Source organism: Pseudomonas sp. GW821-FHT01E10 (assembly GCF_059422365.1).
In genome coordinates this window covers 115,344-173,014 of the sequence record NZ_JBWKWT010000009.1, presented here as the reverse complement: position 1 = coordinate 173,014, position 57,671 = coordinate 115,344, and the positions used below count along the sequence as shown (strand labels likewise).

Sequence of the window (57,671 nt, the reverse complement as noted above, 5' to 3'; positions counted from 1 at the left end):
CGGCTTCAGTTCAACACTGTCGTTCTATCGAAAGGAAGGTCAGGTACCCTTGCCGCGGGCGCCGTCGCAGCTGCCGGCATCGGAAGTTGCCAGGCTGAAGAAACAGGGCTGAGCCAGCGGTAGTCCACTGACCAAGACATGAGTGACTGATATGACCCTATCTACAAGCGTGGCAGGGCAGGCGGGAAGTGTTTCCCCTGCGCTGGCCACCAGCGTTGCCAAAACCAACACCCGGATGCTTGCCATCGATGCCCTGCGCGGCTTCGTCATGCTGCTGATGCTGATCGACCATGTGCGGGAAACCTTTCTGCTGCACCGTCAGGTCACCGACCCGATCGATGCGCTGAGTGTGACCCCGGACCTGTTCTTCACCCGCCTGCTGAGCACCCTTTGCGCCCCGGTGTTCATCTTCCTCACCGGGTTGTCGGCCTGGCTCTACAGCCAGAAACACACGGCCAGTGAAACCTCGGTGTTCCTGCTCAAGCGCGGGCTGTTCCTGGTGTTTCTGGAGCTCACATTCGTGTGCTTTGCCTGGAACGCCGAGTTCCCGCCCAAGACGCTGTGGCTGCAAGTGATCTGGTGCATTGGCATTTGCATGATCGTGCTTGCCGGGTTGCTGCACTTCAAGCGCGGTTGGCTGATCGTGCTCGGGGTGGCCATTGTCGCCGGGCACAACCTGCTCGATGGCGTGACCGTGGGGCCGGAGTCGCCGTTCTTCGTGCCGTGGTCGATCCTGCATCAGCGCGTATTCATCGAAATCACCGAGTTCACCCGGGCTCGCACCACGTACCCGGTGTTGCCGTGGATCGGCGTAATCCTGCTGGGCTGGGCCATCGGGCCGTGGTTCGGCAAAGACATGGACCCGGCAGAGCGGATTTCCCGCTTGCTCAAAGTCGGCTTCGGCCTGCTGGCGGCGTTTGTGTTCATCCGCTATCTGAACGTTTACGGCGAGAAACCCTGGGTGCAGACCGGTGATTCGCTGCGCACCTTCATGAGTTTCATGAGCGCGAAGAAGTACCCGCCGTCACTGATGTTCCTGATGCCGACCCTCGGCCTGGGGCTGATCCTTCTGGCGCTGTTCGAGAAGGCCCAGAATCGCTGGTCCACCGCGACCCTGGCGGTCTACGGTGGTGCGCCGATGTTCTTCTATTTGCTGCACCTGTACGTGCTCAAAGTCATGTACCTGGTGGCCATCGCCATCTGGGGCGCCAATCAGGGCACCTATTACGGCTTCGATAACCTGCCGATGGTCTGGCTGTGGAGCGTGATTCTCGGGGTGCTACTGTTCTTCCCGACACGCTGGTTCGCCAACCTCAAACAGCGCCGTCGCGACATCGCGATTCTCAAATACCTCTGATTCAAAGATCTTGCTGAATTCAGCACAAATACCTGTGGGAGCGGCGATGCGGCGCTCCCACAGTTCCCTATTTGACGGCATACACCTTGCGCACATACCGCGTACTGCTCCAGGCGCACGGTGCGCCTTGCGGCACGAACACGGTGTCACCGGGGTTGACCGTTACGCTGGTTCCATCCGGCGCCTGCAAAGTCACGCTGCCTTCGAGCAGGTGCATCAGCTCGTTGAGTTTGTGCGCTCGGCCATGGCGGGTGTAAGGCGTCGAATCCCACACGCCGACACGCAGATCAGTGGCGTCATCTTCGAAGGCATTGCGCGAGCGACACTGCGGCGTAGGCCCGATCAGTATCTGCGGTTCCGGTGCCGCCGAAGGGGACAGCATCGCCAGCGGGTCGAGCGCTGTCAGCCCCGGTTTCTTTTCGGCGCTGGGGCTGGTGACGGCGCAGAAGGCCCAGCACGTATCGGGTTGTGCCTCAAACCTGAGCGCTGTGCCGCGACCGATCACCGCGCTGGCACCGATGCCCAGTTCCAGCACCTGTTCCCCGGATTGCAGCACGACGTGCCCGGCATGGACCACGATCACTTCAGTGTGCGGGAAGTGCTCGAAATCGACGGTTTTGCTGGTGTGAACAAGGCCCGCCGAGACGCCGTCGGACCCAATGTAGGCGATCTGACGACCGTCCATGAACGGATCGATGGAACTCAAGGGCGCTGCCTTGAAAGACGTAGAAACGCGGCTGCCGTCGGCGCGGGCCAACAGCACAATGGTGGGTTGAGACATGCGGGTGACGCTCCCTGCAAATGGGGGGTAGAAAGTGATGGAAGGCGCTCGTTTCATCGCGCGCCGGGATCAGCCGATGGCTTGGGTGACGAGGGCAAATTGGCGTACGCCGTTGGCCGCTTGCGGCGGTGTACCCCGTGCCATTTGCGCCACGGTGTCGACCTGTTTGAGACCGGCCAGCTCCAGCCACTCGCTCAAACCACTGTCCGCTGGAATGTCGATTCGCACGAAAGCATCCGGCACCTGAGCCAGCAGCACGGCGATCAAGTGTTCGGCCTGTTCAAGGTTTTCGGCGATGACCGGGCCGAGGCAACGACCGCGACCGAACGGGCGTAGCAGGGCGAAGGCACGCAGCTGACCGTCACGCTCGATGCCCACCGAATGCTCGGCCACCGCAAACAGTTCCGTGAGCACCGCTTGCCGGTCCAGACCACTGCCGGCGTTGGCCAGTGCCAGTTGAGGAGCCCGATCCGTCGCCTGTAACGGGCGGCATTCCTCACCGTCCGCCAGTGGTTCAAGCGCGGGCACCTGGGCCAGGCCTTGATGCTGCTGAATTCGTCCGTACTCGACAAACCCCTGGCTGGCATAAAGCGGCGCACCGGCGAGGGTCGCATTGAGCATCGGCGTGCGCGACTGGCAGGCCTCCAGTGCGTGCTCCATCAATCGACGGCCGATGCCCTTGCCCTGATAGTCGTCACTGACAATCACCAGGCCGATGGTGGCGAAGTCGCCTTGCCGGCAGGCGAATGCGGTACCGATTAAACGCGGGCCATCGAGCACCACGAAACCTTCGCTGACCCGCTGCAACATCGCCCAGTCTTCCAGGCGATGAGGCCACTTCAACTCGACAGACAAGGCATGGGCCGAAGGCAAATCAGCAGCGGTCATCGGCCGATAGACATAAGCGGAAGGGTGCGAGGCGGACATGATGAATCTCCGTTTTACAGTGTGCGCGATCAACCGGTTTCCCGGCGCGAGGATGCCTGTATCCCATCTGTGTGAAGGCCTGACAAGGGGGGCGGAAGGATTCGGCAGATTCCTCACATCAAAGGCCTGCAGACCACACTTACTACTTAATTGCCCCATAAGGTCGGCAGCAAATGCTTGGGCTTTTTTTCTACGATGGAGGCCTGAGTAAACGCCTTGCCGTCCCTTTTTGGAGTGCTCCATGGATAGCTTCGATCCTCGCCTTATCGCTGTGCGCAGCGCTCACTTTATTGCTGGCAAATACCGCGACGCCCAACCGGGGCTGGAGGTGGTTCGCCCTTCAGACGGTCAGGCCTATGCCCAGTTGCCGATCGCCGATTCCGACCTGGTGGATGAGGCGGTCAACGATGCCTGGCAGGCGTTTAACCGCAGCGATTGGGCCAGCCGTCCGCCCCGGGAGCGGGCACGGGTCATGCGTCGCTGGGCCGATCTGATCGAAGCCGATGTCGCCGTGCTGGCGCCGCTGGAAGCGGTGGGCTCGACTCGTCCGCATAAAGATGTGATCGCCTGGGACATTCCTTATGTCGCCGAGGGCATTCGTTTCTTTGCCGAACTGGCGGACAAGCACGGCGGCCAAGTCGCGGCGACCCAGACCGATCGCCTGGGCATGCAGATCGCCGAACCGTACGGCGTGATCGCCGCCATCGCGCCGTGGAATTTCCCCTTGAGCATGGCTTCGTGGAAAGTCGCGCCGGCGCTCGCTGCCGGCAATGCCGTGGTGCTCAAACCGTCGGAGCTGACGCCGTTTTCCAGCCTGCGCTTTGCCGAACTGGCGGTGCAGGCGGGCATTCCTGCCGGGATATTCAACGTGGTTCAGGGCGATGGCCGGGTCACTGGCGACGCCTTGTGCCGTCATCCACGGGTGGGCAAGGTAACCTTTACCGGCTCCACGGCGACGGGTTCGAGCATTATGTCCACTTGTGCATTGGTGGGGCCGAAACCGGTAACCCTGGAGCTGGGCGGCAAGAGCCCGCAACTGGTGTTCGCTGACGTGCCGGACATCGCGAAAACCGCACGCACCGTGGCGCTGGCCATCACCGGCAATGCCGGGCAGGTGTGCGTGTCTGGTTCGCGGTTGTTGATCGAGCGCTCGATCATGGAACCGTTCGTTGCGCACTTGCAGGCGTATTTCGAGGAATTGCGCCCGGGGCCGACCTGGTCGTCCGAGAGCACGCTGTCGCCGATCATTTCCCGGTTGCAGGCCAGCCGTATCGACGGCATCGTCCAGCGTTCGCGCCAGGCCGGGGCCGAAGTGCTGAGTGGCGGTGGTTTGTTTGAAGGGCTGGGCGGTGCCTATTACCAGCCGACCTTGCTGGCTGGCCTGGACAATCAGAACCCGGCGATCTGTGAAGAAATCTTCGGCCCGGTGCTGACGGTGCAGGCGTTCGATGACGAACAGCAGGCACTGAGCCTGGCCGCGCACGCCACCTACGGCCTGGCGGCGGGCGTGCACACCGCCGACATCAACCGCGCCCTGCGACTGGTCCGGCGGCTGGAGGCGGGCACGGTGTGGGTCAACCGCTATGGACGCAGCAACGACTACATCCTGCCGACCGGTGGCTACAAACGCTCCGGCATCGGCAAGGACCTGGGTCGCGAAGCCTTCGAAGCCAATCTGCGCTTCAAGAGTGTGCTGATCGATATCGCTGGCTAATGTCCGCCCCCTAACACCTGTGGCGAGGGAGCTTGCTCCCGCTGGGGGGCGAAGCACCCCAAATCCAACGACCACAATCCTTCAGGTAGTACGCATCAGCCGACTTTACGACTGCTTCGCAGCCGAACGGGAGCAAGCTCCCTCGCCACAGGTGATCCGTTAACCGCAGATCGTCGACGGGTTTCAAACCGCACCCAAACGGGCGCTTCCTCAGGGAAGCGCCCGTTTTCGTTCAGCCCGGCGCAGGTTCTGCCGTGAATGGGGGCGTTCGTCAGCCTCGCATAGCCATGAAGGTCCATAAGAGCGCATAAATACGGGGGTTGCCCAAGGCTGGAGCGAGCCGCAAAGTCTGCTGAGGGGGCAGGCTAAAACGGTGGTTTGTATCAAGCAGAGGTCGCTTTTAACGCCATCTGCTGATTTCACGGTGTTGTAATGACGGTGTGCTGCAGCGTTGCATCGCCGCTCCCGAAACGCAGCGAATACCTGTCGCGCCATGACCTCAACGAACTTCAGGACCGCACTCAATGAGCTTTCTACGCCCCAAATTCATTACGTTCGACTGCTACGGTACGCTGACCAATTTCCACATGGGCACGATGACTCGCGAACTGTTCGCCGACCGCGTGGCGCCCGAGCAGATGGATCAGTTCGTCAAGGACTTCTCGGCCTATCGCCTGGACCAGGTCATGGGTGACTGGATGCCGTATGACGAAATCCTCAAGACCTCCCTGGCGCGGGTCTGCAAGCGTTGGGGTGTCGAATACCGTGGCGAAGGCCAGCTGTATTACGACGCCGTGCCGACCTGGGGCCCGCACCCGGACGTGCCGGCCGGTCTGTCGAAAATCGCCGACAAGATCCCCCTGGTGATTTTCTCCAACGCCAGCAACAGCCAGATCATGTCCAACGTCGACAAGCTCGGCGCACCGTTTCACAAAGTCTTCACCGCCGAACAGGCCCAGGCCTACAAGCCGCGCCTGGCCGCGTTCGAGTACATGCTCGACAACCTCAACTGCGGCCCGGAAGACATCTTGCATGTGTCTTCCAGTTTCCGTTACGACCTGATGCCGGCCCACGACATGAAGATCAAGAACAAGGCCTTCGTCGCCCGCGGTCACGAGGTTCCGGGCAATGCGTTCTACGGCTACCAGCAGATCACCGACATCGGTGGACTGGCGGCGCTGGTCGGTCTCTGAGTTGAACGGTAACGGCGCTCTTCACGGAATAAGGGGTTAGACATGGGCAGTGAATCCTACTGGCTCGACACCGCACCGGCGTTTACCGGTGCTCAGCTCGGCGCATTGCCCGGGCAGGTCGACGTGGCCATCGTCGGTGGCGGTTTCACCGGCCTGGCGGCGGCTCGCGCGCTGGCCTTGAAGGGCGCCAGTGTGGTGGTGCTGGAAGCCGGGAGAGTGATCGGCGAAGCCTCCGGGCGCAACGGCGGCCAATGCAACACCGGCGTTGCCCAGGACTATGCCGGGCTGAGTGCCAGCCTCGGTGCCGACAAGGCGCGGGCCTATTACCAGGCCTATGAAAGCGCGGTGCAGAGCGTTGTGTCCCTGGTGGAGCAGGAGCAGATCGCTTGCGACCTCAAGCGCAACGGTAAGCTCAAACTGGCGGCCAAACCGCTGCACTACGAAGGCCTGGCGCGCACCTGCGAATTGATTCGCAAGGAGGTCGATGCCGAGGTCGAGTTGCTGAACGCCGAACAGACCCGCGCCGAAGTGAATTCGGCCCAGTTCCATGGCGGCTTGCTGCAGCGCAACGGCGTGCAGATGCACGTCGGGCGCTTCGGCGTCGGTCTGGCCGAGGCCGCTGCTCGTCATGGCGCGCTGATCTATCAAGGTACACCGGTGACGGACTGGAAGGCCCAGGCCGGCGGTTATCGGGTCAACACCGCGAAGGGTTCTTTGCACGCCGGGCAAGTATTGCTGGCGACCGGCGCTTGTCAGCACGGTGGCCTGGGCTGGTATCGGCGGCGGATCGTGCCGGTCGGCAGTTTCGTGATCGCCACTGAGGTGCTGCCGCAGTTCCTCATCGATCAGTTGCTGCCCGGTCGGCGTGCCTATGTCACCAGTCGCATGATCGGTAACTACTTTCGCCTGACCCCGGACAACCGCTTGCTGTTCGGCGGACGTGCGCGGTTCGCGATGTCCGACAGCGTGAACGACGCCAAGAGCGGCAAGGTGCTGCAAGCGGCGATGGTGCAGATGTTCCCGCAGTTGGCCAAGGTGAAAATCGACTATTGCTGGGGCGGGCTGGTGGACATGACTTCCGACCGTTTGCCTCGCGCCGGCCAGCATGGCGGGGTTTATCACTCCATGGGCTACAGCGGCCATGGGGTGCAGATGTCGGTGCACATGGGCCAGGTGATGGCCGAGGTGATGGCCGGCAAAGTCGAGGCCAATCCCTGGCGCGAACTCGACTGGCCGGCGATTCCCGGGCATTTCGGCAAGCCGTGGTTCTTGCCGTTCGTAGGTGCTTACTACCGCCTCCAGGACTACTTGCATTGAGTTGATGTTGTGGCGTCACCGTCGTTTGCGTTTCCAGGACGTTCCGGTCAACCGGAGCACTCGAATCTTCTGATTTTCGACAGGTACAACTGATATGACTGACAACAAGATCGACTCGAAACTGATTTCCGGCCAGGACAGCCTGCGGGTATTCGAAGGCCTCAATCGTGGTATGTCACGCCGCCACGCCTTGCAGATGCTCGGCGTGGCGGGTGTTGCCGCAGCGGGTGCCGGCAGCCTGTTCGGCGCCGCCGGCAAACTGTTCGCCGAAGAAGCGGCGACCCCGGGCAAAGGCAAGCCGGGCGGGCGGATTCGCGTCGCCGGCATGTCCAGCTCCACCGCCGACACCCTGGACCCGGCCAAGGGCGCGCTATCTACCGACTACGTGCGTCACTTCATGTTCTACAACGGCCTGACCCGTTTCGACAGCCACCTGGTGCCGCAACTGGAACTGGCCGAGCGCATCGACAACACCGATGCGACGCTGTGGATCATCACCCTGCGCAAGGACGTGACCTTCCACAACGGCAAGACCCTGAGCGCCGCCGACGTGGTGTTCTCGCTGTCGCGCCACAAAGACCCGCTGACCGGTTCCAAGGTCATGCCGCTGATGGCGCAGTTCGAAGAGATCAAGGCCACCGGCACCCACGAAGTGCAGATCCGCCTGAGTGCGCCGAACGCCGAGCTGCCGTCGATCCTCGCCGTGTCGCACTTGCTGATCGTTCCCGAGGGCACCACCGACTTCAACCAGGGCATCGGCACCGGGCCGTTCACGGTCAAGGAATTCAAACCGGGCGTACGCTCGATTGCCGCGCGCAACACCGGCTACTGGAAACCGGGCCTGCCGTACCTGGACGAGATCGAATTCATCGCGATTGCCGACGAACCGTCACGAGTCAACGCACTGCTGTCGGGCGACGTGCACATGATCAACGAGGTCAACCCACGCTCGACCACACGGATCAAGGCCAGCGCCAAACACCGGGTCGTCGATGCGCCGTCGGGCAACTACACCGACCTGATCATCCGTCAGGACCAGATGCCGGGTAAAAGCGCCGAATTCACTCAGGCGATGAAGTATTTGCTGGACCGTGAGCAAGTGAAGTCCGCGGTGTTCCGTGGCTTTGCCGTCGTCGGTAACGACCATCCGATTTCCCCTGGCTCGCGCTACTACAACGCCGACCTGCCGCAGCGGGCCTACGACCCGGAAAAAGCCAAATTCCTGCTGAAGAAGGCCGGCATGGAAAGCATCAGCATGCCGCTGGTGGCATCGCCTGCCGCGACCGGTTCGGTGGACATCGCCGTGCTGTTGCAGCAATCGGCGAAACAGGCCGGGCTCAAGCTCGACGTCAACCGCCTGCCCAGCGACGGCTACTGGTCCAACCACTGGATGAAGCACCCGCTGAGCTTCGGCAACATCAACCCTCGGCCGAACGCCGACGTGATGTTCTCGCAGTTCTTCCAGTCCAGTGCGCCATGGAACGAGTCGGGCTGGAAGAACGATCAGTTCGACCAACTGCTGATGCTCGCCCGCGGTGAAACCGACGACGCCAAGCGCAGCAAGATGTACGCCGATATGCAGGCACTGGTGCATGAACACAGTGGCATCGGCGTGCCGGTGTTCATCAGCAACATCGACGGCGTCGACCAGCGCATCAAGGGCTACGGCAGCAACCCCCTCGGCGGATTCATGGGCTACATGTTCGCCGAACAGGTCTGGCTCGATGCCTGATCGGCCGCACACGGGCGTCAGCGGGGCTATTGCATGAGGGTAGGGCGATGAATAGCAACACACTGTGGTTGATCGGCCGGCGCCTGGGCGCGGCGATCGTGACTTTGTTGATCGTGTCTATGGTCGTGTTTGCGATCACGGCGGTATTGCCGGGGGACGCGGCGCAACAGGCACTCGGGCAATTCGCCACGCCGGAACAGGTGGCGGCCTTGCGCCTGAAACTGGGGCTGGATCAACCCGGTGTGGTGCGTTACCTGCATTGGTTGATGAACCTGCTGAGCGGCGACATGGGGCAATCGGTGTCCAATGCCTTGCCGGTCAGCGAGCTGATGGCCGGGCGGGTGCCCAACACACTGATGCTGGCGGCCGTCACGGCGCTGGTGTCGGTGCCGGTGGCGCTGATCATCGGCATCGGCTCGGCCATGGGCCGGGGCGGGCGCATGGACAGTGTCCTCAGCTTCATCACCCTGGCCCTGGTCGCCGTGCCGGAGTTTCTGGTGGCGACCCTGGCAGTGCTGATCTTTGCGGTGAACCTGGGCTGGCTGTCGGCGCTGTCCTATGCCAGCGACATCACCTCACCTTGGCAATTCATGCGCACCTACGCCTTGCCGGTGATGACTCTGTGCTGCGTGATTGTCGCGCAAATGGCGCGCATGACCCGGGCGGCAGTGATCGATCAGCTCGACAGCGCCTATGTGGAAATGGCCCGGCTCAAGGGCGTGAGCCCGGTACGGATCGTGTTGCGCCATGCCTTGCCCAACGCCATCGGGCCGATTGCCAATGCCATCGCCCTGAGCCTGTCGTACCTGCTGGGCGGGGTGGTGATCGTCGAGACGATCTTCAACTACCCCGGCATCGCCAGCCTGATGGTCGATGCCGTGACCAACCGTGACATGGCGCTGGTTCAGGCCTGCACCATGCTGTTTTGTACGGCGTACCTGGGGTTGGTGCTGATTGCCGACCTGTGCGCGATTCTTTCCAATCCGAGGCTGAGAAACCAATGAACGATCTCATGGCGAAATCGGCGCCTGCCGGGCCCGAGCTGGCATTGGGCAAGGTCGCCCATGGACCGTCGTGGCTTGGCCTGGTCGGGGCGGCGATGTGTGTGATCTGGCTGCTGGTGGCTATCTTCGGTCCGTGGCTGGCGCCGCACCCGGTGGGTGAAGTGGTCTCCGATAATGTGTTCGACAGCCTCAGCGCGGCTTACCCGTTGGGCACCGACTACCTGGGCCGCGACATGCTCAGCCGGATTCTCGTCGGCGCGCGGTTCACCGTGGGGCTGGCGCTGATTTCAGCGGTGTTGGCCAGCACGCTGGGGACCGGATGTGCGCTGCTGTCGGTGGTGTCGCCGAAATGGCTGGACGAAGTGATCAGCCGTTTGATGGATGCCTTTATATCCATCCCGAGCAAGATGCTGGCGTTGATCATGGTCTCGGCGTTCGGTTCTTCGGTGCTGTTGCTGATTTGCACCGCTGTGCTGAGCTTCACCCCAGGCGCGTTCCGCATCGCCCGCAGCATGGCGGTGAACATCGAAGCGCTGGAATACGTGCAAGTGGCCCGCACCCGTGGCGAGCGCCGGTTGTACATCGCCTGTGTGGAAATCCTGCCGAACATGCTCAACCCGGTGCTGACCGATCTGGGGCTGCGCTTCGGCTTCATCGTGCTGTTGCTCAGTGGCATGAGCTTCCTTGGCCTCGGTGTGCAACCGCCGGATGCCGACCTCGGTTCGCTGGTGCGCGAGAACATCGGCGGCCTCAATCAGGGCGCGCCAGCCATCGTGATTCCGGCGCTGGCCATCGGCACCCTGACCATCGGCGTGAATCTGTTCATCGACCGACTGTCGTCACGGCGTAGTCGACGTACGGGAGGTCATTGAAATGAGTGATTTGATTCGAGTCGAAGACCTGCGCGTGGTCGCTTGCGGCGAGCGTGGCGAAGTGGAGATCGTCAAAGGCGTGAGCTTCTCCCTGGCCAAAGGTGAAGTGCTGGCGTTGATCGGTGAGTCCGGCTCCGGCAAGACCACCATAGCGCTGGCGTTGCTCGGCTATGCCCGACGCGGTTGTCGATTGGCGTCCGGCGTGGTGCAAGTCGGCGAACACGACATGCTGGCGTTGAGCGAAAGCGAACTGCAAGGCCTGCGCGGCAATCGGGTGTCGTACATTGCCCAGAGCGCCGCCGCTGCGTTCAACCCGGCGAAAAAACTGATCGATCAAGTGGTGGAGGGCGCATTGATTCACGGCCTGGGTAGCCGGGCCGTGCTGGAAGCCAAAGCCATCGAACTGTTCCGCGATCTGGCCTTGCCGGATCCCGATCACATTGGCCAGCGTTACCCGCACCAAGTATCCGGCGGGCAGTTGCAACGGGTAATGGCGGCCATGGCGCTGATCAGCGATCCGCTGCTGGTGGTGCTCGACGAGCCGACCACCGCTCTCGACGTGACGACGCAGATCGACGTGCTGCGCGCCTTCAAGCGGGTGGTCCGCGAACGTGGGGCGACGGCGGTCTATGTGTCCCATGATTTGGCGGTCGTCGCGCAAATGGCCGATCAGATTGTGGTACTCAACGGCGGACAGATTTTCGAGCAGAGCGCCACCGCGCCGCTGCTCAAGGCCCCGGCCCACGAATACACCCGCAGCCTGCTGCTGGCGGCCCGCCCGGACACGACGATCCGCCCACCTTGTGGCATCGCTGAAGAAACACCGTTGCTGACCATCCAGGGGCTGACCGCCGGTTACGGCAACAAGAACCTGCAAGGCATGCCGTCGATTCGCGTGCTGGAAGATATCGACCTGACCGTGCGCCGGGGCCAGGCCATTGGCGTGATCGGCGAGTCGGGCTCCGGCAAGTCGACCCTGGCGCGGGTGGTGGCCGGGTTGCTGACGCCGGCCTTGGGCGGCCTGACCTTCGATGGCCAGCCACTGGGCGGCAGCCTGTCCGAGCGCACCGATGAGCAGTTCCGCCGGATTCAGATGGTGTTCCAGAATGCCGACACCGCGCTCAACCCGATGCACAGCGTCAGCACTATTCTGAGCCGTCCGCTGAAAATGTACTTCGGCCTCAAGGGCGCCGCGCTGCGCGAGCGTATCGGCGAACTGCTGGACCTGGTGCGCTTGCCGCGCGCCATGGCCGAACGTCGCCCGAATGAACTCTCCGGCGGGCAAAAACAGCGGGTCAACCTGGCCCGTGCCCTGGCGGCCAAACCGGACCTGATCCTCTGCGATGAGGTGACCTCGGCGTTGGACACCGTGGTCGGCGCGGCGATTCTCGAACTGCTGCGCGACCTGCGTCAGCAACTGGGCGTGTCGTATCTGTTCATCAGCCATGACATCTCCACCGTGCGCGCGCTGTGCGACGACATCGTGGTGATGTACAGCGGCCACAAGGTTCAGGCCGGCAGCCGGCAGGCGTTTGCCCAGGCACCGTTCCATCCTTACACCGACCTGTTGATCCATTCGGTGCCGGAACTGCGTCAGGGCTGGCTGGAAAACTGCGGCACCACCTGCGGCACGCTGCCGCCGATTGGCGCCAAGGCCAATGTGCCAGAGCTGTGCACCTTTCTCAGTCGCTGCCCGGTGCGGGTCGACGGCCTGTGCAATCGCACCGCGCCGAACCGGCGGATCATCGACGGCGGTAGCGAAATTCTTTGTCATCACGACAGTGCCGAGTTGCTGAAAACACAGCAGGGTTTATCCACCATGAGCCTGGGAGCTTATGCATGAAAGGGCGTTTTGTGAGGCTGGCCGAGCAGGGCCGGCCGACCGTCAAGCTGACGGTGGACGGTTCGCCCATTGAGGCGTTGCAGGGCGACACATTAATGGTCGCGTTGCTGACCCAGGGCTCGGCGCTGCGCCAATCGGAATTCGACTCGGGCCGCCGCGCCGGTTTCTGCCTGATGGGCGCCTGCCAGGATTGTTGGGTCTGGACCCGCAGTGGCGAGCGTTTGCGCGCCTGTTCCAATGAAGTCCGCGAAGGGCTGGACATCGTCACCACACAACCGGAGGCAATATGGCCACTGCACGGCTGAGCGCTCAACGAGTGGTTATTGTCGGCGCCGGGCCGGCCGGCATTCGCTGTGCCGAAACGCTGCTGGCGGCTGGCTTGAAACCGATCCTGATCGATGAGGATCGCCGGGATGGCGGGCAGATCTACCGTCGCCAGCCCGAAGGTTTTACCCGGGACTACGCCACCCTGTATGGCACCGAAGCGGCCAAGGCCAAGAATCTGCACCAGAGTTTCGACCGATTGCGCGGGCAAATCGACTACCGCCCCGACACGCTGGTGTGGAACCTGACGCCAGGGCAATTGTGCTGCGTCAGCCAGGGCAAGCACTCGACGGTGGATTACGATGCGCTGATCCTCTGCACCGGTGCCACCGACCGCTTGATGCCGATCGAAGGCTGGCAGTTGGCAGGCACCTACAGCCTTGGCGGGGCGCAAATCGCGCTCAAGTCCCAGGCGGTTTCCATCGGCCACCGCGTGGTGTTCATGGGCAGCGGGCCGTTGCTGTATCTGGTCGCCAGCCAATACGTCAAAGCAGGCGCCAATGTGGCGGCGGTGCTCGACACTTCACCCCTCAGCAAGCGCATCGCGGCAGTGCCGAAGCTGATGGCGCGTCCGGGATTGCTGTTCACCGGGATGAAGTTACTGGCGCAGTTGTACCGGGCGAAAATCCCGGTGCATCTGGGGATTTCGCCGCTTCAGGTGCAAGGCGATGCAGCCAGCGGCGTCAGTGGTGTGCGGGTGCGTACCGCGCGCGGTGAGACGTTAACGGTGGATTGTGATGCTGTGGCGTTGGGTTATCACTTGCGCCCGGAAACCCAACTGGCCGATCTGGCCGGTTGTCGCATGCGCTTCGATGAGGCCTCCAGCCAGTGGTGGCTGGCCGTCGATGAAGAGGGCCGCACCTCGGTCAACGGTGTGTATGCCGCCGGGGACGGTTCGAAGATTCGCGGCGCCGATGCGGCCGAGCACGCCGGGCGCCTGGCGGCGATGGCGTTGCTGGAGGATCTGCAGCAACCGGTGAACGCCGGCTTGCGTGACGAACAACGCCACGCGCTGGCGGTGATGGATGAGTTTCGCCTCGGTCTGGCCCAGGCGTTTCCCTGGCCGGCGGATCAAGCCAAAGCCTTGCCGGACTCAGCCATCGTCTGTCGCTGCGAGATGATCAGCGCCGGCGAGTTGCGCCGTACCGTGAGCGAGAAGGGGGCCTGTGAAGTCAATCGGGCCAAGGCCTTCAGCCGGGTCGGCATGGGCCGCTGCCAGGGGCGTTATTGCTCCCAGGCCGGGGCCGAAGTGATCGCGGCGGCGGCAGGCGTCAGCGTGCAACAGGTCGGTCGGCAGCGTGGACAGGCACCGGTCAAACCCCTTTCGATGCTCACCGAGGAGGTGTCGCCATGACGCTACACAAAGCCGATGTAGTGATTGTTGGCGGCGGCCTGATGGGCTCGGCGGCGGCGTTTTTCCTGCGCCAGCGCGGGCAGTCGGTGATTCTGCTGGAGCGCGACCAGATTGGTCAGTACGCCAGCGGCGTCAATTTCGGCAACGTCCGGCGTCAGGGACGCTTCCTCGGTCAACTGGAATTGGCCAACCGTTCCTGGGCGCTGTGGAAACGCTTGCCAGAGCTGATCGACGACGACCTCGAATTCATTGCCAGCGGGCACATGCGCGTGTGTTACCGCGAGGATGAAATCCCTGAACTGGAAGCCTATGCGGCAGCACCCGAGGCGGCGCAGCTGGATTTGAAAATCTATCGTGGCGCCGAGCTGCACCAGCGCTTTCCGTTCCTCGGGCCGGACGTGAAGGGCGGCTCTTACGCGCCCCACGATGGCCACGCCAACCCGCGTCTGGCCGCACCGGCGTTTGCCCGGGCTGCCCGCCGCCTCGGGGCGCGGATCGAGGAACAGACTGAAGTCGCTGAAGTGCAGAAAATTGCCGGCGAGTTCACGGTGACCACCACCGACGGTCGCCAGTTCGGCGCCGAGCGCTTGCTGATCACCGCCGGCGCCTGGGGCCAGAAACTCTCGGCGCAGTTCGGCGAACCGGTGCCGCTGGATACCAACGGCCCACAAATGGCCGTGACCGAACCGGTGCCGTACGCCTTGCCAACGGTGATCGGCGTGTACACCAAGATCCCCGAAGAAGTGATCTACTTCCGCCAGATCCCGCGCGGCAACATCATCATCGGTGGCGGCTACCGCAGCAAACCGGACATGCTCAACCGCCGCGCCTATGTCGAGCCGCGCAGCATTCTTAATCAGATGGACCAGATGCGTCGCCTGCTGCCAGGCGTCGGCAACCTGAACATCATCCGCGTGTGGAGCGGCATTGAAGGCTACTTGCCCGATTCCCTGCCGGTGATGGGCCCCAGCGGCAACGTTGACGGTTTGTATTACGCGTTCGGCTTCTGCGGTCATGGCTTCCAGCTCGGCCCAGGCGTCGGCGACGTGATGGCCGAACTGATCAGCACCGGCAGCACCAGCACTTCGATTGAGCCGTTCTCGATCCGCCGGTTCACCCCTTCAGCCGAGCAACGGACAACTGAGCAAAGGAGCAGGGCCTCATGAAACCCCGTGTACTGGATATTCTCAAACGCCTGATGGCCTTCGACACCGTGTCTTCGGAGTCGAACATGGCCCTGATCGAGTACGTACGCGACTTGCTGCTGACCAAGGGCATCGAGTCACTGATCGTCAAGGACGAAACGGGTAAAAAGGCCAACCTGTTCGCCAGCACCGGCCCTAAAGAGTTACCAGGCATTCTGTTGTCCGGCCACACCGACGTAGTGCCGGCGGCCGGCCAGGCCTGGACCTTGCCGGCGTTTCAGGCGACGGTGCAGGACGGGCGGATTTACGGCCGGGGCAGTTGCGACATGAAGGGGTTTATCGCGTTGGCCATCGACGCCATGCTCGATGCCGCCGACCATTCATTGAGCCGACCGCTGCAAATAGCTTTGTCCCATGACGAAGAGACCGGCTGCGTCGGTGTACGCCGTTTGCTCGACGTGCTGCACCTGGCGCCAGTGCGGCCGTTTTTGTGCCTGATCGGTGAGCCGACCAACATGCAGTTCGTGCTGGGGCACAAGGGCAAGGGGTCTTACCGCACTTATTGCCGTGGCCTGGAAGCGCATTCCTCGTTGGCGCCGCGTTCGGTCAATGCGATTCACGTGGCCTGCGATTTCATCGCGGCTCTGCGTCAGAGCCAGCAGCAACTGCAAGAGCAGGGCGCACAGGATGCCGATTACGACGTGCCTTACAGCACCGTGCACGTCGGGCAGATTGTCGGCGGCAAGGCGCTGAACATCGTGCCGAACCTGTGCACCCTGGATTTCGAGGTACGTAACTTGCCGGCGGACGATCTGGATCAGTTCCTGGAGCAGATGCGCGAGCGTGCCGAAGTGATCGTGCGCGAGGCGAAAAAGCTGTCCAGCGTGGCAGACATCGAGATCGAAACCCTCAACGTCTATCCGGGCCTCGATACCCACCCGAGCGTTGAAGCGGTGCGCTTCCTGAAAAACTTCGCCGCGCCGGACACCGGCACCGCCAAAGTCTCGTTCGGTACCGAGGGCGGGTTGTTCAAGCAGCGTCTGGACGTACCGGTGGTGGTCTGCGGCCCGGGCTCGATCGAACAGGCGCACAAGCCGGACGAGTTCATCGAGATCAGCCAGATAGAGGCTGGGGAGCGGTTTCTGGAGGGATTGCTGGGTTCCCTGAAACTTTGAGATCGTCAAGATCTTTTGATTTGTGCTTGCCGGTAGAGCCTGCCGTCCCACCGCGAATTTCAGCATCCAACACTGCCCATCAAACGCTTTCAGCATCCTTATCCGTGGCACCTCCCTAGACTGGAAATGTCTCGGATCAGGACTCGACCATGCTCAAGAATCGTTTGAAAGACCCCAGCCTTCTGGCAGAACTCGCTTATGTGGACGGGCAGTGGATCGGCGCCGATAACGCCGCGACCCTGGACGTCATCGACCCGGCCACCGGCCAGTTGCTTGCCCGGGTGCCGGCCATGCAGGGCGCAGAAACCCGACGCGCCATCGAAGCCGCCGAGCGGGCCTGGCCCGCGTGGCGCACACGCCCGGCAGCAGAACGGGCGGCGCTGCTGGAGCGCTGGTATCAGGCGATGATCGACAACCTCGACGACCTCGCCTTGATCATGACCTGCGAGCAGGGCAAACCGCTGAACGAAGCCAAGGGTGAAATCCGCTACGGTGCCGGGTTCGTCAAATGGTTCGCCGAAGAGGCCCGCCGGGTTTATGGCGAAACCATACCGGCCCCCAGCGGCGACCGCCGCCTGCTGACCCTCAAGCAACCGGTCGGCGTGTGTGCCGCGATCACCCCATGGAATTTCCCCAACGCGATGATCACCCGCAAGTGCGCGCCGGCCCTGGCCGCCGGGTGCCCGATCATCGTCAAACCCTCGGACTTGACCCCGCTGTCGGCCCTGGCCCTGGCGGTACTCGCCGAACGCGTCGGCATTCCGGCCGGGGTGTTCAACGTGCTGACCGGCATGCCCGCCGGCATCGGCGAAGAACTGACCGGCAATCCGACGGTGCGCAAGATCTCCTTCACCGGCTCCACTGCGGTCGGTCGGCTGCTGATGCGTCAGAGCGCTGAGCACATCAAGCGCTTGAGCCTGGAACTGGGCGGCAACGCGCCGTTCATTGTGTTCGACGACGCCGACCTGGAGCAGGCGGTAACCGGGATCATGCTCAGCAAATTCCGCAACGCCGGGCAGACCTGCGTCTGCGCCAACCGCATTCTGGTGCAGGATGGCATCTACGAACGTTTCGCCCAGCGACTGGTGGAGGAGGTGGGCAAACTCAAGGTCGGCAATGGCCTGGACGCCGACGTGACCATCGGCCCGCTGATCAACCCGGCGGCGGTGAGCAAGGTCGCCCGGCACATCGACGATGCCCTGAGCCAGGGCGCGCGTTTGCTCTGCGGCGGCATTCCTGAAGGCGACAACCAGTTCGTTCAGCCGACCGTCCTTGGCGACACCCATGCCGGTATGTTGCTGGCCAACGAAGAAACCTTCGGCCCGGTGGCGCCGTTGATGCGGTTTACCTCTGAGGCCGAAGCGCTTGCGTTGGCCAATGCCACGCCTTTTGGTCTGGGGGCCTACTATTTCACTCAGGATTTACGCCGTTCCTGGCGGTTCGGCGAGGCGCTGGAGTTCGGCATGGTCGGCCTCAACACCGGGCTCATTTCCATGGAAGTCGCGCCGTTCGGCGGCATCAAGCAGTCTGGGCTGGGCCGTGAAGGCAGCAAGTACGGGCTGGATGAATACCTTGAAGTCAAAGCTTTCCACATCGGCGGGCTGTAATTAACGGACACGGGGGCACGATTGATGAGCAAGACATTCAGAATCGCCGCGATTGCCGGCGATGGCATCGGCAAGGAAGTCCTGCCGGAAGGGTTGCGGGTACTGGAGCAAGCCGCGAAGAAGTGGCAGTTGGAGCTGAGCATCGAAGTGCTCGACTGGGCTCACTGCGATTACTACCTGGAACACGGGAAAATGATGCCCGACGATTGGTTCGACCAGCTCAAGGGGTTCGATGCGATCTACTTTGGCGCCGTCGGCTGGCCGGACAAGGTGCCGGACCACATTTCTTTGTGGGGCTCACTGCTGAAGTTTCGTCGCGACTTCGACCAATACGTGAATATTCGCCCGGTACGTCTGTTTCCCGGCGTGCCGTGCCCGCTGGCCGGGCGCAAACCGGGGGACATCGATTTCGTGGTGATCCGCGAGAACACCGAAGGCGAGTATTCCTCGGTCGGCGGCAAGATGTTCGAAGGCACCGAGCATGAGTTCGTGCTGCAAGAGTCGGTGTTCACCCGACGCGGCGTGGACCGGATTCTCAAGTTCGCCTTCGACCTGGCCCAGACCCGACCGCGCAAACGCCTGACGGCGGCAACCAAGTCCAACGGGATTTCCATCAGCATGCCGTACTGGGACGAACGCACGGCATTGATGGCCGCTCAGTACCCGGACATCACTTGGGACAAACAGCACATCGACATCCTGTGCGCGCGTTTTGTACTGCAACCGGACCGGTTCGATGTAGTGGTGGCGTCGAACCTGTTCGGCGACATTCTGTCCGACCTGGGACCTGCCTGCGCAGGCACCATCGGCATTGCGCCGTCGGCCAACCTCGATCCCGAGCGGCGTTTTCCATCGCTGTTCGAACCGGTGCACGGCTCGGCCCCGGACATCTATGGGCGCAACATCGCCAACCCGATCGCGATGATCTGGTCCGGTGCGTTGATGCTGGATTTTCTGGGCAATGGCGATGAGCGTTATCGCGCCGCGCACGACGGGATTCTGCAGGCGATCGAACGGGTGATTGCAGAAGGGCCAATCACCCCGGACCTGGGCGGGCAGGGCTCGACTCAGGAGGTCGGCAAGGCGATCGCGCAAGCGCTTTAAAGCCAACACCCTGTAGGAGCGAGGCTTGCCCGCGAAGAATGCACCGCGGTTTATCAGGTATTACGCGTCATCGTTCTTCGCGGGCAAGCCTCGCTCCTACAGGGGCGGCCCGTTCAGGGGATCAGTCTTCCTTGCGAATCGTGGCCACGTCATCGGCGCGGACTTTCACTTTCGCCCCGGAAATATCTTCGAATTCGAAGAAGCCATCCTTGCCCTTGGTGTTCGGCATGTCCTTGGTCAAATACTGGGTGCCGTTCTGCAGGGTCACGACCGTTGGCGTCGAGCAACCGGTCAGGGCCAGAAAGGCCGCTGCCGCCAGAGGCAAACCCAGAGTCTTGATATTCATACACACCTCCATCACTCAATAAAAACAGTGCGAACGCCTCGTTCGAGATCAATCCTCACTGTGCTTCTAACGCGGTTGGTGCGATGGAATGGCAGAAAGTTCGATGGTCACCCGAAAATTGTCCGATTGCGTCGCCACTTATCCTTTTCCGTTTGCACCGGGTGGGGCATAGCTGGTATCTGTACGCATAACCAGTATTCGCTTACCATGGCCCGATTGCCCGTGATTGTAAATCCCCTCGACGACCCGTTCTATTACTTGAACAACTTCATGCAAGTGCTTGATTGGCTTGAGCATCGTTATGCCGATGTACTCAGCATCGAAGAGCAGGACTTCATCCGCGACTTCAATCGACTGCCCCGCGAGTCCCAGGCTTTGCTGGTCAGATTGGTGATGCGCAAGGGCGTGCATTTCAGGGTCGGCAAACTGAGTTACGTCGAAATCGGCGACATCGCCAGCGCCGCGGCGCCGCTACTGGCTTTGGGCTGGATCGACGAACAGTCGCCGCTGCCTGTCGAGGAGGTGTTCGAGGTGCTGCTCAAGGCCGAGATTCTCCAGTGTTTTGGCGATGCCATCGATCAACCGAAAGGCAAAAAGAGCGATTGGCTGCCGGCCCTGAGCGAGCAGTTTCCTGAAGAGCAAAGTTTTGCCCAGTGGTGCCCGGCACTGGATGACCGGTTGTTCAGCCTGACCGTCATGGGCCTGTGCGATCGGTTGCGCCTGATGTTCTTCGGCAATCTTTACCAGGATTGGTCGGAATTCGTTCTGGCTGACCTGGGCATCTACACCTACGAAAAAGTCGAGTTTTGCGCCGAGTCCCGAGGCTTGCGCAGCCGCGAAGACGTCGACGCCTGCCTGTTCCTGCACAGCTGTCAGCAGCATTTCGAGGCCGGTGAAGAGGTGGCGGTGGTTGTCGAGCAGATCAACAGGCTGGAACTCGCCAATCCCTGGCTGCAAAGACGTCGGGCCAAGCTGCTGTTCCAGATCGCTCAGCACTGCGAACGCATGGCGGATTTTTCCACCGCCCTGGGCCTCTACCGCGATTGCGCCTACCCCGGCGCACGCCTGCGGCTGATTCGCGTGCTGGAGCGCTGTGGTGAATTTCAACTGGCCATGGATTTGGCGAGCCACGCCGAGCAAACCCCGGAAAGCGCCACCGAACATCAGCATTTATTGCGTGTGCTGCCCAGGCTGCGGCGCAAACTGGGCGGGCCGCCGATCAAGCGGCCAGCCCCGCGGCCCATGCAGCGCCTGGACCTGCAATTGCCCAGGCACGACCCGGCATTGTCGGTGGAGTATTACGTTCAGGCGCATCTGGCGGACGAGTCGGCACCGGTGCATTACGTCGAGAACAGCCTGATCAACTCGCTGTTCGGGTTGCTGTGCTGGCCGGCGATCTTCGCCCCGTTGCCGGGGGCGTTTTTTCACCCATTCCAGCGCGGCCCGGTGGACCTGCACAACGAAGACTTTCATGCGCGGCGCGCGGATCTGTTCCAGGCCTGCCTCGCCGAACTCGATGACGGGCGTTACGCCCAGACCATCCGCGAGCGTTACACCGCCAAGTGGGGCGTGCAGTCGCCGTTCGTATTCTGGGGCGCGCTGAGCGAGGAACTGCTGGAGCAGGCGCTCGACTGTCTGCCCGCCGAACACCTCAAGCACTGGTTCAATCGACTGCTGCTCGACATCAAGGCCAACCGCGCCGGCATGCCGGACTTGATCCAGTTCTGGCCGCAACACAAAACCTACCGAATGATCGAAGTCAAAGGCCCCGGCGATCGCCTGCAAGACAACCAATTGCGCTGGCTGGAGTTCTGTCACGAGCACCAGATGCCCATCGCCGTTTGCTACGTGCAATGGGTGGAGCAGGGCGCTTGAGCTACAGCATCGCGGTGCGGGCGTTGTGTGAATTCACCGCCAAGGTCGGCGACCTCGACCTGCGTTTCACCCCGTCGCCAACCGCGCTGGAAGGCATTGTCGGCCATCGCACCGTGGCGTCACGACGCAGCGGGGGTTACCAGAACGAGGTCGCACTTGAGGGCCAGTATCGAACCTTGAGCGTGAAAGGCCGGGCGGATGGCTACGATCCGGGGCAAAACTGCCTCGAAGAAGTCAAAACCTACCGGGGCGACCTGAGCAAGCAACCGGCCAACCACCGGCAGTTGCACTGGGCGCAGGCGAAAGTCTATGGCTGGTTGATGTGCCAGAAACTGGATTTGGCGCAGATCGACCTGGCCCTGGTGTACTTCGACATCGTCAGCGAGAAGGAAACCTGTCTGGTCGAGACCTTCAGCGCTGCCGACTTGCAGCTGTTCTTCGAGCACCACTGCGGGTTGTTCCTGCACTGGGCCGAGCAGGAAATGGCCCATCGCGAAGGGCGCAATGTGGCGGCTCAACAGCTGAGCTTTCCCCATGCCGATTTTCGCCCCGGCCAACGGCATCTGGCCGAATCGGTGTTCAAGGCAGTCAGCACCGGCCGCTGTCTGATGGCCCAGGCGCCGACCGGTATCGGCAAGACCATTGGCACGCTGTTCCCGATACTCAAGGCCCTGGCGCCGCAGCAACTGGACAAGGTGTTTTTCCTCACGGCGAAAACCCCGGGGCGCAAATTGGCGCTGGACGCGGCTCAGGTCATCCTCGACAGCGCCGATGCACAGCCGTTGCGAGTCCTCGAGATGATCGCCCGGGACAAGGCTTGCGAGCACCCGGACAAGGCCTGTCATGGCGAATCCTGCCCGTTGGCCCAGGGTTTTTATGATCGTCTGCCGGACGCGCGTCAGGCCGCCAGTCAATTGAGCCTGTTGAACCAAAGTGCCTTGCGCGAGGTTGCCCTGCGGCACGAGGTTTGTCCTTATTACTTGAGCCAGGAAATGGCCCGCTGGGCGGACGTGGTGGTCGCTGACTACAACTACTATTTCGACTTCAGCGCGTTGCTGTTCGGGTTGGCCCAGGCCAATAACTGGAACGTCGCGGTGCTGGTGGACGAAGCCCACAACCTGGTGGAGCGCGGCCGGCAAATGTACAGCGCCAGCCTCGACCAGGCGACTTTGAACGGCGTACGAAAAACCGCGCCCGAGTCGTTGAAGAGATCCTTGCAGCGAGTCAATCGTGAATGGAATGCCTTGCACGATCAGCAACTCGGCCCCTATCAGTCCTACGACAAAGCCCCGGAAAAACTGCTTCAGGCCTTGTCCTTGTGCTGCGCAAGCATCGGCGACTACCTGAATGATCATCCTCAGGGCCTGGACAGCGGGTTGCAGAATTTTTACTTCGACATGCTGCAATTCGGCCGCGTGGCTGAACTGTTCGACGAGCATTTCCTGTTCGACATCAGCAAGCGTGACCTCGAGCGCAAGCGCAATCTGTCGCAGCTGTGCCTGCGCAATGTGGTGCCCGCCGGTTTCATCCGCCCGCGCCTGACTGCTGCGCGCAGCACGGTGCTGTTTTCCGCGACCCTGAGCCCTCGGCATTACTACGCCGACCTGCTGGGCACCCCGGCGAACACGGTATGGATCGATGTGGAATCGCCATTTCACGCCGATCAGCTGCAAGTGCACATCGTCAGCCAGATATCCACGCGGTTCGTCCACCGTCAGGCCTCCCTTGCGCCCATCGTCGAGCTGATCGCCAAACAGTTCAGTCAACGCCCCGGCAACTACCTGGCGTTTTTCAGCAGTTTCGATTATTTGCAGCAAGTGGCGCAGTTGCTGGCCGAGCGGTATCCGCAGATCACGCTGTGGTCGCAGTCCCGGGGCATGGGGGAAGCGCAGCGTCAGGACTTTCTCGACCAGTTCACCGCTGACGGGCAGGGCATCGGCTTTGCGGTGCTGGGTGGCGCGTTCGGTGAAGGCATCGATTTGCCCGGCGCCCGCTTGATTGGCGCCTTCATCGCCACCCTAGGGCTGGCGCAACTCAATCCGGTCAACGAACAGCTGAAACAGCGCATGGCGGCGATTTTCGGTGCCGGTTATGACTACACCTACCTGTTTCCAGGTCTGCAGAAAGTGGTGCAGGCGGCAGGAAGGGTGATCCGTACACGAGAGGATCAAGGGGTGGTGATGCTGATCGACGACCGGTTTGGGGAGAGTAAGGTCAAGCAATTGCTGCCGCGTTGGTGGTCCGTTGAGCTGACGCAATTTCCTTCTGGTTTGTAGGAGTTTTTACCTTGTAAAACAGTGACATATCTTGAAAGACACGTTCGTTTGAACAAACAACGAAACACCGCTTTATTCAAAGGGCAGGCAATCACTTTCAAGCGAATCTTTGATAAGGAAATCAAGGTATGTCAGTAGCACCGAATTACGCTTACACGCCAGAACAAGTCACCGCAGCGTTCACTGAAATCACCACCACATTATTCAGTGGCATCACCGCCGAAACACTCCCCAAGATGCTGATTGTCGCGGGGGTACAGGGCTCGGGTAAAACCTATCTGCTGGAAAAAAGCCTTTTGCCCACCAACCGCTATGCCAATTATGTCCGGCTGTACTTGCCCGAATACCGAAAAAAACACCCTCAATACGCAGAAATGATCAAACTCGGTGTCCTGCACGCTTATGAACATACGGAGGCTTTTGTCCGGGATGTGAGCACGAAGATCTTCACCGAGGCTTTTAAAAACAAATACAACATCATCATGGAATGTGCATTCGACAGCATCGATTTCGCGGCTTTCCCACCGACGGCGACGGCTGCCGGCTACCAGTTCGAAACTCACATCGTCGCCTGCAATCAGGAGTTCGCTCATGTATCGAGCATCAAAAGAGCACTGAAAAGCCTGGAAGATCAGGAAATGGAAAGATTTCTCCCGGCATCAAAGCTGGAGGCCAGCATGAGATATGCACAAGCGATCATCCCGGCCTTCGAGACAGCCGCAAAGGCGATCAGCGGCTCGCAAATCATCTTGTACGAGCGTGGGTTTGGTGGTTTGAAAGACCGTGTCTTGCGCGCTCAGAGCACCTACACAAAGGCCGCCAACGGAGCGATCGACTCGACGACACTCAACGCGCATTTTTCGCACGGCGTCTATTCCGGCATCATCGACAAACATGTCTTCGCGATGACCGACCGGGACGAAATGGTCAAAGAATGTCATGTGGCGTTGCATAAGTCCCGGACCCATGCCCGCTATGTCCCGAACTTCGTCTACAACGAGCTGTACGCTTACATCGTCAAATACGTGTACCGATAATCCGCGCTGTAGGAGCTCAGCTCCTACAGTTGATCCGTGGTTGCCGCACGAGTCAGCGGTTGCGCAAACTACGCTCCATCCGCGCAATCCCTTCTTCCAGCAACGCCCGTGGGCAGCCGAAGTTCAAGCGCACGAATTGCTGGGCGTGATCGCCGAAATCCAGCCCGGCGCTCAGCCCGACTTTGGCCTGTTCGAGGAAGAATTGCTGCGGGTTGTCCAGCCCCAGTGCCGTGCAATCGAGCCACGCCAGATAAGTGCCCTGGGGCACGTTCATGGTCACGCCCGGCAACCGCGTGCGAACCGCCTCCACCAGATAGTCCCGATTGCTTTGCAGGTAGGCCATGAGTTCGGTCAGCCATGGGCGGCCTTCGCTGTAGGCGACGCGGGTGGCTTCCAGGCCCAGCGGGTTGACGCTGTCGACCATGCCGCAGCGGGCATGGTTGACGCGATGGAGCAGCGCTGCGTCTTGAATGATCATGAACGCAGTCTTCAGGCCAGCGATGTTGTAGGCCTTGCTGGCCGACATCAAGGTGATGGTGCGCTTGGCGATCTGCGGGCTGAGCGAGGCGGTCGGAATATGCACGCGCCCATCGAAGCACAGCTCGGAATGGATCTCGTCGGAGATGATCCACGCATCCTGTTCCAGGCAGATGTTGGCAACCGCTTGCAGTTCTTCCCGAGGGAAGACCTTGCCCAGCGGGTTATGCGGGTTGCTCAGCAGCAACGCGCCACCGCCTTGCAGAGCCTGGCGCAAGGCATCGAGTGGCGTGGCGTACGTGCCATCGGCCAGCACGTTGAAGTCCAGTTCGACCTTGTTCAGCTGCCAGTGGCCCGGCGCATGGCGCAGTGGTGGGTAGTTGGGTGTCTGCACGACCACGTTCTGTTGCGGCTGAACCAGTGCATGCAGGGCCATGTTGAAGCCTGATTCGATACCCGGCAGGAACACCAGTTCCTGGGGCTGCACACGCCAGGCGTACTTGTCCCACAGGTCGGCGACGATGGCGTCACGCAAGTCATCCTGGGCCACGCTGTAACCGAGCATCGGGTTTTCCAGGCGTTTTTGCAGGGCCTGAATGATCGCCGGTGGTGCGGCGAAGTCCATGTCGGCGACCCACATCGGCAACACGTCGGCCGGGTAGCGGCTCCACTTGGTACTGCCGGTGCCATGGCGGTCGAACACCTGATCAAAATCGAAAGTCATGCTCAGTCTCATAAAAGGCAGAGGGGGTAATCCGGCGGCCATGATAAGCGCCAACCTTCACCGCTGGCGAGTTGTGCAACAGAGCATGACCGGCAAGCCGCCGACGGTCGGTTTTCAGACCGCGCAGCACAACATTGTCTAAAGTTCTAATTGGCGGTAGTTCCGTTGCCGTCACCGTGATCGTCCAGAAAAACCCGGCCAACGCACCGGGTTTCCACCTGATCAGGAGTGCACGATGGACCTCAACCGTCGTCAGTTCTTCAAGGTCGCTGGTCTCGGCCTTGCAGGATCCACCCTTGGCGCGCTGGGCATGGCCCCGACGCCAGCCTTCGCCGAACAAGTGCGTCATTTCAAGCTCGCCCATACCCATGAAACCCGCAACACCTGCCCGTACTGCTCGGTCGGCTGCGGCTTGATCATGTACAGCCAGGGCGACAATGCGAAGAATGTCGCCCAGAGCATCATTCACATCGAAGGCGATGCCGACCACCCGGTCAATCGCGGCACCCTCTGCCCAAAAGGCGCAGGCCTGCTCGACTTCATTCACAGCCCCAGCCGTCTGCAATACCCGCAAGTGCGCAAGCCCGGCACCAAGGAGTGGACGCGGATCTCCTGGGATGAAGCGCTGGACCGTATCGCCGACCTGATGAAGGCCGACCGTGACGCCAACTTCATCGAGAAGAACGCCCAGGGGCAAACGGTGAACCGCTGGCTGACCACCGGTTTCCTCGCGGCCTCGGCCTCGTCCAACGAAGCGGGTTACATCACCCACAAGGTCATTCGCAGTCTGGGCATGCTGGGGTTCGATAACCAGGCACGTGTCTGACATGGCCCGACGGTGGCAAGTCTTGCCCCGACGTATGGCCGTGGTGCCATGACCAACCACTGGACCGATATCGCCAACGCGAATCTGGTTCTGGTGATGGGCGGCAACGCAGCAGAAGCACACCCTTGCGGTTTCAAATGGGTGACCGAAGCCAAAGCCCACAACAAGGCGCGGCTGATTGTGGTCGACCCGCGTTTCACCCGTACGGCCTCGGTAGCGGACTATTACGCACCGATCCGCACCGGCACCGACATCGCCTTCATGGGCGGGCTGATCAATTACCTGTTGACCGAAGACAAGATCCAGCACGAATACGTGCGGGCCTATACGGACGTGTCGTTCATCGTCAAGGCCGGCTACGGTTTCGAGGACGGCTTGTTCAGCGGTTACGACGCGAGCAAGCGCAGCTACACCGACAAGTCCGGCTGGGGGTATGAGATCGGCGAGGACGGCTTTGCCAAAGTCGATCCGACCTTGCAGGACCCACACTGCGTCTATCAATTGATGAAGCAGCATTACAGCCGCTACACCCTGGAGCTGGCCAGTCAGGTCTGTGGCATGCCCACCGACGCGATGAAGAAAATCTGGGAAGAGATTGCCACGTGTGCTCAACCGGGCAAGACCATGACGATTCTCTATGCCTTGGGCTGGACCCAGCACTCGATCGGCTCGCAGATGATCCGCAGCGCGGCCATGGTGCAATTGCTGCTGGGCAACATCGGCATGCCCGGCGGGGGCGTCAACGCTTTGCGGGGGCACTCCAACATCCAGGGCCTGACCGACCTCGGCTTGCTGTCCAACCTGCTGCCCGGCTACCTGACCCTGCCATCCGAAAGCGAACAGGACTACAACGCCTACATCGCCAAGCGCGCACTCAAACCGCTGCGTCCCGGGCAGATGTCCTATTGGCAGAACTACGGCAAGTTCCATGTCAGCCTGATGAAAGCCTGGTATGGCGCCAATGCCACCGCCGAGAATAACTGGGGCTACGACTGGCTGCCGAAACTGGACATTCCCGGCTACGACATCCTGAAAATGTTCGACATGATGGGCAAGGGCCAGGTCAACGGCTACATGTGCCAAGGCTTCAACCCGATTGCCGCCTTGCCGGACAAGAACCGGGTGATGAAGGCACTGGCCAAACTCAAGTGGCTGGTGGTGATGGACCCGCTGGCCACCGAGACCTCGGAGTTCTGGCGCAACGTCGGGCCTTACAACGATGTGCAAACGGCCGACATCCAGACCGAAGTCATCCGCCTGCCCACCACCTGTTTTGCCGAAGAAAACGGCTCGCTGGTCAACAGCGGCCGCTGGCTGCAATGGCACTGGAAGGGGGCCGACGGCCCGGGACAGGCGCGCACCGACGTGAAGATCATGGCCGAGCTGTTCATGCGTCTGCGCCAGCGTTACCAGGCCAATGGTGGCGCCTGGGCCGAGCCGATCCTCAAGCTCGACTGGCCCTACAAAGTACCGGATGACCCGACGCCGGAAGAACTGGCCCGGGAATTCAACGGCTACGCCATCGCCGATGTCACCGACGCTTCGGGCGCGGTGGTCAAGGCCGGTCAGCAGCTGTCCGGTTTCGCCCAGCTCAAGGACGATGGCAGCACGGCTTCCGGTTGCTGGATCTTCTGCGGCAGTTGGACCGAGCAGGGCAACAACATGGCCCGTCGTGACAACAGTGATCCTTACGGCATGAAGCAGAACCTCGGCTGGGCCTGGGCCTGGCCGGCAAACCGACGGATTCTCTACAACCGCGCCTCTTGCGACCCCCAAGGCAAACCGTGGGATGCGAAAAAACGGCTGGTGTGGTGGAACGGCAAGGTCTGGACCGGCACCGACGTGCCCGACTACAAGGTCGATGTGCCGCCGGAAGCCGGGATGAACCCGTTCATCATGAACCCCGAAGGCGTGGCGCGGTTCTTCGCCCTCGACAAGATGAACGAAGGGCCATTCCCCGAACACTATGAACCGTTCGAGACGCCCATCGGCATCAACCCGATGCACCCCAATAACAAACAGGCGACCAGCAACCCGGCCGGGCGGATCTTCGATTCGGTCTGGGACACCCTGGGCCAGGCCAAGGACTTTCCTTATGCAGCGACCAGCTACCGGCTGACCGAACACTTCCACTTCTGGACCAAGCATTGCCCGATCAACGCCGTGACCCAGCCCGAGCAGTTCGTCGAGATCGGCGAGGCGCTGGCCAAGGAGAAGGGGATTGCCGCCGGCGACCGGGTTCGGGTCAGTTCCAAGCGCGGACATATCGAAGCAGTGGCGGTGGTGACCAAGCGGATTCGTCCGCTGCAGGTCAACAATCAGGTGGTGCACCAGATCGGTATCCCGTTGCACTGGGGGTTCACCGGCGCCACCCGTCACGGTTACCTGACCAACACCCTGGTGCCGTTCCTCGGCGATGGCAACACACAGACCCCGGAATCCAAGTCATTCCTGGTCAACGTGGAGAAAATCTAAATGGCCAGCCAAGACATCATCGCCCGTTCGGCCACCACCACCGTGCCGCCCTCGGTGCGTACCCAAGGGGAAGTGGCCAAGCTGATCGACACCACCAAATGCATCGGCTGCAAGGCTTGCCAGGTCGCCTGCTCGGAATGGAACGAGCTACGCGACGATGTCGGTCACAACCTGGGCACCTACGACAACCCTCACGACCTCAGCGCAGACACGTGGACCCTGATGCGCTTCACCGAGCATGAAACCGACGCCGGCAACCTCGAATGGTTGATCCGCAAGGACGGCTGCATGCACTGCGCCGAGCCCGGCTGCCTGGCGGCATGCCCGAGCCCCGGCGCGATCATCAAACACGCCAACGGCATCGTCGACTTCGATCAGGACCACTGCATCGGCTGCGGCTATTGCATCACCGGTTGCCCGTTCAACATTCCGCGCATCTCGCAAAAGGACCACAAGGCCTATAAATGCACGCTGTGTTCGGACCGGGTGGCGGTGGGGCTGGAACCGGCCTGCGTGAAAACCTGCCCGACCGGCGCCATCGTGTTCGGCAGCAAGGAAGACATGAAGGAACACGCCGCCGAACGCATCGTCGACCTCAAGAGCCGCGGCTTCGACAACGCCGGTTTGTATGACCCCGCGGGCGTCGGCGGCACTCACGTGATGTATGTGCTGCACCATGCCGACACGCCCAGGTTGTATGCCGGTTTGCCGGATCACCCGGCGATCAGTCCGCTGGTGGACCTGTGGAAAGGCCTGAGCAAACCCCTGGCGCTGCTGGCCATGGGCGCGGCGGTGCTGGCCGGGTTCTTCCACTACGTGCGCGTCGGGCCACAACTGATCGAGGAAGACGAACATCCGACCACCGTCGACCCTGCCGTGCATGAGTTCGATCCGTCGGTGCACACCTTCGATCCAAGCAAACCCGGCGGGGAGGACAGGCCATGAACGACAAACCGATCCTGCGCTACACCGCCAACCAGCGCACCAACCACTGGCTGGTGGCGATTGTGTTCCTCTTGGCCGCGTTGTCGGGGCTGGCCTTGTTTCATCCGGGGTTGTTCTGGCTCAGCAATTTGTTTGGCGGCGGTTCGTGGACGCGCATTCTGCATCCGTACCTGGGCGTGACGATGTTTGTGCTGTTCCTCGGCCTGGTGTGCAGTTTCTGGCGGGCGAACTACTTCATCACCAACGACCGGCTGTGGCTCAGGCGTGTCGGGCATGTGATCCGTAACGAGGAGGAGGGCGTGCCGCCCATCGGTAAATACAATCCGGGGCAGAAGCTGCTGTTCTGGGTATTGTTGATCTGCATGCTGGTGCTGCTATTCAGCGGATTGGTGATCTGGCGTGCCTGGTTCAGTGCGTACTTCGGCATCACCAGCATCCGCTGGGCGATGCTGCTGCATGCGCTGGCAGGGTTCATCTTGGTGTTGAGCATCATCGTCCACGTCTATGCTGGTATCTGGATTCGCGGTTCGGTCCACGCCATGGTGCGTGGCCGGGTCAGCCGCGCCTGGGCGAGAAAACACCATGGGCTCTGGTACCGGGAAGTGACCGGCGACGAAACGCCAGAGCCACCGATCAGCAAAAAAGGATGATCCCTTGGCCACAATCCTCGAGCCCGGGCAAATAGAAGCGGCGGCGAGTTCACCGCCGTTTTTGTACCTGCCGCCGAACAACCTGTTCACCCTGCGCGCGTTGCGCCTGGAACGTTTGGCTGACGGCCATCCCATGGCGGACTATCTGCGTTTGATCGCGGGGTTGTGTCATGTCCAGCAGCAGCTGATGGATGATCCGCTCGTGGCGACCATGCCCGACCCCGAACGCCTGCGGTTGTGCGTAGAACATGGCTTACCGCCGTTCGCCGCCGACAGTCTGGTGCGCGAAAACGTTTGGCTGCCATACCTCGAGGCCTTGTTGCAGCGCTATCAGCCATTGCCACACTCGGCGGTAGAAAACGCCGTGGCGACGTTGCGCAGTGCGAACCCTGGGCTGCTCAAGGCGTGGGCGATTGCCCTGGTCAGCGGCCAGTACTCGATGCTGCCGGCAGCGCTGGTGCCGTTTCTCGGTGCCGCGCTGCAAGCGGCCTGGAGTTATTGGCTGCTGAACACGCCCAACCTTGAACTCCATCTACAGCAACAGCATGGCGACAGCCTCAGCCAATGCCCGGCCTGCGGTTCGCCGGCGATGGCCGGGGTGATTCGTCATCGCGGCAAATACAACGGCTTGCGTTATCTGGTGTGCTCGCTGTGTGCCTGCGAATGGCATGTGGTGCGGGTCAAATGTGTGTATTGCGAACAGAGCAAGGGGCTTGAATACGTCAGCTTCGAGGATGATCGCCACGCCGCCAATCAGGCACCGCTGCGGGCGGAGGTCTGTCCCGGCTGCAACAGCTACCTGAAACTGATCTACCTGGAAAACGACGCCGAAGCCGAAGCCCTGTCGGCGGACCTGTCCAGCCTGATGCTGGACATGCGCCTGGAGCAGGAAGGCTATCAGCGGCCAGCGCCCAATCTGCTGCTGGCGCCCGGAGGCGACTGAGCTTATCGATCCCAGAGGCTACACTCAGACGCGACGGTCACTCGCTTCCGGGAGCCTCTGATGCCCGCAACCCTCGCCGGCAAAACCTTGCGGCTGCCTTCCATCGACAGCCTGCTACGCCATCCCGCCTGCCAACCGTTGGCCGAGCGTTACGGACACGACGCACTGCTGGCCGGCCTGCGGCAATTGCTCGATGACTTGCGCGAGCCGGTGCACAACGGTGAACTCGCTGCCATTGAAATCGCCCCCGACGTATTAGCGGGGAGGGCAGGTGAGCGTCTGGCAATTCAGCATCGCAGCCAGATCCGCCGGGTGTTCAACCTCACCGGCACGGTGCTGCACACCAACCTCGGTCGCGCGTTGTTGCCGGAACAAGCCATTGAAGCGGTGCAACGGGCTGCGCGCTATCCGCTCAATCTGGAATTCGACCTGCACAGCGGCAAGCGCGGCGACCGGGACGATTTGATCGAAGGCTTGATCCGCGAACTGACCGGCGCCGAAGCGGTGACGGTGGTCAATAACAATGCCGCCGCTGTGTTGCTGACGCTCAACAGCCTGGGTGCACGCAAGGAAGGGATCATCTCCCGAGGTGAGCTGATCGAAATCGGCGGCGCGTTTCGCATTCCCGACATCATGGCCCGCGCCGGGGTCAAGCTGCACGAAGTGGGCACCACCAACCGCACCCATGCCCGCGATTACGAGGCCGCCATCGGCCCGCGCAGTGGTCTACTGATGCGCGTACACGCGAGCAATTACAGCATCGAAGGCTTCACCGCGAGAGTGCCGACGGCGGAATTGGCGCAGCTGGCTCACCGCCACGGACTGCCCTTGCTCGAAGACCTCGGCAGCGGCAGCCTGCTGGACCTGACTCGCTGGGGTTTACCCGCCGAACCGACGGTGCGCCAGGCGTTGCTCGACGGTGCGGACATCGTCACCTTCAGCGGCGACAAACTGCTTGGCGGGCCTCAGGCCGGATTGATCGTCGGCCGCAAAGACCTGATCGCCAGGATCAAGAAGAATCCGCTCAAGCGTGCCTTGCGGGTCGACAAACTGACCCTGGCCGCCCTCGAAGCCGTATTGGCGCTGTACCGCGATCCCGATCGTCTGGCCGAACGACTGCCGAGTCTGCGTCTATTGACCCGGCCCCAAGCCGACATCCTCGCCCAGGCCGAACGCCTGCAACCGTCATTGGCGCAGGTGCTGGGCGATGGCTGGAGCGTCAGCGCGATTCCGGCGTTAGGCATGATCGGCAGCGGCAGCCAACCCGTGGCCCGATTGCCCAGCGCCGCGTTATGCCTGCGGCCCAACGTTTCGAAACGCCTGCGTGGGCGACGATTACTAGGGCTGGAGGCAGCGTTGCGGCAACTGCCCATTCCGGTGCTCGGGCGTATCGACGATGACGCCTTGTGGCTCGACGTGCGCCAACTAGATGACGAAGCGGCATGGCTGGCGCAGCTCAATCAGCTGGTGCGATTCGATCAACTGCAGGAGGAGGGCCGGGACGGGTGATTGTCGGCACGGCGGGGCATATCGATCACGGCAAGACTTCCTTGCTCCAGGCACTGACCGGGCAGGCCGGTGATCGTCGCCGCGAAGAACGCGAACGCGGCATGACCATCGACCTGGGCTATTTCTATGCGGCGCTGGAACCGGGCGCCGCCCTGACCGGTTTTATCGACGTGCCCGGCCATGAGCGCTTCACCCACAACATGCTGGCTGGTGCTCAGGGGATTGATCTGGTGTTGCTGGTGGTAGCGGCCGATGACGGCGTCATGCCGCAAACCCGTGAACATTTGGCGATTGTCGAGTTGCTGGGCATCCCTCGGGCACTGATTGCAATCAGCAAGTGCGACCGGGTTGCCTCGGCTCGGGTGCAGGCTGTTCGTGAGCAGATCGATGCATTACTGGCGCCCGGCCCGTATGCCGGCGCGCCGCAAATCCCGCTGTCGAGTGTCACTGGCGAGGGCATCGAGACACTGCGCCAAGCCTTGCTGGATGCACAGCATGAGGTTGTTCAACGCACCACCGGCGGCGGTTTTCGTCTGGCGATTGATCGGGCCTTCAGCGTGGCCGGCGCAGGCATCGTGGTGACCGGTACGGCGTTGTCCGGCCAAGTGGCGGTGGGCGATACGCTGATGTTGAGCCCGCAGGGCAAACTGGTGCGAGTACGTGGCCTGCATGCGCAAAACCAGGCCGCTGACAACGCAATGGCCGGGCAGCGCGTCGCGCTGAACCTGAGTGCCGAGCGTCTGGCCCTGGAGCAGATCCACCGTGGCCACTGGCTGGTGGCCGAATGGCTGCATGCGCCGACCCAGCGTCTGGATATCCAGTTGAGGGTGTTGACCAGCGAATCGCGAAGCTTTGAACACTTTCAACCGGTGCATGTGCATCTTGGAACTCAGGACGTGACGGGGCGGGTGGCCTTGCTGGAAGGCGCAAGCCTGGCACCGGGCGGGCAGATGTTCGCGCAACTGCTGGTCAATGCGCCGGTGTTGGTAGTGAAGGGCGACCGCTTGATCCTGCGCGACCAAAGCGCCCAACGCACCCTTGGCGGTGGCCAAGTGCTGGACCCGTTCGCCCCGGCCCGACATCGTCGCAGCCCTGAGCGATTGGCGCAGCTACAAGCGCTGTCCGCCACCAATAGTCTGGAAGCGGCACTGCCGGCACTGCTGGCCAACAGCGACACCGGGCTCGATCCGCTGCGCCTGGAGCGTCAGTTCAACCGTTCGCGCGAGACTTGGGAATTGCCCGATGACGTGCGTCTCATCGATACGCGGCAGGGGCCATTGTTGTTCAGCGCGGTGCGTTGGGAAGCCCAGAAAACGCCGCTGCTGGAACACCTCGCACGCTTTCATCAACTCGAACCGGACCAGATGGGACCGGACCGGGATCGCCTGCGTCGCTTCGCCGGCAGCGTGCTGGAACGGTCGACCTTTATCAGCCTGCTCGACGAATTACTGGCCAGTGGTGCAATGACGGCCTGCGGCCCGTGGCTGCATTTACCCGATCACCAGGTGCGCTTGAGCGAGGACGACGAAAGCCTCTGGCAACAATTGCAGCCATTGTTCGAACAGGCGGGTTTCGATCCGCCGTGGGTGCGTGATCTGGCCAAAGCCACTGGCCATGACGAGGCTGCCGTGCGCCTGCTGCTGCGCAAGATGGCCCGGTTGGGACTGCTGCATCAAATCGTTCGTGACCTGTTTTACACCGACACGCTGCTGCGCCGATTGGCGGCTATGCTGGTGCAACTGGCCAGCGATAACCCGGTGATCCAGGTCGTCGGGTTTCGCGATGCCGTGGGCCTGGGGCGCAAGCGCAGTATTCAGATTCTTGAATACTTCGACCGGCTCGGCCTGACCCGCCGCTTTGGCGATCGACGCCATATCCGGCTCGACAATGCACTGGCCCAACAAGCCGCAGTCTGACTTCAAGGAAGGCAATCGCGCCCGGTGGCGCGGCCGGGCTTCAAACCCGGTTGGGGACGGCATCCGTTCCCGGGCAGGTTCGACTCCGGCTGCCTTCCGCCATTTCCATGGTGATCTCGATCACAGGTGCCCGAAGGTCAGCGGGTACTGGATGACGACGTAAACCCTGTCGATGTCATCGCCCGCCTGAGCGGTGTTGGCCCGATGAGACACATGGGACAGTTGCAGTGACAACCCCTTGGCGGAGCCTGACTGCACGATGTAGCGCAGGTCGATGTCGCGCTCCCAATGCCGCCCGCCATCGCCCTGTTGAGGTACGTACTCGCCGATGGTCGGGTCGAACGGGTTGTAGGCCCCACCCTTGGGCGCACGGGTGCCGTCGATGTCGCTGCCCCGGACATAACGCGTCATGAAACTCAGGCCGGGGATGCCATAAGCACCGAGGTCGAGGTCGTAGCGTGCCTGCCAGGAGCGTTCATGGGCGCCGTTGAAGTCGGCGTACTTGATCGAGTTGGCCAGGTAAATCGAGTCGCCACCGACGAAGTCGAACGGTGTGTCGCCATTGATGCGTTGCCAGGCCAGGGTAAAGGCATGGGCATCAAGGGTGTATTTGCCCGAGAGGCTGTAGGCGGTGTTGTCGATGGCACCGGCCAGTGCCTTGCCGGTGTCCTGCGTGCGGTACAGGTTGGCGTCGAGGAACACGGCGGACTGTTTCAGGTGCAGGTTGGCGTAATACTGGCGCCAGGTGTCGCTCAGCTCGGAGGCGTACAACGCGCCGCCGACAGGACTGTTTGTGAACAGGTCGGTGCCCAGAAACGTGATGCCACCGGCTTCGGTGTTGGCGCCGTAGCCGTAAAAGTTGCCCTTGCTTGTTGTGTTGTCCTGATTCTTGAACGCCGTGAAATGACCAGCCACCAGTTTCATGTTGTCGATTTCGTTGCTGTTCAACAGAAAGCCCGTGGCGTATTCCGGTTGCAGGCGTTTGTCGGAGGTGTCGAACACCGGGGTTTCCACGGTCATTTCACCGAAGGCCAGGGTGGTTCGGGAGGCCCTGATTTTCAGCGCGCCACCGGCACTGGAATAGTTGTCTTCGCTGCGACCGTCACTGTCCAGCGGCAGTAACCCGGTTCCCGAATGCCCTTTGCCGCCGTCGAGCTTCAGCCCCATAAACGCGTGGCTGTCGACGCCGAAACCCAGCGTGCCGGGGGTGAATCCGGATTCAAATGAGCCAATAAAGCCTTGAGCCCACTCTTGTTTGTAGTTCTTGCCCGAAGGCTGGGGTGAGCGGTAGTCGCTGTTGAGGAAGAAATTTCGACTGAGCACCTCAAGCTTCCCGCCCTCGAGAAATCCTTGCGCGGAATCCGGTGTCTCATCCGCCAGGGCTGTTCCGGCAAAAAACACGCAGAGCCAGAAGGACGCCCTGGGTACGTCCTTCCGCCCGGAAATGCGCGGGAGGGTTTGTAAAGAAAACATGATTGATCTCCCGCCTGAAACAGCGACTCCGAAGAGTCGCTATTTATTCTCAATGGCCTTCAGAGGCATGGAACATGGTCTTGGCGTAGATCAGGCCCAGACCATAGGCACCACCGTTGGCGATGGAGGTTTTCACCGTCTCGTCGTAAGTCTCGGTGCGTGCCCAGTCGCGCTGCAGTTCAAGCAGGTATTGCAGCGAAGTCATTGGGCGGGCACCGAGCTGGATCATGCGTTGCACGGCCATTTCATGGGCTTCGATGGAGACATCGCCACAGGCATCGGCGATGAAGTACACCTCGAAGCCTTGGTCGAGGGCCGACAGTGCCGGGCCAACGATGCACACGGAGGTCCACAGGCCGGCCAGGACGATTTTTTGTTTGCCGATGGCGTTGACTTCAACGGCAATGCGCTCGTCTTCCCAGGTGTTCATGCTGGTACGGTCGATCACTTTGTGTTCCGGGAACACCGATTTGATTTCGTCGAAGATCGGGCCGGAGAAGCTTTTCTCGGCAACGGTGGTGAGGATGGTCGACACCTTGAAGCCCCGGGCTGCCTTGGCCACCAGTGCGGCGTTATTGCGCAGGGTGACGGCATCGATCGACTTGGTCGCAAAGGACATTTGCGACTGGTGATCGATCATGATCAGGGTGTGGTCGGTTGGGGTCAGCAGGGTTTTGCCCGGTACAGCTTTTGCGATGGCCATGGTGATGTCCTTGCAAGTGGATTGAGGGTTGGTTCACAAGGCCTATGGTTGCGCAGATTTCGACGCAGTTATTGAGTCGATGTGCTGTTTTTGCTTCAAGGCGCATCGGCACAAAGGTGGGGCGGCGGAGCATACAAAGGAACGCCTCAATGGACGCTCCGCGTTCGGCCCCGAAACCTCAAAGGCATTTCTGATTGCGACCTGACCCGCGTCACCCGGGCGGTGCATCTACTGACGCGCGAAGGCTGTGCCGTGCTGGATGTGATTCAGGCTCGGGCGTTGCAGCGGGAGGAGGGAGGGGTTCAAGGCCGCTGTTTAGCGGTGTAGCAAGGGACGCGATCGCGAGCAGGCTCGCTCCCACGAGTGATCGCTGGCGTGTACAAATAATGTGCTCACAGAAAATCCAGTGTGGGAGCGGGCTTGCTCGCGAAGAGGCCGGCACATCCAGCATTGCAACTGCCTGACACCCCTCGCCAGGTCAGAGCCGGAACGCTTGTCGTCCTACCAGTAACCATTTGCCTTGCTGTTTTTGCCAGATCTGAAAGTTCTCGATTTCCGTGGGAACAATCTCGGTACCCTTGATGACCTGCGCCGAAAAATGATGGCGGACCAACGCCACATCACCCGATACGGTAATTTTCTGGTTCTGCATCTCCAGCGTCTTGAAAGCGCTTTTTCCGCTTTAAATGTCGGCGATGAACTCTTTCTTGTCCTGGACTTTCCCGCTGGAATGCCCGTAGGTCAGGTTTTCAGCGGTGAGCGCATTCAGTTGTGGGACGTTTTTGGTCAGCATCGCTTGAGTCAGATGGTCTACCGCAGTGGCAACATCCTTCTCGCTCGATGCGGGGGAGGCCGCCACGTAGCCACTGAACAGGCATAGAAAACCGATAATCAGTTTCACTTTTTTCATGGGTAATTCCTTGTTGTTATAGGTGCGAGGACGACAGATGGATTACGTCAACTCATCTGTCATCGTACAACATATCAGGTTTTTACCAATTGACGCAGATATGGCTTGCCGACCTGGAAACATTCCCGGCGCAGGGCTGACCTATCCATATGCATCAGCAATGCTGGCCAAAAGCCTTCTATAATGCGCAGCCTTTGACGCCAGTGTACTCAACAGCCCGGTATTTCCTTGAAACGCGATCTTCGACTTGCCACTTTTCTGATCTTTCTGGTGTGTGTCTCCGTGGTGCTGCTGACGGCCTGGCAGACATGGACAGCCCGACAGAACACCTTGAGCGACATCAATACCGATACATTGAACCTGACTCACGCGCTCAACACTTACACCGAGGGCACCTTCAAGCAAAGTGAAGTGCTGTTGCTGGGCCTGACAGAAAGGATCGAGAAAGACGGCACCGGTCCGGAGCAACTCGAACGGCTGAGCAAGTTGGTTGCCCAGCAGATGGATGCGCTCCCGCAATTAAATAGTGTGGTGCTGTATGACGCCCAGGGGGACTGGCTATTCTCGACCAACATGCTGATCTCATCCAATAGCAACAACGCAGATCGGGCGTTCTTCAAGCATCACCGAGATGTCGCGGATCGCGGTATCTATATCGGCCCGGCGATTCTCAGCCGGGCCACGTGCGCCTGGGTGATTTCGGTCAGCCGACGCATCGATCACCCTGATGGAAGTTTTGCCGGGGTAATCGCCGCGACCATCAGCCTTGAACACTTCCTCAAACTTTATCGAAGCATCCATGTGGGGCAATTCGGCGCGATCAGCCTGACCTCATCCGAAGGGCGCCTGCTGGTGAGGTTTCCCTTTCAAGTGGAAGACATCGGCCGTGATCTGTCGCGCGCACCGATATTCTCCGAATACTTGCGCAACAGCTCATCGGGCACCGTGGATTTTGCGTCGAATGTCGATGGCATCCATCGCCTCTACGCGTTCAAGAGAAACGATCAATATCCTGTCGTCACGACGGTTGCGGTGGGGCAGGCCGAGGCAATGCAAGCGTGGCTCAGTCAGACAAAGCAATCTGTCGCTGTGGTGCTGCTGTTGCTGGGCCTCCTGGTTGCACTGGGACGCCGGCTGATTTCCCACATCAGCCGGCGTATTCGGGCGGAGGAAAAGTTGCTCGCCACTCAAACCGCACTGATCGAGCTTAACCAGACGCTGGAAGTTCTCGCCAGCGAGGACAAACTCACCGGCCTCGCCAACCGCCGGCATTTCGATCAGTTCCTGGATGTCGAACTCAAACGCGCCAAGCGACTCGCAAGCCCGTTGTCACTGATTCTGATCGATGTGGACTTTTTCAAACGCTACAACGATCACTACGGCCATCTCGCTGGAGACGAATGTCTACGGATCATTGGTCAGGCGATCAAGCACTGTGTACGTCGCCCGGGAGACATGGCGGCTCGTTATGGCGGGGAAGAAATCGCCGTGGTGATGCCCAATACGGACGAATCAGGAGCGCGCAAGGTTGCCGAGGCGATCCTGTCGGGGATTGCGGCCGAGCAGCTTGCGCATTTGTCGAGCCCGTTAGGTATCGTGACCGTCAGCCTGGGGGTGGCAACTTATGTCGCCGACGGCAGCGACACTGATGAAAAGGCACTGATCGGTCGTGCAGACCGCGCACTTTATGCGGCAAAGTCGCAGGGGAGAAATCAGCTGAGCGTCGCGTGATCAAGCAGGCACTTGGAGGAAAGAGCGAACTATCGGCACGCGGCGCAACTATCGGTTCAAGTGATAGTGACAATCAAGAAACGCAAGTTCTGCTGGATCGGGTAAAGGCGGAAAATCGCCTCCGTCGAAGACGCAGCTCAAGGAATTTGCGCGATGAAGACATTGATCCGACTGGCAATTGTCGCCCTGTTGATGGGCGGGGTTGTTACTGCTGCAACCGCCTACGCAGACGACGCCCAGTCGTGCCATTTTCTGCCCATCGCCGGCGCCAGTACCGGATTGCAGCATTCGCAAACCGTCGGTGTTCTGTACAGCGAAAACACCCTGGATAACCTGCAATACCTCGAGCGTTACCACGATGTGGCGGTGAACGGCGCGCGCGATGCGCTGGATGCGCGGATTCGCGACGCGTTCATCAACAGCTCCGACCCAGAGTTGGCAATCGACTGGCTGATGAGTTCGTTACAGCAGCAGTTCCTGTCGGTGACCGTCTACAACAACCTCGATGCGTTGTTGCAGGCCCATCCGGATGTGGTGGTGATGCTCGATACGCATAACCGTCTGCTGACCCAACGCAACAGTCAGGTCGAAGCGCGTTTCGCCGCACGGTTCTACGACGCCAACCTGCAATACATCGGCAAGGCCGAAGGCGCTGTCGAGAAACAAATGCCTTCGGTCTGGGTACACCGTAAAGCGGCAGCCGAGATTGCCGCCCAGATTGATCAACAACGCGACCTGCAACTCAGCGCCTTGAAGCAGTTCGATGACTCGCTCAAAACCCTGGTGACTGCTGGCTGAACACCCGGACCATAACCGCAACGACAGTGACCCGTTGCGCAACGAAACAGATTTTTTACTTCAGGACTGCACCGATGCGCCCTTTATTTGTTCCTGCCATGGCTTTCGCCACCTTGCTGCTGGCCGGTTGTGCCACTGCGCCGAACGACCCGACGCAGATCCTGCAGACGAAAAAAACGCCTGCCGAGTACGCCGATTGCGTGGTGCCGAAGTTGCAGGGCAGCGCACTGAACCCGACGGTCTCGCAAACCCAGCGCAGCTACCGGATCGTGGTGCCAAGCAAAGTCGCCGCGGACAACGTTCTGGAAGCCTACAAAGCGCCGAACGGCGGCAAGGTGTTTTTGTATGAGCGCCACTTGCTGGCGTCGAACTTCATGCCTTCGAGTTTTGAACGTGCCGCGCAGGATTGCCTGTAACCCGTAACAGCTTTGAAAAATGCTCCTTTGGTTGGCCGCAACCAACCAATTTTTTGCCCCGTACCTTATGTGGTTTCGGGGCTTTTTTTTGCGTGCAGGTTTTGGGGCTGGGAGCAGGGCGCCGGTACTTGCGCCAGAGACATCAACCGACCGGCTCGGCCTTGCAACTCATTGGCCCTGAGCCTGGCTTCTGGAATAGCACCACGTCGCCGTCTTGCCAGAAACTGTAATTCCCTTGGGAGTCCTTGCCTGTGTATCGGGTTCCCGAATCACTCGGCTCCTGGTTCAGGACGATCGAGGTGTTCGCCCATTTCAGGTACACGACACCAGGCTGCGTGGTGAAGAAGGTGGCGGCAACCAGCGGGGCAAGCCCTGTACAACGAAAAGCCAGGGGCCCCTCGGTAAGTCTGTATGGGTCCTTGGTTCTCACGATGGCCGAGCCTTGACGCAACTGGTACGCGCGCTCGGCATAACTGCGTACTGTGCACGCCTTGGGTACAGGTGTGGAGGCGCACTGATTGCGGGCATCGATCCAGAACTGCTGGTCGATCATGATTTTGTCCGGACGCGGCACTGAATGTTCATCCGTGAGCGCCAGGCGATAAAGACGCGTCAGTTCGATATCCATCTGCGCCAGCTGCGGATCGCGACAGATCAGCTTTTCGACGGACGCCTTTGCCTCGGCACAGTCGAAGCTGGTCTTGAAGGTTGGTGCTGCATTAACACAAGTGCTCGCCGCCGCGCATACGCTGGCAGCGAGTAGACAGGTGAAAAGGGCCGTGACCGTTTTCATGTTGGCTTCACCCAGATCATTACGTGATGCCCGGATTGCCGTGGGATTGATCGATGCGTTGAATAGTTATTCGTTCGCATTGGTGTATCGCAGTGTAAGTCAGTGCTCAGAACTTGCCATACCGCTCGGCGGCGGTGGGGTTGCAGGAGCGAGTTGGCCGCCACTGAAATTTGACGGCCTTCGCCTGCAGCTATTCGACCCGCAGGTGCCCCACAAATGCCACGTCACTCTAGAGGGCGCCCCCAAAGGCTCCAGGTAAAATCAGTTGTACTGACTTATCGATCCAGCTGCGGGTTTGGGCCTCCAGGTGTGGGTCAGCTGATAGGCAATTGCCAACCATATAAACCACCCCGGCATGACCATTAAAGCAATTCGGGTGTCAGGTCTTAATGCCAGCAAACAGAGAACAAAGCCCAGGAACGCCAAGGAGAACCAGGCCATCGGCACGCCGCCAGGCATCTTGTAGGCCGATTGCGCATGCAGGTCGGGCCGGCTTCTGCGATAGGCAATGTACGACGCGAGGATGGTCGACCAAGTGAAAATCACCAGGATCGCCGACACGGTCGAGACGATGGTGAACGCTGTCATGATTTCCGGAACGATGAACAGCAACAATACTCCCACCAGCATCAACAGTGTGGTGAACGCCAGGCTCAGCAGAGGCACGCTATTGCCCGACAAACGCCGAAAAATCCCTGGTGCATTGTCGTGACTGGCCAGCCCAAACAGCATGCGGCTGGATGAAAATACGCCACTGTTGGCCGATGAGGCGGCAGATGTCAGCACGACAAAGTTGACGATACCTGCTGCTGCGGGAAATCCCGCAACCAGAAACAGTTCGACGAAAGGACTCTTGTTGGGCGAAACCTGTTGCCAGGAGGTCACCGCAATAATGCAGGCCAGTGCCAGCACATAAAACAGGATGATTCTCAGCGGAATCGAGTTGATGGCTTTAGGTAGGGTCTTCTCGGGGGAGCGGGTTTCGGCTGCTGCTGTGCCGATCAGCTCGGTGCCGGCAAAGGAGAAGATGGCCATCTGGAAACCGGCAAAGAAACCGAACAGGCCGTTGGGGAAGGCTGCCTGTTTATCCAGCAGGTGGTTCAGGGAGGCAGTGACGCCATTGGGTGAGACGAAGGAGCTGGCAATCAGCACCATGCTGACGCCAATCAAGGTGACGACGGCTATGATCTTGATGATCGCGAACCAAAACTCCACTTCACCGAAAAGCCTGACCGTAAACACATTCAAGGCAAACAGCGTCATTAGCACGCCGATGGCCGGTATCCAGGCGGGTACATCAGGGAACCAGTATTGAAAGAAGCCGCCGACCACCACGGCATCACCCACTACCGCGACGCTCCAACTCAGCCAGTACGACCAACCGAGAAAAAATGCCGCTCGCGGGCCAAGGTAGGCACCGGCAAAATCCGCGAAGCTTTTGAAGTTTAAGTTGGAGAGCAACAGTTCGCCCATGGCGCGCATGACGAAGTAGACGAACAAGCCGATGATCATATAGATGAGGATGATCGACGTGCCGGAAAGGGCGATGATCTTCCCGGAGCCCATGAACAGCCCTGTACCAATGGCGCCTCCCATGGCCATTAACTGAATGTGACGATTGCTGAGGGTGCGCTGCAGCGCGGGCTGTTCAGGCAGCCCGGACGGAGTCGTTTTCATTACAAAACCTCTTGATTTTATGTTTTTGAGTTTTGGCAGAAAGTGGGTGTCTAGCGTTCTTGTTAGAGATGCAACGGCTACTGACGGTGGTGGTTTGCGTGTGGCAGGGTTTCTCGTCCGGTCACACGGTGAGTAGCCCCTTGGCACTTTGCTCAGGAGGCCTCACCTATGGCGATCAGCTGACTGTGCGCAGGCGCGAGGGAACTGCTGGCTGCTGATCAAGCAGTTGATAGAGGTTTTTTATGTTGGCAGGCGTCGGCACCAGATGGATGCGCTCACCGATGGCATGCTCCCGCGCAAGGTCGTGCACGTAGCGCAGTGACGAAAAGTCTTCGAGTGCAAAACCCACGGAATCGAAAACCGTGACCTGGGCGTCGTTCTCACGGCCCGCGACTTCACCTTGAACAATCCGGAGGAATTCGACGACGGGAAAGTCGGCCTCCAGTTGTTGAATATCGCCTTCAATCCGGGTTTGAGGTTCAAACTCAACGATGACCCGGGCATTGCGCAGGATGTCGGCGTGCAGTTCGGTTTTCCCAGGGCAATCACCGCCGACGGCATTGATATGCATGCCGGGCTCGATCATCTCGGGCGTCAGAATCGTTGCATAGGCCTTGTCTGCAGTGACCGTGGTGACGATGCGCGCACCCTTGACCGCGTCCTGTACCGAGTTGGCCAGAATCACCTCGATATCCGGGAATGCGGCTAGGTTGTGCTTCAACTTAAGTGAAGCGTCGCGATCGATATCGAAAATGCGGATTTCCTTGATGGACAGCATTTCGTAGAAGGCGATGGCTTGAAATTCGCTCTGGGCGCCATTGCCGATGATTGCCATGATGTTTGCATCAGGGCGCGCCAGGGACTTCGCGACCAGGGCGGAGGTCGCGGCTGTGCGCACGGCGGTGGTCAATGTCAGTTCGCTGAGCAAGGTTGGATAGCCACTGTGGACATCGGCCAGGACACCGAAGGCCATGACCGTCAGCAAATTGCTTTGACCGTTGTCCGGGTGACCATTCACGTATTTGAACGAGTACTGTTGACCATCGTCCGTCGGCATCAACTCGATCACACCATCGGCCGAATGATTGGCGGTGCGCGGCGACTTATCAAACTGCGCCCAGCGTGAGTAGTCAGCTTCGATGTAAGCCGCCATTTCGCGTATTGCCCGACGGATTCCCACCTTGGCGAACAGGCGTGCGGCATGATCGACGTCTATAAAAAGAGTCATGTTTTTATTCTCCGATTCAATAGTTGAAACGCTGCGATTCAGGGGATGACTCAGGTGCGTTTGCTTTCGTAACCGTGCAGCACGTTGACCGCATTGATCCCGATTTCATCGACCATGTAGCCGCCCTCCATCACGAACAGGGCGGGGCAGCCCACGCCCGCTATCAGCTCGCCGATGCCGATGAAATCGTCGCTTTCCAGCAGAAAGTGGCTGATGGGGTCGTCCTTGAATGTGTCGACGCCGAGTGAAATAACCAGCACTTCAGGGGCGAATTGCTGAAGTTTCTTGCAGGCGTGGAGCAGGGCGTTGCGATAGCTTTCCCAGGTGGTGTTCTTCGGCAACGGGTAGTTGAGGTTGTAACCTTCGCCGTGGCCGGCGCCGACTTCGTGGCTGTAGCCTGAGTAATACGGATAGGACACCGTCGGTTCGCCGTGCAGCGAGACAAACATGACGTCACTGCGCCCGTAGAAGATGTTCTGGGTGCCGTTGCCATGATGAAAGTCGACGTCCAGTACCGCGACACGTTTGGCGCCTTGGGTAATGGCGTGCTGTGCGGCAATGGCGGCGTTGTTGAGATAGCAATAGCCGCCCATGTATTCACGTGCTGCGTGATGGCCGGGCGGACGGCACAGGGCAAAAGCACTGTCGTGGCCTTCATCGATCAGCGCCAGCCCGGTCAGCGCGATATCGGCGCTGGTTTTTACCGCTTGCCATGTGGTGGCGGTAATCGGGGAGCCGGCGTCCATGGCGTAGAAACCCAACTTGCCGTCGATGTAAGCCGGCACATGCTCGTTAGCCAGATCGCGCACTGGCCATACCAGCGGCAAGGCATCGTGGGTGCGTCCGGTTGCGCTCCATTCAGACCAGGCCGATTCAAGAAAGGTTACGTAGCGCTCGCTGTGCGCGTTGACATAGCACGACCGGTCAAAGGCTCGCGGTTCGATGACCTGACCAAGCCCGACCTGCTTGACCCGATGATGGACGGTATCGGCCCGACTGGGCTGTTCGAAGGACGGCTTGAGTACGCCGTCTTTCAATTCGGTGCCGTGGTGCAAACGGTGGGAATCACTGAAAACTGTAAACATTGTGCGCATCCGTTGATGTGAGCCAGTACAAATATTTTGTTCTGGTACAGATGCGATTTCTTTGCTTTGTTTTCGGTGTTTGGTAGATATTACGGGAGGTTTTACTCAGGAATGGCGCAATGCAGAAAAAAACATCCAAGCGCATCAGTCTCGACGACACCGACCTGGCGATTCTCGCATTGCTGCAGGAGGATGCGAGTATCTCCAACGCCGAGCTCAGTGAGCGCCTGTCGTTAAGCCTTACGCCTTGCTGGCGGCGGCGTAAGAGAATGGAGGAGGCGGGAGTGATTAAGGGCTATCAGGCTAACCTTGATCGACGAATGCTGGGGCTGGACATCATGGCGTTCGTGCACATCCGTTTTTCCACCCACGCCGATCACGCCCCCGACGACTTCGAGGCGGTGATTGCGCAGTTGCCCGAAGTGTTGTCCTGCCACAAGATCACCGGGGATGCCGACTACGTGCTGCAAGTGTTGGCAGAGGATCTTGATAGCTACAGTGACTTTATCGAGCAGGTGCTCAGGCGCCAGGTGGGTATTGCCTCCATCCAGTCCAGCCTGGCATTACGCGAGGTCAAGACCAGTAGCCGTATTGCGATACCCAAATCGAGCAAGGACTGAAGGGCAGGGGTTGGATCACCTTTCCAAAACCTACCTTGACCGAGTTTTTTCTCGCTGGCGAAATTGACGCCTGCCCCCGTACCAGAATGCAAAATGCAGGAGCAGGCAAGCCCGCTCCTGCATTTTGACCTGTGGCTGTCCTCGATTTTTCGAGCACTGCAAATCCCTTTTGGGCGTAACTCAGGCTGTGAAATCGCTGGCGTGCAACTCCGTGACGCCCACCAGTGCGATTTCGAACTCGGGGGCGGCGTCGGCATCGACACTGCCATAGAGAATGCCATCGGCAAAGCGCAGTTGGCCGGTGGCGTCGGCAGGGTCGAAGGCGTTGGCGCCGATGAAGGTGAAGGCGTCGATAGCAGTGGTCAGCGGGTTGGCGTCCAGGCCGGAGAAGTCCAGATGATCACCCTCGGTGCTCTTGAAACCGTTGATCACATCGCGTAAAGCGCCGGCGCCCATGTCCGACAGCGCATCAAACACGTAGGTATCCGCGCCAGTGCCTCCGGTGAGGTTGTCGGTGCCGGCACCGCCGATCAGCCGGTCATTGCCCGAACCGCCCACCAACGTATCGTTGCCCGCACCACCGTTCAGAACGTTCGCGCCGCTGTTACCCGACAGAGTGTCGGCGTAGGCGCTTCCCGTGAGGTTTTCGAAGAGCTTCACGGTGTCGAGCCCGGAACCCACGGTGTTTTGCTGCGCTGACGTCGAGAGGTTGACGGTAACGCCAGACGCGGCGCGTTCAAAAGACACCGTGTCATTGCCCTCGCGTCCGTCCAGCACGTTGTTGCCGGCTCCGGCGAACAGCGTGTTGTCCAACGCGTTGCCCGTGCCATTGGCGGCGCCAGTGCTATCGATATACAGATGCTCGACGTTGTTGCCGAGGGTATAGGCCGCCAGGCTGCTGTGCACGCTGTCGATCCCTCCGGACGCCGCACTGCTGTTGGTCTCGATCACGGCGTCGTCAGCGTTGTCGACATAGTAGGTGTCGTTGCCATCGCCGCCGCTCATGCTGTCGGCCCCTGCGGCACCATCGAGCACATTATTGCCGGCATTGCCGGTGATGAAGTTGTGCTGCTCATTGCCGGTGCCGTTGATGCCCGACACGCCGGTGAGCACCAGGTTCTCGAGATTGGCGCCCAGGGTCCAGCTGACCGAGGCCTGTACCGTATCGATCTGCGAGGTCGAGGTGTTGGTTTCCACCACGCGGTCGAGCACGTTGTTGACCACATAAATGTCGTTACCATCGCCACCGGTCATGGTGTCGGCGCCCAGGCCGCCATCCAGTGTGTCGTTGCCCGAGCTGCCCACCAGGGTATCCGCCTGGTCGGTACCGGAAATCATCGTCCGGTTGTTGTCGAAAATGTCCTGCACGCTGTTGTTGTCGTTGGGGTTGCCCTGGAAGCCAAGGTCATTGGCGATGTAGTCGGCCAGGCGCTGGCCGACGATTTCCGCCGATTCCTCGTGCAGGTGCCAGACGTCGTCGGGATACGTCAGCGGATCGACTTCGTGTCGCAAGGGGAGGTCGTTGTAGTCCACCGCCAGCTTGACGTCGGCGCGCTCGGCGGCAATGGCTTCCTGGGCGGCGTGAACATAGCCAACCCCCTCGACGATGGAGGCGATCTTCTCTTCCGAATAGCCACGGGCGCGCGCCGCGTCCTGCTCGTAGTGACCGGTTTCCATCATGTACACGTCGAAGTTGCCGAACTGGGCATGCAGGTAGTCAAACACCTTTAGGGTCGCATCCTTGTAGGCCGCTGCTGCCGCTGCTTTGTCCGTGGCTTGGGCGATCTCCTGAGCGGCTTCCTCACCCTGGCCCCAAATGATGCCCATGGTGACGTTATTGATCGATTGCAGTTCGGAGCGCTGTTCGCTCAGCAGCGTCACGGCGCGCAACAGCGCAGCCCCGGGTTGGTTGGTGTCGGTCAGCCACCAGCACAACTTGAGTTCCTCGGCGCTGAGCGTCGACAGGCCGGTGACCGTGCTGCCGCCCACCGCGATGTCGATGCCGTTGCCATCGGCATCGGTGAACTGGCTGCGCACGTCATAGGGGGTGTAGCGGTCCAGGTCGTTGACCAGCATCGAGGTGCCGGACTGATTGTCGTCCTCCGTCATGCGCAGCAGGCGCGCATTGGATTGGCCGAGGGTGGGCAGGTAGAGGATGTCCTGCTGGGCGTGCTGGCCAAACACGAAGTCACTGGCGGTCAGGGTGTTGAGGTAGTTGCCGCTGAGGGCGATTTCAAAACGATTACCATCGGCATCCGCTTCGGCGGACTTGATGTAGGTCTTGTCGCCCGCCGCGTTGAGGGTGATGTACAACGTGCCATTGTGGCCATCGCCAAGGCCGACAAAGCCCAGGCCTGACACATCGATTTTGTCGACGCCCGCGGTGAAGTCATAGATCGTATCGGTGGCCGTGATACCACCCGTGTCGTAGTCGCGGTAGCTGTCGAGCAGGTTGGTATAGCGGAAGGTGTCGGCACCGTCGCCACCATACAGCGAGTCGCGTCCGGCACCGCCGTCGACGGTGTCGGCGCCAGCGCCGGCCTTGATCGTGTCGTTGCCACCGAGGCCGAGGATCAGGTCTGCACCCGCCGTGCCGTTGAGGGTTTCGGCATTGTTGGTGCCGGTGACAGTGTTGGCCACTCCCAGGGCGAAGCTATCGCTGGCCGATGCACCGGCCGGGTCTGTGGCCTTGACCAGCACGTCGTAATTGCCGGACGCGGTGCTGGTCGGTGTGCCAGAGAAGGTCAGGTTGGTGGCATTGAAGCTCAGCCACGCGGGCAGGGCGCTGCCATCGGCGAGGGTGGCGGTGTAGCTGAGGTTGTCATTGTCCGCATCGGTGAAGCTGGTGGCTGGCACCACGTAGCTGAACGGGGCGTTTTCGGTTGCGTTCTGATCCAGCAGCGGCGTGGCCAGAACCGGTGCGTGGTTGGTCGGTGACGACGTGGCGAAGACGAAGTTGGCGCTGGTCAGCTTGTCGAGGTAGTTACCGTTCAGTGCCACTTCGAAGCGGTTGCCATCGGCGTCGGCTGTCAGGGACTTGATGTAAGTCTTGGTGCCGGCACTGTTGAGCACCACGTACACGGTGTTGTTCTTGCCATCCCCCAGGCCGGTGAAACCCATGGCCGAGAGGTCGATCTTGTCGGCGGTGATATCAAAATCGGTGATCAGGTCGGCGAGGTTGGCACCACCGGTGTTGTAATTGCGATAACTGTCCAGGCGATTGGAAAACACAAAGGTGTCCGCTCCGGCGCCACCGGTGAGGGTGTCCATACCGGCACCGCCGTCGAGTTTGTCGTCACCCGCGCCGCCACTGAGACTATCGTTGCCCGCCAGGCCGAGCAGGGTGTCGGCCGAATCACTGCCCAGCAGCGAGTCGTTGCCGCTGGTGCCGGTGAGCACACGATTGAAGATGAAATTGCTGGCGGTCAGAGTGCTGGCGAGGTTGCCCGAGAGTATCAATTCGAAGCGATTGCCACTGGCGTCGGCATCGTAGTCCTTGATGTAGGTGCGGTTAGTGCTGGCGCTGTAGCTGACTTGCAGGGTACTGCCATGGCCATTGCCCAGGCCGGTGAAACCGAGGCCGGCGAGGTCGATCTTGTCCTGGGTGACATCGAAGTCGGTGATGGTGTCATCGAAGCTCGCGGTTGCGTTGCGGTAGCTGTCGGACTGAGTGGTGAAACGGAACGTATCGGCGCCGGTACCGCCGGTGAGTTTGTCGATGCCTGCACCGCCTACCAGAATGTCGTCACCGGCCCCGCCATTGATGGTGTCGTTGCCAGCACCGCCATAGAAAATCTCGCTGCCGGCGCTGCCCAGCAGGGTGTCGTTGCCAGTTGTGCCTTGCACGGTGGTCATCGGGACCGTGTCGCTGACGTAACTGCCGTCGCCATAGACCAGCGTCGCACCGTTGCTGGTGTGGCTGATGGTGTTGCCGATGATGGCGTTGCGATCAGTGCCGTCTTCATTGCGTTCCGCAACGCCGTAGGTCGACAGGTTACTGCCGGTGATGATGTTGCTCTGGATGATGTTATCGCTGCCGTTGTAGTACTTGCCGGACACACCCAGGGTGTCGTTGTAGGACTGGATGATGATCTCCGGTACGGGGTTGCCCAGGGAATTGCTGTGGAGCGTGTTGTCGATAAGCTCGACGTGGTTGCTGCCGTAGATACGGACCCCGGCGCTGGTGTTGTCGTGAATGTCGACGCCGCTGACCGCCACTTCGCTGGACATTTTGATCAGCACCCCTTCGGCGCCGTTGCCATACACCTCGCCACCGGTAATGGTGATGTTGCTGGGGGAGGGGATGTTCTCGCTGCCGCGCTGCACCACGATGCCATTGCCGCCGTTGTTGTAGGCAACGTTATTGGTGAGTGTGAAGTCGTGGGTGCTGGTCACGACGTTGAAACCGTGCCGGTCGTTGTCGTAGGCGACGTTGTTTTCGAAGGTGCTGTTGCTCAGGAAGTCAGCTACGAAACCGTCCAGGCCGTTGCCGTGGGACACGCTGTTCTTGATGACCATGTTGACGGTCTGCTCGTGGGGGTCGAAACCGTACCCCGAGCAGTCCTTGATCTCGACGCTGTCGAGGGTGACGTTGGAGTCGTAGCCTGCTTGCCCGGGAATGTAGCCGTTGAACCAACCGTCGATCTTGCCCGTAGTGTTGTCACGGTTGCCGTCAATGGTGAGCTTGCTGACGCCGAAGTCGTGGGTTTCCTCGCCATAGGCGGAGCGGATGACTCCGGTGATCTTGGTGTCGGAGCCGTCAGCCACCTTGACGGTGGTAGCGCCCATGCCGTCGCCGTACAGGTAGACGTTGCTCTTGAGCATCAGGCAACCGTCGGAAGGTTCCACTCCTCCCGAAACGATATAGGTTCCGGTCGGCACGTAAACCTGCCCCCCGCCTGCGGCGGCCGCCGCATCAATTGCACGTTGTATCGCCGCTGTGTCGTCAGTGATGCCATCTCCTTTGGCGCCAAAATTTTGTACATTGAAAATCATGAGCTTATCTCCGTATCAGGCAAGAACCTCGGAAGATGCCAATATTCCATCGACAGCCACCGTGGTTTGACCCAGCGGAGTGCAAAAGTTATGACCACATATCGGGGATGTGTCAAAAAACCGGACTAACTGATTAGCGGTTGAGAAGGTGTTTCAAAAAAGTAACAGATTGTTGACGCTCACTCCGGTAGCGAGCGATGGCTCTGTGGGAGCGGTTTTTCATCATTGAGGTGTGTTACGAGGTGCTATCGATAGCCCGCAGGTGCGCTGCCGCAATGTTGTATGCGCGATGCTTGAGCTGGAGGTGTATGAGCGACATGGGTAATGAGGAGCGACCTCACTGGAACGTCGCTCCTCTGAATCCAACAACGCTTACGTCAATGACTCCCGACGCGCAAGGCTTTCTCTAGAATCGCCAAGCCACCCGCGAGTATCAGCGGCGCGGTGGTGAAGTCCGCCCCGGCCTTACACAGGCTAGCTCGTGTCCTGCAATACGCGCCCATTCAGGTGCTTGCGTTAACCCGCGATCTTGATTGCAAGCTCAGCGACGTGTTTACCCTGGAAACGCGCAATATCCAGTTCATTTTTTGACGGTTGCCGTTTACCGTCAGCGCCTGCCAGGGTGGTCGCGCCATAGGGCGTACCGCCGGTGATCTCGCTCATGTTGGTCAGCCCTGCGCAGGTGTAAGGCACACCCACGATGACCATGCCTTGATGCAGGAGTGTGCTGTGAAACGACGTAATCGTGGTTTCCTGGCCACCGTGCTGGGTGCCGGTCGATGCAAAGACACTGCCGATTTTCCCGACCAGCGCGCCGCTCATCCACAGTCCGCCGGTCTGGTCGAGAAACGTGCGCATCTGTCCCGCCATATTGCCGAAGCGCGTCGGTGTACCAAAGATGATTGCATCGTAATTGCCCAGCTCGTCAGGTGTCGCCACCGGTGCCTTCTGGTCAAGTTTGACGCCGATGGCTGCTGCCTGTTCGGCCGGGATGGTTTCAGCAACACGCTTGAGCGTCACGTCGGTGCCAGGTACGGATCGTGCGCCTTCGGCCACTGCTCCAGCCATCGTTTCGAGGTGACCGTACATTGAGTAATAGAGAACCAGTACCTTCGCCATGATTTTTCTCCTGGATTAAGCGCCATTCGATGGATTAGGAAGATCTTGGGTTACACCACTGCCAACGAACAGCAGCGGCAGGTGCAGCACTCGGTCATGAACAAAACGGAGGCTCACACCCACCCGACTGCAGGGACTTTGACGGCATGCGGATTAACACTAGCAGTTCCGTATGCTGCCTGCCGGGCAGTCAGGGAAGCTATTCGATTGGTGGCAGATGGCAGCACGTGTAGTGGGGAAGGGCGCGCAGCAAAGAGGGCATCTGTCATAGGTAATTCACTTCACTCAATGCGCATGGGCATGTGAATGGATGGTCAGGGCACCCGGTACCCAGCCATTAAAAAAAGTACCCCTTACTCCCGGATATCATGATTTTTCACAAGCATGAGCTTTCCATATAGTCCTCCCAAGCCCACTTGGAACACGGCTGTGTTTCCCTTGATGCGAGAGAACTTTATGGAAAATAAGAAACGCGCCGTCCAGGCTTCAGACATTGGGATGGGGACTCGAGTGGTATGGGGAGGAGAGCAGGTTCAACATCCCTACAATGCGACGCAGACACCCATCGTGGTCAGTGCTGCCTATGGCTATGACGATATCGATAAGTGGTATGACGTGGCATTGGGAAAGGAGCCCGGCTTCATTTACAGCCGGATGAGCAATCCCACTGTCTCCGTCTTGGAAGATAAACTCTGTGAGCTCGAAAACGCAGAGTCGGCCGTAGCTTTCAGTACCGGAATGGCCGCGATCAGCGGTGTACTGCACACCTTCCTGTCCTTTGGGCAGCGTGTGATATCTACGCGTGACAGCTACGGTGGTACGAACAAGATTTTCGAGGAGTTTCTTCCACGCATGGGGGTGGAGGTAACCCTTTGCGATACGCTCGACACCGTGGCACTTGAGCAGGAGATCGCTAAAGGCTGCAACGTCCTGTACCTGGAAACACCCACGAACCCAACGCTGAAAATCGTTGATATTCGGCGCCTTGTGGCAGCGGCCAAGCGAGTGGGCGCTTTGGTTGTTGCGGACAATACATTCGCGACGCCTCTGAATCAGAACCCGCTCGCCTTAGGCGTTGATGTGGTTGTGCACAGCGCGACCAAATTCCTGTCCGGTCATGGTGATGTCCTCGGTGGTGTGGTCTGCGGCGCCGAGCATTTGATGTCTCAAGTTCGCCATTACCGCGAAATCAATGGTGCCTCGCTGGATCCTTTTTCGGCGTATCTAATCATCCGAGGCATCAAGACTCTGGCTCTGCGTGTTCGCCAGCAACAGGCGAGCGCGAAGCTTTTGGCCGAGTACCTCTGTACCGAACCGCTGGTTGAGTCGGTGAACTATCCGGGGCTGCCTCAACATCCAGGTCATGACATCGCTCGTTCGCAAATGAACGGATTCGGAGCCATCGTCAGCTTCGTGCTGAAAGGAGGCATGGACACAGTGACTCGTTTGCTACCGCTGCTCAGGTATGCGCATCGGGCGGGTAATTTGGGCGCTGTCGAGACCATCTATGGGCCGGCTCGGACGACCAGTCACGTGGAAAATACTTTGGAAGAGCGTCAGGCACTGGGAATCTCCGAAGGCTTGGTTCGAGTGTCCGTAGGTATTGAAGATTCAGCAGATTTATTGGCTGACCTAAAACAAGCCTTCGCTTTAGTGCGAATTAAACACGGTGATGCAAACATTAACGCTGATAATGCCCAACGTTTCATTGAGGTAGAAGCCTGAATACGGGCAGGACGCTCGAGATTCATCTTAAGCCCTTCATGAAGAATGAAAATAATAAAATCCAGCGACAACTAAATTGTACTGCCCAACCGCCAGTTACAAGGACGCTTGTCCGCACATTTCATGAGAATAAAACTATGTCCACGCATATTAAAGATAATCAGTCCGACCCAAACTCGCGTTTCAAAAAGGAAATGCAAACACGCCACATCGTTATGTTGGCACTGGGCGGTGTGATCGGTACGGGGTTATTCCTTACCTCCGGTTACACGGTTAATCAGGCAGGGCCACTCGGTGCAGTGATTGCTTACATCATCGGTGCAGTGATGGTGTATTTAGTCATGGTCTGTCTCGGTGAGTTGGCTGTACAGATGCCAGAAACCGGATCTTTCAGTAGTTACGCAACGCGATACCTGGGCCCAGGCACAGGCTATACAGTGGCCTGGCTATACTGGCTCACTTGGGCAGTAGCTATCGGTTCAGAGTTCACAGCTGCGGGCATTCTGATGGTTCGGTGGTTTCCTGATACACCCGTCTGGATTTGGAGCGCGCTATTTGCCATCGCAGTGTTCTCAAGCAATGTTGTCTCCGTTCGGTGGTTTGCGGAGACTGAGTTTTGGCTTTCGCTGATTAAGGTGCTGACCGTTATCACATTCATTGTGATCGGCGGAGCGGCAATTTTCGGTCTTATTCAAGTACAGAGTTTGCAGGGTGCGGGACTTTCCAACTTCACACGTGAGGGGCTTTTTCCCACCGGATTTCTACCCATTGCAATGACCCTCCTGGCTGTTTCCTTCGCCTTTTCGGGAACTGAGCTGATCGGGATTGCGGCAGGTGAAGCGCAAGATCCACAAACGAGCGTGCCCAAGGCAATCCGCACGACAGTGGTACGTTTGGCGCTGTTCTTCGTGGGGACCATTTTCGTCCTTGCGACGTTACTGCCACGAGAGCAAGCGGGGCTCGTAGAAAGTCCGTTCGTCATGGTGTTTGAGCTGATTGGCATCCCATACTCTGCCGACATTATGAACTTCGTCATTCTTACGGCACTGATTTCCGCCGCTAACTCGGGGCTGTATGCAGCATCGCGCATGCTGTGGACATTGAGCGATCAAGGACATATGCCTAAGCGCTACGCCAGGCTCTCCAGTCGTGGCACACCGGTGAACGCCATCGTGCTTAGTATGGCGGGCGCAGTGGCTTCTCTGCTCAGCAGTGTGTTTGCCCCTGATACGGTTTACTTGGCCTTGGTGTCCATTTCCGGTCTGGCGGTCGTAGTCGTGTGGATGAGCATTGCTGCCAGCCAGATCGCGTTCCGTCGTCAATACGTTGCTAATGGCGGACGAGTTGAAGACCTGCATTTCCGTGTACGCGGCTATCCATGGGTGCCTATCGGTGCACTGTTGTGTTGCTTGCTGGCCTGTGTGGGTATCGCTTTTGATCCTGAGCAGCGAGTGGCGCTTTACTTCGGACTGCCCTTTATCGCGTGGTGTTATTTCGTTTACTGGGTCACTCGAAACAAGAGAGCAGAGCGATTGGCTTTAGCCGCCGCTGTTCATTCCTCTGGCACCGTGTGAGTTTCTCAGGCAATGATTGAGCATAGTTAAAGCCCTGATGAGGTTGCGCCGATGAGTCAAAAGTCACTACCACCCTTGAACTGGTTGAGGGCATTCGAAGTATCGGCGCGTTGTTTAAATTTTACCCACGCGGCGGAAGAACTCCATTTGACTCAAGGGGCTGTGAGTCAGCAGATCCGTCAGTTAGAAAGTCACCTCGGTGTGGCGCTGTTCAAGCGCTTACCTCGAGGACTTGGCTTGACCGAGGAAGGGCAGTCGTACCTGCCTGTCGTACAAGACGCGATCAGTCGCCTTGCAGTCGGCACAAACGAGATTTTCGGCCAGCGCAATCGAAGACATTTGAAGGTGCGTGGCAGCCTTTCCTTTCTTCACTATTGGTTGGCCCCCCGACTCGCAGATTTTTGTCGGGAGTATCCCCAGATTGATATTCGATATATCAGCAATATTTGGGTGAAAGAACCGGACGGCGAGGATGACCTGGAGATTCGCTGGGGATGCGGTGAGTGGTCGGGCTTGCACGCTCAGCGATTGACTTGGGACATCCTTCAGCCTGTTTGCTCCCCAACGCTCATGGCCAGTTCACCCATACATGAGCCTCGCGACTTGATGAACCATTCACTGCTTCACGTGTTGGGGTACGAAGAAGGTTGGGGTTACTGGTTGAAGCGAGTTGGAGCAAACGACGTCGACTACTCCCGTGGCCTTCAGTTTGACACGCTGATTTCCACCATCCGCATGGCCGAATTGGGGCAGGGCGTTGCGCTGGCACGGTCTTCGGTGGTCGAGGATTTGCTTAAGAGTGGGCAATTGGTTGCGCCATTCAATCACCGAATCGAGGCAAGCGAATCCTTTTATCTGGTGCACGAACAGAACGAAGCGCTCTCGCCTGATGCCGCACATTTTTCTACCTGGCTGGTGGCGCAAGCCCATCGCCTTTTGTAAAACTGATTTGGAGTTGCCATGGATTATGTAAGCACTCGCGGCGGCGACATGCGTGCTGATTTTCGCAGTGTGGTTCTGTCGGGGCTCGCCGAAAATGGTGGTCTCTATGTCCCAGCCAGTTTGCCTGTCTTTACCGAGAAACAGATTGCTGGCTGGTCGTGGCTGCCGTTTGATGAGTTGGTTTGGCGAGTGATTTCGCCTTTTGTCGGCTCTTCCATAGACGAAAGCACCCTGCGTGCCTTGCTCAGTGACAGCTATCAACAATTCAAGCACCGCGCTATTACGCCGCTTGAGCAAATCGGGCACAACGAGTGGATACTCCAGCTGTTTCATGGCCCGACCGGTTCTTCCAAGGATTTCGCCGCGCAATTGCAGTCGCGCCTGGTCGACCATTTCCTGAAGGAGATCGGTAAAGAAGCGTTGGTGGTCGGTGC

The 57,671-nt window shown here is 59.9% G+C and carries 43 protein-coding genes, 1 tRNA gene and 1 pseudogene (1 of these 45 only partly in view); 32 read left to right on the top strand and 13 right to left on the bottom strand.

Annotated elements, in window-relative coordinates; translation table 11 throughout:
* The first annotated feature begins 151 nt into the window (after positions 1-151).
* Positions 152-1,357, top strand: a complete 1,206-nt coding sequence (locus AC07V0_RS17760; protein ID WP_495019765.1) for an acetyltransferase domain-containing protein — start codon at positions 152-154, stop codon at positions 1,355-1,357.
* A gap of 67 nt (positions 1,358-1,424) precedes the next feature.
* On the opposite strand, the gene AC07V0_RS17755 is transcribed toward AC07V0_RS17760, so the two are convergent.
* Positions 1,425-2,138 (bottom strand): cupin domain-containing protein, encoded by a 714-nt coding sequence (locus AC07V0_RS17755; protein WP_477745796.1) that lies wholly within the window; start codon positions 2,136-2,138, stop codon positions 1,425-1,427.
* Between the two features lie 69 nt (positions 2,139-2,207).
* A complete protein-coding gene (locus tag AC07V0_RS17750) occupies positions 2,208-3,065 on the bottom strand; it encodes a GNAT family N-acetyltransferase (protein WP_495019764.1) in 858 nt (285 codons plus the stop codon).
* Positions 3,066-3,306: 241 nt separating this feature from the next.
* Between AC07V0_RS17750 and AC07V0_RS17745 the strand changes: the two genes are divergently transcribed.
* From AC07V0_RS17745 to AC07V0_RS17685, 13 genes are all read left to right on the top strand, one after another.
* The gene (locus AC07V0_RS17745) at positions 3,307-4,779 is read left to right on the top strand and encodes an aldehyde dehydrogenase family protein (RefSeq protein ID WP_495019763.1); all 1,473 of its coding nucleotides are present in this window, start codon (positions 3,307-3,309) and stop codon (positions 4,777-4,779) included.
* Between the two features lie 524 nt (positions 4,780-5,303).
* Entirely contained in the window at positions 5,304-5,972 is a 669-nt protein-coding gene (locus AC07V0_RS17740) for a haloacid dehalogenase type II (protein ID WP_018925987.1), read from the top strand.
* A gap of 42 nt (positions 5,973-6,014) precedes the next feature.
* Positions 6,015-7,289, top strand: a complete 1,275-nt coding sequence (locus AC07V0_RS17735) for an NAD(P)/FAD-dependent oxidoreductase (protein ID WP_096480198.1) — start codon at positions 6,015-6,017, stop codon at positions 7,287-7,289.
* 94 nt (positions 7,290-7,383) lie between these two features.
* A complete protein-coding gene (locus AC07V0_RS17730) occupies positions 7,384-9,021 on the top strand; it encodes an ABC transporter substrate-binding protein (protein WP_111453369.1) in 1,638 nt (545 codons plus the stop codon).
* A 47-nt stretch (positions 9,022-9,068) separates the two neighbouring features.
* Positions 9,069-10,025, top strand: a complete 957-nt coding sequence (locus AC07V0_RS17725) for an ABC transporter permease (RefSeq protein WP_018925984.1) — start codon at positions 9,069-9,071, stop codon at positions 10,023-10,025.
* Complete coding sequence (locus tag AC07V0_RS17720) at positions 10,022-10,897, top strand: ABC transporter permease (RefSeq protein WP_018925983.1); 876 nt, start codon at positions 10,022-10,024, stop codon at positions 10,895-10,897. Before AC07V0_RS17725 ends, AC07V0_RS17720 begins: the two co-directional genes overlap by 4 nt.
* A 1-nt stretch (position 10,898) precedes the next feature.
* On the top strand, positions 10,899-12,740 hold the full coding sequence (locus AC07V0_RS17715; protein WP_064617983.1) for an ABC transporter ATP-binding protein: 1,842 nt from the start codon (positions 10,899-10,901) through the stop codon (positions 12,738-12,740).
* Positions 12,737-13,045 carry a (2Fe-2S)-binding protein gene (locus AC07V0_RS17710; RefSeq protein ID WP_018925981.1) on the top strand — a complete coding sequence of 103 codons (309 nt, stop codon included), beginning with the start codon at positions 12,737-12,739 and terminating at the stop codon, positions 13,043-13,045. Before AC07V0_RS17715 ends, AC07V0_RS17710 begins: the two co-directional genes overlap by 4 nt.
* Positions 13,027-14,418, top strand: coding sequence for an FAD/NAD(P)-dependent oxidoreductase (locus AC07V0_RS17705; RefSeq protein WP_495019762.1), 1,392 nt, complete (start codon positions 13,027-13,029; stop codon positions 14,416-14,418). Before AC07V0_RS17710 ends, AC07V0_RS17705 begins: the two co-directional genes overlap by 19 nt.
* The gene (locus tag AC07V0_RS17700; protein WP_018925979.1) at positions 14,415-15,584 is read left to right on the top strand and encodes an NAD(P)/FAD-dependent oxidoreductase; all 1,170 of its coding nucleotides are present in this window, start codon (positions 14,415-14,417) and stop codon (positions 15,582-15,584) included. Before AC07V0_RS17705 ends, AC07V0_RS17700 begins: the two co-directional genes overlap by 4 nt.
* The gene (argE, locus tag AC07V0_RS17695) at positions 15,581-16,738 is read left to right on the top strand and encodes an acetylornithine deacetylase (protein WP_495019761.1); all 1,158 of its coding nucleotides are present in this window, start codon (positions 15,581-15,583) and stop codon (positions 16,736-16,738) included. Before AC07V0_RS17700 ends, argE begins: the two co-directional genes overlap by 4 nt.
* A 149-nt stretch (positions 16,739-16,887) precedes the next feature.
* Positions 16,888-18,345, top strand: a complete 1,458-nt coding sequence (locus AC07V0_RS17690; protein WP_495019760.1) for an NAD-dependent succinate-semialdehyde dehydrogenase — start codon at positions 16,888-16,890, stop codon at positions 18,343-18,345.
* A gap of 24 nt (positions 18,346-18,369) precedes the next feature.
* Entirely contained in the window at positions 18,370-19,449 is a 1,080-nt protein-coding gene (locus tag AC07V0_RS17685) for a tartrate dehydrogenase (protein ID WP_018925976.1), read from the top strand.
* Positions 19,450-19,570: 121 nt separating this feature from the next.
* Here AC07V0_RS17685 and AC07V0_RS17680 read toward each other — a convergent pair whose 3' ends face one another.
* Entirely contained in the window at positions 19,571-19,795 is a 225-nt protein-coding gene (locus AC07V0_RS17680) for a YgdI/YgdR family lipoprotein (protein WP_018925975.1), read from the bottom strand.
* A 207-nt stretch (positions 19,796-20,002) separates the two neighbouring features.
* Here AC07V0_RS17680 and AC07V0_RS17675 point away from each other — a divergent pair, with 207 nt between their 5' ends.
* From AC07V0_RS17675 to AC07V0_RS17665, 3 genes are all read left to right on the top strand, one after another.
* Positions 20,003-21,670, top strand: a complete 1,668-nt coding sequence (locus tag AC07V0_RS17675) for a VRR-NUC domain-containing protein (protein ID WP_192350536.1) — start codon at positions 20,003-20,005, stop codon at positions 21,668-21,670.
* On the top strand, positions 21,667-23,946 hold the full coding sequence (locus AC07V0_RS17670) for an ATP-dependent DNA helicase (RefSeq protein WP_495019759.1): 2,280 nt from the start codon (positions 21,667-21,669) through the stop codon (positions 23,944-23,946). The genes AC07V0_RS17675 and AC07V0_RS17670 overlap by 4 nt, the downstream gene beginning before the upstream one ends.
* Before the next feature lie 128 nt (positions 23,947-24,074).
* On the top strand, positions 24,075-24,983 hold the full coding sequence (locus AC07V0_RS17665; RefSeq protein WP_018925972.1) for a zeta toxin family protein: 909 nt from the start codon (positions 24,075-24,077) through the stop codon (positions 24,981-24,983).
* A 52-nt stretch (positions 24,984-25,035) separates the two neighbouring features.
* Here the strand turns inward: AC07V0_RS17665 and AC07V0_RS17660 are convergent, their stop codons facing one another.
* Complete coding sequence (locus AC07V0_RS17660; RefSeq protein ID WP_495019758.1) at positions 25,036-26,184, bottom strand: MalY/PatB family protein; 1,149 nt, start codon at positions 26,182-26,184, stop codon at positions 25,036-25,038.
* Positions 26,185-26,419: 235 nt separating this feature from the next.
* Here AC07V0_RS17660 and fdnG point away from each other — a divergent pair, with 235 nt between their 5' ends.
* The 7 genes from fdnG to AC07V0_RS17625 all read left to right on the top strand — a co-directional run bounded on the left by fdnG (position 26,420) and on the right by AC07V0_RS17625 (position 35,550).
* Positions 26,420-29,485 (top strand): formate dehydrogenase-N subunit alpha, encoded by a 3,066-nt coding sequence (gene fdnG / locus AC07V0_RS17655; protein WP_155944797.1) that lies wholly within the window; start codon positions 26,420-26,422, stop codon positions 29,483-29,485.
* Complete coding sequence (gene fdxH, locus AC07V0_RS17650) at positions 29,486-30,430, top strand: formate dehydrogenase subunit beta (protein WP_349745991.1); 945 nt, start codon at positions 29,486-29,488, stop codon at positions 30,428-30,430.
* Entirely contained in the window at positions 30,427-31,080 is a 654-nt protein-coding gene (locus AC07V0_RS17645) for a formate dehydrogenase subunit gamma (RefSeq protein WP_018925967.1), read from the top strand. The genes fdxH and AC07V0_RS17645 overlap by 4 nt, the downstream gene beginning before the upstream one ends.
* A 4-nt stretch (positions 31,081-31,084) precedes the next feature.
* Positions 31,085-32,023: a formate dehydrogenase accessory protein FdhE gene (fdhE, locus tag AC07V0_RS17640; RefSeq protein WP_495019757.1), complete on the top strand. Its 939-nt coding sequence runs from the start codon at positions 31,085-31,087 to the stop codon at positions 32,021-32,023.
* A 60-nt stretch (positions 32,024-32,083) separates the two neighbouring features.
* Complete coding sequence (gene selA, locus AC07V0_RS17635) at positions 32,084-33,532, top strand: L-seryl-tRNA(Sec) selenium transferase (RefSeq protein WP_495019756.1); 1,449 nt, start codon at positions 32,084-32,086, stop codon at positions 33,530-33,532.
* The gene (selB, locus tag AC07V0_RS17630; protein ID WP_495019755.1) at positions 33,529-35,448 is read left to right on the top strand and encodes a selenocysteine-specific translation elongation factor; all 1,920 of its coding nucleotides are present in this window, start codon (positions 33,529-33,531) and stop codon (positions 35,446-35,448) included. Before selA ends, selB begins: the two co-directional genes overlap by 4 nt.
* A 6-nt stretch (positions 35,449-35,454) precedes the next feature.
* Positions 35,455-35,550: transfer RNA gene (locus AC07V0_RS17625), tRNA-Sec, on the top strand.
* An 18-nt stretch (positions 35,551-35,568) separates the two neighbouring features.
* On the opposite strand, the gene AC07V0_RS17620 is transcribed toward AC07V0_RS17625, so the two are convergent.
* From AC07V0_RS17620 to AC07V0_RS17610, 3 genes and pseudogenes are all read right to left on the bottom strand, one after another.
* Positions 35,569-36,921, bottom strand: a complete 1,353-nt coding sequence (locus AC07V0_RS17620) for an OprD family porin (protein ID WP_155944796.1) — start codon at positions 36,919-36,921, stop codon at positions 35,569-35,571.
* 49 nt (positions 36,922-36,970) lie between these two features.
* Positions 36,971-37,624 carry a hydrolase gene (locus AC07V0_RS17615; protein ID WP_253423344.1) on the bottom strand — a complete coding sequence of 218 codons (654 nt, stop codon included), beginning with the start codon at positions 37,622-37,624 and terminating at the stop codon, positions 36,971-36,973.
* A gap of 478 nt (positions 37,625-38,102) precedes the next feature.
* Positions 38,103-38,534: pseudogene (locus tag AC07V0_RS17610) on the bottom strand (nuclear transport factor 2 family protein).
* A gap of 228 nt (positions 38,535-38,762) precedes the next feature.
* Here AC07V0_RS17610 and AC07V0_RS17605 point away from each other — a divergent pair.
* The 3 genes from AC07V0_RS17605 (at position 38,763) to AC07V0_RS17595 (ending at position 41,479) form a co-directional block, all read left to right on the top strand.
* Entirely contained in the window at positions 38,763-40,265 is a 1,503-nt protein-coding gene (locus AC07V0_RS17605) for a sensor domain-containing diguanylate cyclase (RefSeq protein ID WP_495019754.1), read from the top strand.
* A 153-nt stretch (positions 40,266-40,418) separates the two neighbouring features.
* The gene (locus tag AC07V0_RS17600; RefSeq protein WP_086944284.1) at positions 40,419-41,063 is read left to right on the top strand and encodes an ATPase; all 645 of its coding nucleotides are present in this window, start codon (positions 40,419-40,421) and stop codon (positions 41,061-41,063) included.
* 74 nt (positions 41,064-41,137) lie between these two features.
* Positions 41,138-41,479, top strand: coding sequence for a hypothetical protein (locus tag AC07V0_RS17595; RefSeq protein ID WP_026286402.1), 342 nt, complete (start codon positions 41,138-41,140; stop codon positions 41,477-41,479).
* A gap of 142 nt (positions 41,480-41,621) precedes the next feature.
* Here AC07V0_RS17595 and AC07V0_RS17590 read toward each other — a convergent pair whose 3' ends face one another.
* The 4 genes from AC07V0_RS17590 to AC07V0_RS17575 form a co-directional block, all read right to left on the bottom strand.
* Complete coding sequence (locus AC07V0_RS17590; protein ID WP_064617940.1) at positions 41,622-42,272, bottom strand: MliC family protein; 651 nt, start codon at positions 42,270-42,272, stop codon at positions 41,622-41,624.
* Between the two features lie 261 nt (positions 42,273-42,533).
* Entirely contained in the window at positions 42,534-43,949 is a 1,416-nt protein-coding gene (locus AC07V0_RS17585; protein WP_495019801.1) for an amino acid permease, read from the bottom strand.
* A gap of 175 nt (positions 43,950-44,124) precedes the next feature.
* The gene (gene ocd, locus AC07V0_RS17580) at positions 44,125-45,177 is read right to left on the bottom strand and encodes an ornithine cyclodeaminase (RefSeq protein WP_495019753.1); all 1,053 of its coding nucleotides are present in this window, start codon (positions 45,175-45,177) and stop codon (positions 44,125-44,127) included.
* A gap of 50 nt (positions 45,178-45,227) precedes the next feature.
* Positions 45,228-46,262, bottom strand: coding sequence for a histone deacetylase family protein (locus tag AC07V0_RS17575; RefSeq protein WP_064617936.1), 1,035 nt, complete (start codon positions 46,260-46,262; stop codon positions 45,228-45,230).
* A gap of 119 nt (positions 46,263-46,381) precedes the next feature.
* Here AC07V0_RS17575 and AC07V0_RS17570 point away from each other — a divergent pair, with 119 nt between their 5' ends.
* Positions 46,382-46,882, top strand: a complete 501-nt coding sequence (locus tag AC07V0_RS17570) for an Lrp/AsnC family transcriptional regulator (protein WP_018925946.1) — start codon at positions 46,382-46,384, stop codon at positions 46,880-46,882.
* A gap of 180 nt (positions 46,883-47,062) precedes the next feature.
* Here AC07V0_RS17570 and AC07V0_RS17565 read toward each other — a convergent pair whose 3' ends face one another.
* Entirely contained in the window at positions 47,063-51,877 is a 4,815-nt protein-coding gene (locus AC07V0_RS17565) for a M10 family metallopeptidase C-terminal domain-containing protein (RefSeq protein WP_495019752.1), read from the bottom strand.
* 516 nt (positions 51,878-52,393) lie between these two features.
* Entirely contained in the window at positions 52,394-52,996 is a 603-nt protein-coding gene (gene wrbA, locus AC07V0_RS17560; protein ID WP_064617932.1) for an NAD(P)H:quinone oxidoreductase, read from the bottom strand.
* A 456-nt stretch (positions 52,997-53,452) separates the two neighbouring features.
* Here wrbA and AC07V0_RS17555 point away from each other — a divergent pair, with 456 nt between their 5' ends.
* The 4 genes from AC07V0_RS17555 to thrC form a co-directional block, all read left to right on the top strand.
* Positions 53,453-54,721, top strand: coding sequence for a cystathionine gamma-synthase family protein (locus AC07V0_RS17555; protein WP_064621278.1), 1,269 nt, complete (start codon positions 53,453-53,455; stop codon positions 54,719-54,721).
* Positions 54,722-54,858: 137 nt separating this feature from the next.
* Entirely contained in the window at positions 54,859-56,295 is a 1,437-nt protein-coding gene (locus AC07V0_RS17550) for an amino acid permease (RefSeq protein WP_064617930.1), read from the top strand.
* Positions 56,296-56,346: 51 nt separating this feature from the next.
* On the top strand, positions 56,347-57,237 hold the full coding sequence (locus AC07V0_RS17545) for a LysR substrate-binding domain-containing protein (protein ID WP_495019751.1): 891 nt from the start codon (positions 56,347-56,349) through the stop codon (positions 57,235-57,237).
* A gap of 18 nt (positions 57,238-57,255) precedes the next feature.
* Positions 57,256-57,671 carry the 5' portion of a threonine synthase gene (gene thrC, locus AC07V0_RS17540; RefSeq protein ID WP_495019750.1) on the top strand. It continues 973 nt past the right edge of the window, so the window shows 416 of its 1,389 coding nt (coding positions 1-416); the start codon lies at positions 57,256-57,258; the stop codon falls past the right edge of the window.

What these genes read in the sequence shown, in the direction of transcription:
- AC07V0_RS17760 (WP_495019765.1), top strand. Translation starts at nt 152, where the DNA reads ATGACCCTATCTACAAGCGTGGCAGGGCAGGCGGGAAGTGTTTCCCCT.
- AC07V0_RS17755 (WP_477745796.1), bottom strand. Translation starts at nt 2,138, where the DNA reads ATGTCTCAACCCACCATTGTGCTGTTGGCCCGCGCCGACGGCAGCCGC.
- AC07V0_RS17750 (WP_495019764.1), bottom strand. Translation starts at nt 3,065, where the DNA reads ATGTCCGCCTCGCACCCTTCCGCTTATGTCTATCGGCCGATGACCGCT.
- AC07V0_RS17745 (WP_495019763.1), top strand. Translation starts at nt 3,307, where the DNA reads ATGGATAGCTTCGATCCTCGCCTTATCGCTGTGCGCAGCGCTCACTTT.
- AC07V0_RS17740 (WP_018925987.1), top strand. Translation starts at nt 5,304, where the DNA reads ATGAGCTTTCTACGCCCCAAATTCATTACGTTCGACTGCTACGGTACG.
- AC07V0_RS17735 (WP_096480198.1), top strand. Translation starts at nt 6,015, where the DNA reads ATGGGCAGTGAATCCTACTGGCTCGACACCGCACCGGCGTTTACCGGT.
- AC07V0_RS17730 (WP_111453369.1), top strand. Translation starts at nt 7,384, where the DNA reads ATGACTGACAACAAGATCGACTCGAAACTGATTTCCGGCCAGGACAGC.
- AC07V0_RS17725 (WP_018925984.1), top strand. Translation starts at nt 9,069, where the DNA reads ATGAATAGCAACACACTGTGGTTGATCGGCCGGCGCCTGGGCGCGGCG.
- AC07V0_RS17720 (WP_018925983.1), top strand. Translation starts at nt 10,022, where the DNA reads ATGAACGATCTCATGGCGAAATCGGCGCCTGCCGGGCCCGAGCTGGCA.
- AC07V0_RS17715 (WP_064617983.1), top strand. Translation starts at nt 10,899, where the DNA reads ATGAGTGATTTGATTCGAGTCGAAGACCTGCGCGTGGTCGCTTGCGGC.
- AC07V0_RS17710 (WP_018925981.1), top strand. Translation starts at nt 12,737, where the DNA reads ATGAAAGGGCGTTTTGTGAGGCTGGCCGAGCAGGGCCGGCCGACCGTC.
- AC07V0_RS17705 (WP_495019762.1), top strand. Translation starts at nt 13,027, where the DNA reads ATGGCCACTGCACGGCTGAGCGCTCAACGAGTGGTTATTGTCGGCGCC.
- AC07V0_RS17700 (WP_018925979.1), top strand. Translation starts at nt 14,415, where the DNA reads ATGACGCTACACAAAGCCGATGTAGTGATTGTTGGCGGCGGCCTGATG.
- argE (WP_495019761.1), top strand. Translation starts at nt 15,581, where the DNA reads ATGAAACCCCGTGTACTGGATATTCTCAAACGCCTGATGGCCTTCGAC.
- AC07V0_RS17690 (WP_495019760.1), top strand. Translation starts at nt 16,888, where the DNA reads ATGCTCAAGAATCGTTTGAAAGACCCCAGCCTTCTGGCAGAACTCGCT.
- AC07V0_RS17685 (WP_018925976.1), top strand. Translation starts at nt 18,370, where the DNA reads ATGAGCAAGACATTCAGAATCGCCGCGATTGCCGGCGATGGCATCGGC.
- AC07V0_RS17680 (WP_018925975.1), bottom strand. Translation starts at nt 19,795, where the DNA reads ATGAATATCAAGACTCTGGGTTTGCCTCTGGCGGCAGCGGCCTTTCTG.
- AC07V0_RS17675 (WP_192350536.1), top strand. Translation starts at nt 20,003, where the DNA reads ATGGCCCGATTGCCCGTGATTGTAAATCCCCTCGACGACCCGTTCTAT.
- AC07V0_RS17665 (WP_018925972.1), top strand. Translation starts at nt 24,075, where the DNA reads ATGTCAGTAGCACCGAATTACGCTTACACGCCAGAACAAGTCACCGCA.
- AC07V0_RS17660 (WP_495019758.1), bottom strand. Translation starts at nt 26,184, where the DNA reads ATGACTTTCGATTTTGATCAGGTGTTCGACCGCCATGGCACCGGCAGT.
- fdxH (WP_349745991.1), top strand. Translation starts at nt 29,486, where the DNA reads ATGGCCAGCCAAGACATCATCGCCCGTTCGGCCACCACCACCGTGCCG.
- AC07V0_RS17645 (WP_018925967.1), top strand. Translation starts at nt 30,427, where the DNA reads ATGAACGACAAACCGATCCTGCGCTACACCGCCAACCAGCGCACCAAC.
- selA (WP_495019756.1), top strand. Translation starts at nt 32,084, where the DNA reads ATGCCCGCAACCCTCGCCGGCAAAACCTTGCGGCTGCCTTCCATCGAC.
- AC07V0_RS17620 (WP_155944796.1), bottom strand. Translation starts at nt 36,921, where the DNA reads ATGTTTTCTTTACAAACCCTCCCGCGCATTTCCGGGCGGAAGGACGTA.
- AC07V0_RS17615 (WP_253423344.1), bottom strand. Translation starts at nt 37,624, where the DNA reads ATGGCCATCGCAAAAGCTGTACCGGGCAAAACCCTGCTGACCCCAACC.
- AC07V0_RS17600 (WP_086944284.1), top strand. Translation starts at nt 40,419, where the DNA reads ATGAAGACATTGATCCGACTGGCAATTGTCGCCCTGTTGATGGGCGGG.
- AC07V0_RS17595 (WP_026286402.1), top strand. Translation starts at nt 41,138, where the DNA reads ATGCGCCCTTTATTTGTTCCTGCCATGGCTTTCGCCACCTTGCTGCTG.
- AC07V0_RS17590 (WP_064617940.1), bottom strand. Translation starts at nt 42,272, where the DNA reads ATGAAAACGGTCACGGCCCTTTTCACCTGTCTACTCGCTGCCAGCGTA.
- AC07V0_RS17585 (WP_495019801.1), bottom strand. Translation starts at nt 43,949, where the DNA reads ATGAAAACGACTCCGTCCGGGCTGCCTGAACAGCCCGCGCTGCAGCGC.
- ocd (WP_495019753.1), bottom strand. Translation starts at nt 45,177, where the DNA reads ATGACTCTTTTTATAGACGTCGATCATGCCGCACGCCTGTTCGCCAAG.
- AC07V0_RS17575 (WP_064617936.1), bottom strand. Translation starts at nt 46,262, where the DNA reads ATGTTTACAGTTTTCAGTGATTCCCACCGTTTGCACCACGGCACCGAA.
- AC07V0_RS17570 (WP_018925946.1), top strand. Translation starts at nt 46,382, where the DNA reads ATGCAGAAAAAAACATCCAAGCGCATCAGTCTCGACGACACCGACCTG.
- AC07V0_RS17565 (WP_495019752.1), bottom strand. Translation starts at nt 51,877, where the DNA reads ATGATTTTCAATGTACAAAATTTTGGCGCCAAAGGAGATGGCATCACT.
- wrbA (WP_064617932.1), bottom strand. Translation starts at nt 52,996, where the DNA reads ATGGCGAAGGTACTGGTTCTCTATTACTCAATGTACGGTCACCTCGAA.
- AC07V0_RS17555 (WP_064621278.1), top strand. Translation starts at nt 53,453, where the DNA reads ATGGAAAATAAGAAACGCGCCGTCCAGGCTTCAGACATTGGGATGGGG.
- AC07V0_RS17550 (WP_064617930.1), top strand. Translation starts at nt 54,859, where the DNA reads ATGTCCACGCATATTAAAGATAATCAGTCCGACCCAAACTCGCGTTTC.
- AC07V0_RS17545 (WP_495019751.1), top strand. Translation starts at nt 56,347, where the DNA reads ATGAGTCAAAAGTCACTACCACCCTTGAACTGGTTGAGGGCATTCGAA.